This window comes from Allobosea sp. P4_E12, from assembly GCF_056401655.1.
In genome coordinates this window covers 57,256-113,080 of sequence record NZ_JBFUIY010000004.1, presented here as the reverse complement: position 1 = coordinate 113,080, position 55,825 = coordinate 57,256, and the positions used below count along the sequence as shown (strand labels likewise).

At 65.1% G+C, this 55,825-nt stretch carries 54 protein-coding genes (2 of these 54 running past the window's edge); 23 read left to right on the top strand and 31 right to left on the bottom strand.

The genetic code is table 11. The features are described 5' to 3' along the window. The 4 genes from recF to gyrB form a co-directional block, all read left to right on the top strand. Positions 1–288 carry the 3' portion of a DNA replication/repair protein RecF gene (gene recF, locus AC1DW9_RS06120; RefSeq protein WP_441504979.1) on the top strand. 837 nt of this gene lie to the left of the window's left edge, so only the last 288 of its 1,125 coding nucleotides appear in the window; its start codon lies off the left edge, out of view; its stop codon occupies positions 286–288. A gap of 98 nt (positions 289–386) precedes the next feature. Continuing rightward, positions 387–1,001 (top strand): LysE family translocator, encoded by a 615-nt coding sequence (locus tag AC1DW9_RS06115; RefSeq protein ID WP_441504978.1) that lies wholly within the window; start codon positions 387–389, stop codon positions 999–1,001. 77 nt (positions 1,002–1,078) lie between these two features. Continuing rightward, entirely contained in the window at positions 1,079–2,911 is a 1,833-nt protein-coding gene (recQ, locus tag AC1DW9_RS06110) for a DNA helicase RecQ (protein WP_441504977.1), read from the top strand. A gap of 144 nt (positions 2,912–3,055) precedes the next feature. Then, on the top strand, positions 3,056–5,476 hold the full coding sequence (gyrB, locus tag AC1DW9_RS06105) for a DNA topoisomerase (ATP-hydrolyzing) subunit B (RefSeq protein ID WP_476855054.1): 2,421 nt from the start codon (positions 3,056–3,058) through the stop codon (positions 5,474–5,476). A gap of 273 nt (positions 5,477–5,749) precedes the next feature. Here gyrB and AC1DW9_RS06100 read toward each other — a convergent pair whose 3' ends face one another. Further along, a complete protein-coding gene (locus AC1DW9_RS06100) occupies positions 5,750–6,031 on the bottom strand; it encodes a hypothetical protein (RefSeq protein ID WP_476775080.1) in 282 nt (93 codons plus the stop codon). A 193-nt stretch (positions 6,032–6,224) separates the two neighbouring features. After that, positions 6,225–6,812: a phosphatase PAP2 family protein gene (locus AC1DW9_RS06095; protein ID WP_441504974.1), complete on the bottom strand. Its 588-nt coding sequence runs from the start codon at positions 6,810–6,812 to the stop codon at positions 6,225–6,227. Positions 6,813–7,367: 555 nt separating this feature from the next. Between AC1DW9_RS06095 and AC1DW9_RS06090 the strand changes: the two genes are divergently transcribed. Then, entirely contained in the window at positions 7,368–8,369 is a 1,002-nt protein-coding gene (locus tag AC1DW9_RS06090) for a LacI family DNA-binding transcriptional regulator (protein WP_441504973.1), read from the top strand. Here the strand turns inward: AC1DW9_RS06090 and AC1DW9_RS06085 are convergent. From AC1DW9_RS06085 to AC1DW9_RS06050, 8 genes are all read right to left on the bottom strand, one after another. Next, positions 8,336–9,997 carry a metallophosphoesterase family protein gene (locus AC1DW9_RS06085; protein WP_441504972.1) on the bottom strand — a complete coding sequence of 554 codons (1,662 nt, stop codon included), beginning with the start codon at positions 9,995–9,997 and terminating at the stop codon, positions 8,336–8,338. The genes AC1DW9_RS06090 and AC1DW9_RS06085 overlap by 34 nt on opposite strands. Continuing rightward, the gene (locus AC1DW9_RS06080; protein WP_441504971.1) at positions 9,994–10,635 is read right to left on the bottom strand and encodes a dual specificity protein phosphatase family protein; all 642 of its coding nucleotides are present in this window, start codon (positions 10,633–10,635) and stop codon (positions 9,994–9,996) included. Before AC1DW9_RS06080 ends, AC1DW9_RS06085 begins: the two co-directional genes overlap by 4 nt. A 166-nt stretch (positions 10,636–10,801) precedes the next feature. Further along, positions 10,802–11,632, bottom strand: coding sequence for an inositol monophosphatase family protein (locus AC1DW9_RS06075; RefSeq protein WP_441504970.1), 831 nt, complete (start codon positions 11,630–11,632; stop codon positions 10,802–10,804). Positions 11,633–11,665: 33 nt separating this feature from the next. Continuing rightward, positions 11,666–12,781 (bottom strand): ABC transporter substrate-binding protein, encoded by a 1,116-nt coding sequence (locus AC1DW9_RS06070; protein WP_441504969.1) that lies wholly within the window; start codon positions 12,779–12,781, stop codon positions 11,666–11,668. A gap of 77 nt (positions 12,782–12,858) precedes the next feature. Further along, the gene (locus AC1DW9_RS06065; protein ID WP_476775079.1) at positions 12,859–13,968 is read right to left on the bottom strand and encodes an ABC transporter substrate-binding protein; all 1,110 of its coding nucleotides are present in this window, start codon (positions 13,966–13,968) and stop codon (positions 12,859–12,861) included. 32 nt (positions 13,969–14,000) lie between these two features. Beyond that, positions 14,001–15,134, bottom strand: coding sequence for an ABC transporter ATP-binding protein (locus AC1DW9_RS06060; protein WP_441504967.1), 1,134 nt, complete (start codon positions 15,132–15,134; stop codon positions 14,001–14,003). Next, positions 15,134–17,002 carry an ABC transporter permease gene (locus tag AC1DW9_RS06055; RefSeq protein WP_476855053.1) on the bottom strand — a complete coding sequence of 623 codons (1,869 nt, stop codon included), beginning with the start codon at positions 17,000–17,002 and terminating at the stop codon, positions 15,134–15,136. Before AC1DW9_RS06055 ends, AC1DW9_RS06060 begins: the two co-directional genes overlap by 1 nt. A gap of 455 nt (positions 17,003–17,457) precedes the next feature. After that, on the bottom strand, positions 17,458–18,348 hold the full coding sequence (locus tag AC1DW9_RS06050) for a LysR substrate-binding domain-containing protein (RefSeq protein WP_441504965.1): 891 nt from the start codon (positions 18,346–18,348) through the stop codon (positions 17,458–17,460). A gap of 113 nt (positions 18,349–18,461) precedes the next feature. On the opposite strand from AC1DW9_RS06050, the gene AC1DW9_RS06045 reads away from it, so the two are divergent. Continuing rightward, positions 18,462–19,163 carry an SDR family oxidoreductase gene (locus AC1DW9_RS06045; RefSeq protein ID WP_441490571.1) on the top strand — a complete coding sequence of 234 codons (702 nt, stop codon included), beginning with the start codon at positions 18,462–18,464 and terminating at the stop codon, positions 19,161–19,163. A gap of 204 nt (positions 19,164–19,367) precedes the next feature. Here the strand turns inward: AC1DW9_RS06045 and AC1DW9_RS06040 are convergent, their stop codons facing one another. The 5 genes from AC1DW9_RS06040 to AC1DW9_RS06020 form a co-directional block, all read right to left on the bottom strand. Further along, complete coding sequence (locus AC1DW9_RS06040; RefSeq protein ID WP_441504964.1) at positions 19,368–20,315, bottom strand: glutaminase; 948 nt, start codon at positions 20,313–20,315, stop codon at positions 19,368–19,370. 229 nt (positions 20,316–20,544) lie between these two features. Beyond that, positions 20,545–21,750 (bottom strand): diguanylate cyclase domain-containing protein, encoded by a 1,206-nt coding sequence (locus AC1DW9_RS06035; protein WP_476767515.1) that lies wholly within the window; start codon positions 21,748–21,750, stop codon positions 20,545–20,547. A 157-nt stretch (positions 21,751–21,907) separates the two neighbouring features. Next, on the bottom strand, positions 21,908–22,477 hold the full coding sequence (locus tag AC1DW9_RS06030) for an NADPH-dependent FMN reductase (protein ID WP_441504962.1): 570 nt from the start codon (positions 22,475–22,477) through the stop codon (positions 21,908–21,910). A gap of 150 nt (positions 22,478–22,627) precedes the next feature. Continuing rightward, positions 22,628–23,419 carry a class I SAM-dependent methyltransferase gene (locus AC1DW9_RS06025; RefSeq protein ID WP_476855052.1) on the bottom strand — a complete coding sequence of 264 codons (792 nt, stop codon included), beginning with the start codon at positions 23,417–23,419 and terminating at the stop codon, positions 22,628–22,630. Between the two features lie 122 nt (positions 23,420–23,541). After that, on the bottom strand, positions 23,542–24,306 hold the full coding sequence (locus AC1DW9_RS06020) for a Crp/Fnr family transcriptional regulator (RefSeq protein ID WP_476767517.1): 765 nt from the start codon (positions 24,304–24,306) through the stop codon (positions 23,542–23,544). Between the two features lie 248 nt (positions 24,307–24,554). On the opposite strand from AC1DW9_RS06020, the gene AC1DW9_RS06015 reads away from it, so the two are divergent. The 3 genes from AC1DW9_RS06015 (at position 24,555) to AC1DW9_RS06005 (ending at position 27,769) form a co-directional block, all read left to right on the top strand. After that, positions 24,555–26,330, top strand: a complete 1,776-nt coding sequence (locus AC1DW9_RS06015) for an ABC transporter ATP-binding protein/permease (protein ID WP_476767518.1) — start codon at positions 24,555–24,557, stop codon at positions 26,328–26,330. A 120-nt stretch (positions 26,331–26,450) separates the two neighbouring features. Next, positions 26,451–26,729 carry a hypothetical protein gene (locus AC1DW9_RS06010; RefSeq protein ID WP_441504958.1) on the top strand — a complete coding sequence of 93 codons (279 nt, stop codon included), beginning with the start codon at positions 26,451–26,453 and terminating at the stop codon, positions 26,727–26,729. A gap of 158 nt (positions 26,730–26,887) precedes the next feature. Continuing rightward, complete coding sequence (locus AC1DW9_RS06005) at positions 26,888–27,769, top strand: transglutaminase family protein (RefSeq protein ID WP_441504957.1); 882 nt, start codon at positions 26,888–26,890, stop codon at positions 27,767–27,769. A 6-nt stretch (positions 27,770–27,775) separates the two neighbouring features. On the opposite strand, the gene AC1DW9_RS06000 is transcribed toward AC1DW9_RS06005, so the two are convergent. The 3 genes from AC1DW9_RS06000 to AC1DW9_RS05990 are packed head-to-tail and all read right to left on the bottom strand — an operon-like array spanning position 27,776 to position 30,271. Further along, a complete protein-coding gene (locus AC1DW9_RS06000) occupies positions 27,776–29,422 on the bottom strand; it encodes a sensor histidine kinase (protein ID WP_476767519.1) in 1,647 nt (548 codons plus the stop codon). Further along, positions 29,422–29,982, bottom strand: coding sequence for a sigma-70 family RNA polymerase sigma factor (locus AC1DW9_RS05995; RefSeq protein ID WP_043234959.1), 561 nt, complete (start codon positions 29,980–29,982; stop codon positions 29,422–29,424). The genes AC1DW9_RS06000 and AC1DW9_RS05995 overlap by 1 nt, the downstream gene beginning before the upstream one ends. Continuing rightward, positions 29,969–30,271 carry a NepR family anti-sigma factor gene (locus tag AC1DW9_RS05990; protein ID WP_476775078.1) on the bottom strand — a complete coding sequence of 101 codons (303 nt, stop codon included), beginning with the start codon at positions 30,269–30,271 and terminating at the stop codon, positions 29,969–29,971. Before AC1DW9_RS05990 ends, AC1DW9_RS05995 begins: the two co-directional genes overlap by 14 nt. A 156-nt stretch (positions 30,272–30,427) precedes the next feature. Here AC1DW9_RS05990 and AC1DW9_RS05985 point away from each other — a divergent pair, with 156 nt between their 5' ends. Then, positions 30,428–31,219 (top strand): response regulator, encoded by a 792-nt coding sequence (locus AC1DW9_RS05985; protein WP_441490582.1) that lies wholly within the window; start codon positions 30,428–30,430, stop codon positions 31,217–31,219. A gap of 164 nt (positions 31,220–31,383) precedes the next feature. Here AC1DW9_RS05985 and AC1DW9_RS05980 read toward each other — a convergent pair whose 3' ends face one another. Beyond that, positions 31,384–31,554: a DUF1328 domain-containing protein gene (locus AC1DW9_RS05980; RefSeq protein WP_441504954.1), complete on the bottom strand. Its 171-nt coding sequence runs from the start codon at positions 31,552–31,554 to the stop codon at positions 31,384–31,386. Between the two features lie 167 nt (positions 31,555–31,721). On the opposite strand from AC1DW9_RS05980, the gene AC1DW9_RS05975 reads away from it, so the two are divergent. Both AC1DW9_RS05975 and AC1DW9_RS05970 read left to right on the top strand, forming a co-directional pair. Further along, entirely contained in the window at positions 31,722–31,874 is a 153-nt protein-coding gene (locus tag AC1DW9_RS05975; RefSeq protein ID WP_476767520.1) for a hypothetical protein, read from the top strand. Between the two features lie 298 nt (positions 31,875–32,172). Beyond that, on the top strand, positions 32,173–32,745 hold the full coding sequence (locus AC1DW9_RS05970) for an extensin-like domain-containing protein (protein WP_476767521.1): 573 nt from the start codon (positions 32,173–32,175) through the stop codon (positions 32,743–32,745). 16 nt (positions 32,746–32,761) lie between these two features. Here the strand turns inward: AC1DW9_RS05970 and AC1DW9_RS05965 are convergent, their stop codons facing one another. After that, a complete protein-coding gene (locus AC1DW9_RS05965) occupies positions 32,762–33,052 on the bottom strand; it encodes a hypothetical protein (protein ID WP_441504951.1) in 291 nt (96 codons plus the stop codon). An 84-nt stretch (positions 33,053–33,136) separates the two neighbouring features. Here AC1DW9_RS05965 and AC1DW9_RS05960 point away from each other — a divergent pair, with 84 nt between their 5' ends. Together AC1DW9_RS05960 and AC1DW9_RS05955 are read left to right on the top strand one after the other, a co-directional pair. After that, on the top strand, positions 33,137–33,655 hold the full coding sequence (locus AC1DW9_RS05960) for a DUF992 domain-containing protein (protein WP_441490585.1): 519 nt from the start codon (positions 33,137–33,139) through the stop codon (positions 33,653–33,655). 194 nt (positions 33,656–33,849) lie between these two features. Next, positions 33,850–34,209, top strand: a complete 360-nt coding sequence (locus AC1DW9_RS05955; protein ID WP_069878378.1) for a response regulator — start codon at positions 33,850–33,852, stop codon at positions 34,207–34,209. 58 nt (positions 34,210–34,267) lie between these two features. Here AC1DW9_RS05955 and AC1DW9_RS05950 read toward each other — a convergent pair whose 3' ends face one another. The 5 genes from AC1DW9_RS05950 to polA form a co-directional block, all read right to left on the bottom strand. Continuing rightward, complete coding sequence (locus tag AC1DW9_RS05950; RefSeq protein ID WP_476767524.1) at positions 34,268–35,638, bottom strand: sensor histidine kinase; 1,371 nt, start codon at positions 35,636–35,638, stop codon at positions 34,268–34,270. Positions 35,639–35,754: 116 nt separating this feature from the next. Next, positions 35,755–36,180, bottom strand: coding sequence for a hypothetical protein (locus AC1DW9_RS05945; RefSeq protein WP_441490588.1), 426 nt, complete (start codon positions 36,178–36,180; stop codon positions 35,755–35,757). 4 nt (positions 36,181–36,184) lie between these two features. Beyond that, positions 36,185–36,547, bottom strand: a complete 363-nt coding sequence (locus AC1DW9_RS05940) for a glycine zipper domain-containing protein (RefSeq protein WP_441490589.1) — start codon at positions 36,545–36,547, stop codon at positions 36,185–36,187. A gap of 114 nt (positions 36,548–36,661) precedes the next feature. Continuing rightward, positions 36,662–37,795 (bottom strand): AI-2E family transporter, encoded by a 1,134-nt coding sequence (locus AC1DW9_RS05935; RefSeq protein ID WP_476767526.1) that lies wholly within the window; start codon positions 37,793–37,795, stop codon positions 36,662–36,664. A gap of 86 nt (positions 37,796–37,881) precedes the next feature. After that, positions 37,882–40,923 (bottom strand): DNA polymerase I, encoded by a 3,042-nt coding sequence (gene polA / locus AC1DW9_RS05930; protein ID WP_476775076.1) that lies wholly within the window; start codon positions 40,921–40,923, stop codon positions 37,882–37,884. Positions 40,924–41,018: 95 nt separating this feature from the next. On the opposite strand from polA, the gene AC1DW9_RS05925 reads away from it, so the two are divergent. Further along, positions 41,019–41,684: a nitroreductase family protein gene (locus tag AC1DW9_RS05925; RefSeq protein WP_476767528.1), complete on the top strand. Its 666-nt coding sequence runs from the start codon at positions 41,019–41,021 to the stop codon at positions 41,682–41,684. Between the two features lie 136 nt (positions 41,685–41,820). Here the strand turns inward: AC1DW9_RS05925 and AC1DW9_RS05920 are convergent, their stop codons facing one another. The 5 genes from AC1DW9_RS05920 to AC1DW9_RS05900 form a co-directional block, all read right to left on the bottom strand. After that, positions 41,821–42,759: an aldo/keto reductase gene (locus AC1DW9_RS05920; protein ID WP_476767529.1), complete on the bottom strand. Its 939-nt coding sequence runs from the start codon at positions 42,757–42,759 to the stop codon at positions 41,821–41,823. Between the two features lie 173 nt (positions 42,760–42,932). Next, positions 42,933–44,756: a translational GTPase TypA gene (typA, locus tag AC1DW9_RS05915; protein ID WP_441490594.1), complete on the bottom strand. Its 1,824-nt coding sequence runs from the start codon at positions 44,754–44,756 to the stop codon at positions 42,933–42,935. A 170-nt stretch (positions 44,757–44,926) separates the two neighbouring features. Continuing rightward, a complete protein-coding gene (locus AC1DW9_RS05910; protein WP_441490595.1) occupies positions 44,927–45,589 on the bottom strand; it encodes an SdpI family protein in 663 nt (220 codons plus the stop codon). Next, positions 45,586–45,885 (bottom strand): autorepressor SdpR family transcription factor, encoded by a 300-nt coding sequence (locus AC1DW9_RS05905; protein ID WP_441490596.1) that lies wholly within the window; start codon positions 45,883–45,885, stop codon positions 45,586–45,588. The genes AC1DW9_RS05910 and AC1DW9_RS05905 overlap by 4 nt, the downstream gene beginning before the upstream one ends. Positions 45,886–45,975: 90 nt before the next feature. Continuing rightward, positions 45,976–47,280 (bottom strand): TAXI family TRAP transporter solute-binding subunit, encoded by a 1,305-nt coding sequence (locus tag AC1DW9_RS05900; RefSeq protein ID WP_476775075.1) that lies wholly within the window; start codon positions 47,278–47,280, stop codon positions 45,976–45,978. 151 nt (positions 47,281–47,431) lie between these two features. Here AC1DW9_RS05900 and AC1DW9_RS05895 point away from each other — a divergent pair, with 151 nt between their 5' ends. From AC1DW9_RS05895 to AC1DW9_RS05860, 8 genes are all read left to right on the top strand, one after another. Further along, positions 47,432–48,118, top strand: coding sequence for a phosphoribosylanthranilate isomerase (locus AC1DW9_RS05895; RefSeq protein ID WP_441490598.1), 687 nt, complete (start codon positions 47,432–47,434; stop codon positions 48,116–48,118). Then, positions 48,115–49,332, top strand: coding sequence for a tryptophan synthase subunit beta (gene trpB, locus AC1DW9_RS05890; protein WP_441490599.1), 1,218 nt, complete (start codon positions 48,115–48,117; stop codon positions 49,330–49,332). The genes AC1DW9_RS05895 and trpB overlap by 4 nt, the downstream gene beginning before the upstream one ends. A gap of 34 nt (positions 49,333–49,366) precedes the next feature. Then, positions 49,367–50,098, top strand: a complete 732-nt coding sequence (locus tag AC1DW9_RS05885; protein ID WP_476767532.1) for an SIMPL domain-containing protein — start codon at positions 49,367–49,369, stop codon at positions 50,096–50,098. Between the two features lie 40 nt (positions 50,099–50,138). Next, positions 50,139–50,984: a tryptophan synthase subunit alpha gene (gene trpA, locus AC1DW9_RS05880; protein ID WP_441490601.1), complete on the top strand. Its 846-nt coding sequence runs from the start codon at positions 50,139–50,141 to the stop codon at positions 50,982–50,984. A 37-nt stretch (positions 50,985–51,021) separates the two neighbouring features. Then, a complete protein-coding gene (gene accD / locus AC1DW9_RS05875) occupies positions 51,022–51,921 on the top strand; it encodes an acetyl-CoA carboxylase, carboxyltransferase subunit beta (protein ID WP_441490602.1) in 900 nt (299 codons plus the stop codon). Between the two features lie 34 nt (positions 51,922–51,955). Beyond that, positions 51,956–53,278 (top strand): bifunctional folylpolyglutamate synthase/dihydrofolate synthase, encoded by a 1,323-nt coding sequence (locus AC1DW9_RS05870; RefSeq protein WP_441490603.1) that lies wholly within the window; start codon positions 51,956–51,958, stop codon positions 53,276–53,278. Positions 53,279–53,303: 25 nt separating this feature from the next. Continuing rightward, positions 53,304–54,149 (top strand): aldo/keto reductase, encoded by an 846-nt coding sequence (locus AC1DW9_RS05865; protein ID WP_476767534.1) that lies wholly within the window; start codon positions 53,304–53,306, stop codon positions 54,147–54,149. 157 nt (positions 54,150–54,306) lie between these two features. After that, a complete protein-coding gene (locus AC1DW9_RS05860) occupies positions 54,307–54,972 on the top strand; it encodes a L,D-transpeptidase (protein ID WP_476767535.1) in 666 nt (221 codons plus the stop codon). A gap of 4 nt (positions 54,973–54,976) precedes the next feature. Here AC1DW9_RS05860 and AC1DW9_RS05855 read toward each other — a convergent pair whose 3' ends face one another. Then, a protein-coding gene (locus tag AC1DW9_RS05855; protein WP_476775074.1) for an aldose epimerase family protein crosses the window boundary here: on the bottom strand, positions 54,977–55,825 show its 3' portion. The gene runs 42 nt beyond the window's last position; only the last 849 of its 891 coding nucleotides appear in the window; its start codon lies beyond the right edge, outside the window; its stop codon occupies positions 54,977–54,979.

The following is a 55,825-nucleotide window of genomic DNA, read 5'->3' as shown; positions in this document are numbered from 1 at the left end:
ATCCCGGCCGAGCAGGGCTCGACCGGCGAGCAGAAGGCCCTGCTGATCGGGCTCGTGCTTGCGCATGCGAGGCTGGTCCGGAGCATGAGCGGGCTTCCGCCACTGGTCTTGCTCGACGAAGTCGCCGCCCATCTCGATCCGCGTCGGCGCGCGGCGCTCTACGCCGAACTCGGCGAGCTGGGCTCGCAGGTCTGGATGACGGGTGCCGATCCGGCGTTGTTCACCGATCTGCCGGCAGGGGCGCAGTGTTTCACCGTGACATCCGGGCAGGTCGAGGCCATCGGCTGACGTGCTTGAGCTGGGCTGATCGGTCAGATCACGCGTCGCAATGAGACGCCTCGGGTGCATTCTGCTAGGGTTGCCGCTGCTCTGAAGAGGCTGCTCCCATGGAACTTACAGGCCTTCTGGTATTTGCCGGCGTCTATTTTCTGGCGGTCGCTTCGCCTGGTCCTGCGGTCGCTGCCCTGGTTGCGCGCTCGCTCGGCACCGGCTTTCGCCGCTCGCTTCCCTTTGCGGCGGGAATCGTCGCAGGCGATCTGATCTGGTTCTCCTGCACGGCGCTTGGCCTTGCGGTGCTGATGCAGGGCTTCCATGGACTCTTCGTCGCGATCAAATATGTCGGCTGTGCCTATTTGCTCTATCTCGCCTGGAAACTCTGGACCGCCCCGGCCGAGGCGCCGCGTCAGCCGCCGAGTGCCCGCGGGGAGGGCTTGCGGCTGTTCTTCGGCGGCATCGCGCTGACGCTCGGCAATCCCAAGGTCATGGTGTTCTTCCTGTCGATCCTGCCTCTTGTCGTCGATCTCGGCCGGATGACGATGCTCGCCTTCGTCGAGGTTGCGTTGCTGCTGACCCTGATCATAGGCTCGACGATGCTCGCCTATGCCTATGCCGCGGATCGGGCTCGGCGGCTGGTGGCGAGCCCGACGGCGATGCGTCGGATCAATCGCCTGACTGGCGGCGTCATGGCCGGTGCGGCGGCTGCTATCGCCGCTAGGGGCTGAAAACCAGTTCCAGCGCCCCCAGGATGGTCGCGGCTTGGGGCTGGCCATTGCCGCCAGCCTCGGGCAAACCCTTCGGCATGCCGCAATCTCGCGAATCACAGGCGCGCGCGACGCTGAAATCCGTCTTCGGCTATGACGATTTCCGCCCGGGACAATGGGAGGTCATCGCGGCCGCGCTGGCGGGAAACGACGTCTTCGCGGTGATGCCGACCGGCTCCGGCAAGTCGATGTGCTATCAGCTGCCCGCACTGGTCACGGGCGGGCTGACGCTCGTGGTCTCGCCGCTGATTGCGCTGATGCGGGATCAGGTCGGGCAGTTGACGCGGGCCGGTGTCGCGGCGGCTTCGCTCAACTCGATGAACAGCGAGAGCGAGGCGGCGGACGCCTGGGCGAAGCTCAACGCCGGCGACCTGCGTCTGCTCTTCGTCTCGCCGGAGCGATTGGCGGGGGAGGGACTGGTCGCTCGGCTGCGCAGGCTCGGCGTTGCCCGGCTTGCCATCGACGAGGCGCATTGCGTCTCGCAATGGGGGCATGATTTCCGCCCGGAGTACCGCCTGCTTGCCAAGGTTCGCGAGGCGCTCGGCGGCGTCCCGGTCACGGCACTGACGGCCACTGCGGATCGGCAGACGCGCGATGACATCGCCCAGCAGCTGTTCCCGAAGCCGCCTGTCACCGTCATTCATTCCTTCGATCGGCCGAATCTGAAGCTCGCCTTCGCCCCGAAGGACCAGCCGCGGCGCCAGATCGCCGATTTCCTGAAGCGACATCGCGGCGGCAGCGGCATCGTCTATTGTTCGTCGCGAGGCCGGACCGAGCGCCTCGCCGAAGGCCTGCGCGAGCAGGGCTACAAGGCCTTTGCCTATCATGCCGGCATGGAGCAGCAGGAGCGCAACCGCAACCAGGACCTCTTCCTGCAGGAGGATGGTGTGGTGATCTGCGCCACCATCGCCTTCGGCATGGGCATCAACAAGCCCGATGTCCGCTTCGTCGTCCATGCCGACATGCCGGGCTCGATCGAGGGCTATTATCAGGAGATCGGCCGCGCCGGCCGCGACGGACTGCCGGCCGATACGCTCACCCTCTACGGCGTCGAGGACATGGCGCTGCGCCGCCGCCAGATCGACGAGAAAGCGATCGACGACGAGCGCCGGCGCATCGAGCATAGGCGTCTCAGCGCGATGACCGACCTGTGCGAGTCGGCGCTCTGCCGGCGCTCTTCCCTGCTTGCCTATTTCGGCGAGGAGACGCCGCCTTGCCGGCATCGGGAAGCACAATTCCGCTGCGATCTCTGTGCTGGAGAGGCGACGCTCCAGGATGCCACGCTGGATGCCCGAAAGCTGCTCTCGGCAGTGGCGCGCTCGGGACAGCGCTTTGGCGCCGGGCATCTCGCCGATATCCTGACCGGCACGATGAGCGAAGCGGTCCGCCGCCAGAACCATGACGGGCTGAAGACCTTCGGCGTCGGCAACGACAAGCCCAAGGCCGCCTGGGCAGCCCTGACCCGCAAGCTCTTCGCCGCCGGCGCGCTCGCGGAAGCCAGCACCGAACATGGCGGTTTCCGCCTGACGGAGAAGGGCGAAGACATCTTGTTCGGACGCGAGCCGATCGCGCTCAGGGCCGATGCCCTCCCCGTACGGCGCGGTCGCCCTGCCGAGCGTGGCGCGCGGGCCGATGGGCTCGATGAAGGCACCGCTGCCCTGTTCGAGCATTTGCGCCAGCTCCGGCTGACGATTGCCCGCGAGGAAGGCGTGGCGGCCTATATCATCTTCACCGACCGCACGCTGATTGCCATGGCGCGCGAGCGGCCGCTCGGGCTCGATCAGATGCGCGGGATCGAGGGCGTCGGCGAGCGCAAGCTCGCCCAGTATGGCGAGGTCTTCGCCGATGCGATCGCTGGCTTTCGGGGATAGCGGGGCAGTCTCGTCACGATGCGCCGGGGCTGCCCCTGCGCGCACGTACGCGTACGCGCGTGAAAAAGCCACCGTTCCCGCCTATATTCATGATACGAATCAAGACGATCGCGGGCATAGCCTCGCCCGCTGAAGGACCCCGACATGAGTGATGCTGCCCGCGACCTTGAAGACGCTGCCTATGGCGCSGAKTCCATCAAGGTYCTCAARGGCCTGGATGCGGTGCGCAAGCGCCCCGGCATGTAYATCGGCGACACCGATGACGGCTCKGGCCTGCACCACATGGTCTAYGAGGTGGTCGACAACGCCATCGACGAGGCGCTGGCAGGGCACGCCGATCTCGTCACTGTCACGCTGAACGCCGATGGCTCGGTCACGGTCACCGATAACGGGCGCGGCATCCCGACCGATATCCACAGCGAGGAGGGCATTTCCGCCGCCGAGGTCATCATGACCCAGCTCCATGCCGGCGGAAAGTTCGACCAGAATTCCTACAAGGTTTCGGGTGGCCTGCACGGCGTCGGTGTCTCCGTCGTCAACGCGCTCTCGGTCTCGCTCAAGCTGCGCATCTGGCGTGGCGGTAAAGAGCATTTCATGGAGTTCCATCATGGCGACGCCGTCGCGCCGCTCGCCATTGTCGGCCCGGCCGGCGACAAGCGCGGCACCGAAGTCACCTTCCTGCCCTCGACCCAGACCTTCACGATGGTCGAGTTCGACTACAAGACGCTCGAGCATCGCCTGCGCGAACTCGCCTTCCTGAATTCGGGCGTTCGCATCGTCCTCACCGACGCACGCCATGCCGAGGTCGTCCGGGAGGAGCTGAGATATGAGGGCGGCGTGGAGGCCTTCGTGCGCTATCTCGACCGCGCCAAGACCCCCGTCGTCGACAAGCCGGTGGTGCTCGGCGCCGAAAAGGATGGCATCACCGTCGATGTCGCCCTGTGGTGGAACGACAGCTACCACGAGAACGTGCTCTGCTTCACCAACAACATCCCGCAGCGGGATGGCGGCACGCATTTAGCCGGCTTTCGTGCTGCGCTGACTCGCCAGATCACCGGCTATGCCGAGACCTCCGGCATGATGAAGAAGGAAAAGGTCTCGCTCACCGGTGACGATTGCCGCGAAGGACTGACGGCCATCGTTTCGGTGAAGGTGCCGGACCCGAAATTCTCCTCGCAGACCAAGGACAAGCTGGTTTCCTCCGAGGTGCGTCCCGTCGTCGAGAACATCGTCAATCAGGCGCTTTCGACCTGGCTCGAGGAGCACCCGAATGAAGCCAAGACCATCGTCGGCAAGGTGGCGGAAGCTGCCGCGGCGCGCGAAGCGGCCCGCAAGGCACGCGATCTGACCCGGCGCAAGGGCGCGCTCGATATCGCCTCGCTGCCCGGCAAGCTCGCGGATTGCCAGGAGCGCGACCCCGCCAAATCAGAACTCTTCATCGTCGAGGGTGACTCGGCCGGTGGCTCCGCCAAGCAGGGCCGTGCCCGTGAATACCAGGCAGTGCTGCCGCTGCGCGGCAAGATCCTCAATGTCGAACGCGCGCGCGTCGACAAGATGCTCTCCTCCGAGCAGGTCGGTACGCTGATCATCGCGCTCGGAGCCGGCATCCGCGAGGAATTCAACATCGAGAAGCTGCGCTACCACAAGATCATCATCATGACCGACGCGGACGTGGACGGCGCCCATATCCGCACCCTGCTGCTGACCTTCTTCTTCCGGCAGATGCCGGAGGTGATCGAGCGCGGGCATCTCTTCATCGCCCAGCCGCCGCTCTACAAGGCGGCGCGCGGCAAGTCGCAGACCTATCTCAAGGATGAGCGCGCGCTTGAGGAATACCTCGTCGACTCGACCTTGGACGGTGCTGTTTTCCGGACAGGAGACGGCATCGAGCGCGCCGGTCCCGACCTGCGCAGTCTGATCGACGAGGCGCGCGGCGTACGCAACACGCTGTCGCAGCTTCATTCGCGTTATGACCGGCGCATCGTCGAGCAGATGGCGATCGCGGGCGCGCTACATCCGCTGACCAACGAGAGCGAGGCGCAGGCCAGCGAAGCCGCGGCCTATGTCGCGCGGCGGTTGGACGCGATCTCCGATGATCTCGAGCGCGGCTGGGAAGGCCGGGTGGAGGACGGCAGCTTCACCTTCTCGCGCCTCGTGCGCGGCGTGAAGCAGGTCGCGGTACTTGATGCCGGCCTGCTTGCGAGCGCCGAAGCGCGCAAGCTCGCTGCGGCAGCCGTCTCGCTGCAGGAAGCCTATGCCACGCCGGGCGTGCTCAGCCGCAAGGGCGATGATCACATCGTCAATGGCCCGAGCGATCTCTTCGACGCGGTCAGCGCCATCGGCAAGAAGGGCGTCTCGCTCCAGCGCTACAAAGGCCTCGGCGAAATGAACCCCGAGCAGCTCTGGGAGACGACACTCGATCGCGACGTGCGCTCGCTGCTCAGGGTCAAGAACGACCAGAATGACGAGGCTGACGATCTCTTCGTCAAGCTGATGGGCGACGTCGTCGAACCCCGTCGCGACTTCATCCAAAGCAACGCACTGAACGCGACCGTCGATACGTGACGGCGCGGCCCTGGCGGTCCGTGACCCGGACCGATCGTGCCGCCCTGCTCCACGGACGCCTCCCTCGAGTGGTGTGCCAACACCACCACTCAAGCACGCGGGTGCCGTCGGATGGGGGCGTCCTGGGATGCCCATCAGATCGGCTGATATCAAATCTGTGCGACAGCGAGGTTAGGGAAAGAAAACAGAGGCGTAGCGAGATGCGCGCGGACGGAATCGCGCTGCGGGCTCCCGCGGCTACGCGGGCAGTCGCTGAGGCCTGAGGCGAGGGCATCAGGGTTTCTTTTCGTTGGGTGCCTGCGTTGCCGCGGTGATTGCCGCGATCAATCGCTGGCGATTGTCGAGCACGAAGGCCGTGAAGGTGTCCTGACTGACGATCGACCTCAGCATGGTCGGCAACATGCCGTAGAGCTTGAGGGCGAAACCGGTCATTGCAGCGTCGTCGTTGATGAGACCGGAGGCCTTCTGCCCCACGAAGTCCGTGATGAGATGCTGGTTCTGGCTCACCAGCGCGACGATCTCCGCTTCGATTTTATCTTTCACGGCTTCGAGCATGAATCACCTCGGTCGGCACGATCGGGAAACCAAGAGTATCGGCCCGCAAACGGGAATGTGGCTCTCAGGCTCATGCTAGACGCTATCCCGATCAGGCGGGCGTGTCGCCGAAAGGAGGCAATTGGCTTCAGAGCGCGTCACCTGAACCGAGATGCCGACACGGTTTCCGATGATGTCCGCGGATGTTGCCCTTTCAGCGTCGACTGGTTCGCGTCAGGCGGGTCTGCAATCTGCGCTGCAGGCCCTCGACCGCTGCGATGATTGACCCACCGTGTCTCGCTGTCACCGCGAGCGAGATCAAGGCCGCTGGAATGGCCACGATAATCGCGCCGAAGAGGTCGGATGGGTAGTGGACGCCGACGTAGACGCGCGACCAGCCTACGAGCGCACCAATCGCGGCAGCAAGGCAGGCCACCCCATATTGCCGCACCAAGGCAAGCACAGCGACAGCCACCGCGAAGGCGAGGGCGTGATTGCTCGGGAAGGAGGCGCTGGAGCGGTGATCGACCAAGCTGTGCCCGAGGCTGACCATGAAAGGACGAGGCCGAAAGGCGATGAGCCCGATCACAAAACTCATGGTCATTGCGATGACCAGAGCGAGAGTGAGGGCAAAGGCGAGAAGGCGCCGCCTTCGAGAGCCGCGGATCCACAGGACGACGATGTAGCAGGGAATCAGGAGAATCACGAAGCGAGTGACCGCTATCGCGAAAAGAGCGACATAAGAGCTTGGGCTCGGCCCGGCATTGAGAGCAAGGAACAGTTCGGTATCGAGTGCGAGCATCGGCGAGAGAATCGGTCACGATCTTGGGGGACGGCTGTCGCACACGATGCGGTGGCGGGCGAATGAAATTTACCGGCCTTTCCTCGACCGTATGGAGGCCGTGCGCCTGCGGCTCCTTGGAGGGTGAGAGCCTGTCTCGGCCCGATTTTCATCGCAGCCTTCGTTCTCGACGCTTCCGGGATCGTCTTCGTCCTGATGCCGAGCCTGTTGCCGCTCTGCTGGAGATCGAGCCCGTCTCAGAGGGATGACACCGGTCGGGACCGCCGGCTTTCTGCTTTGCAACGGCGACATCAAGGCCTCCGCATCGATCGAAAGCATGGCGCGATGAGCGCGCGGCGAGCACGGCTGGACCGCTCGTAACGGATGTCCGATTCCGGGCCGTGACGCCTCGGCAAGTGGCGCTTGAAACGCGGAGATATTTAGCCGTCTGCACATGCTTGCGTTCAGCAGAAATTATTACGATCTAACAATAATTTCTGCTGGTAGAGACCTCGTTCGGTTCCATTTTTGGGAGCCCTGTGCAAATTTGCACAGGAGCGCGCCAAAGGGTTCCCTATGAACAAGCCGATTCGTCCGCCGATCAACGCCCAGCAAGTCGCCGATCGCGCCGGCGTGTCGCGTTCGGCGGTGTCGCGCACCTTCACCGAGGGCGCCAGCGTGTCGGAGTCTACGCGCGCCAAGGTGCTCCGGGCAGCCGCAGACCTCGGCTATCACGTCAACCATCTGGCTCGCGGCCTGACCAGCCAGCAATCCGGCATCGTCTGCCTTTTGATCGGCGAAATCGCCACGCCTTACCAGTCGGCCTTGCTCGATGTGGTGACGCGGCGGCTGCAAGCCATGGGCAAGGTCGTGATGGTCTTGAACACGGCGGGGCAGGCGGAAGCGACAGAGGCCGCGTTACGCCAGACGCTCAATTACCGCGCGGACGCCACCGTGGTCGTGTCGGGCAGTCCTTCATCCTCGCTCGTGGAGACCTGCGTCGCCAACGGCCAGCGCGTCATCCTGATCAATCGCGACGATCTGCTCGAAGGAACCCAGCAGATCCTCGTCGACAGTTCCGGCGCCGCTGCCGAGGCGCTGATGATGCTGCGGCGCGCTGGCTGCGAGCGCATCGCTGTCGTCAGTTCGACCGCCGGCACGCCCAGCATCGTGGCGCGCGAAGTCAGTCTTTCGGTTGCTGCCGCCAAGGCCGGGGTCGACGTGCAGCTGTGCCGTTTCGGCCCGACGGGTTACGCCACGGGCGCTGAGACGGCGCGTCAGCTTTTCGCCTCGGCGGCGCGGCCGGATGGCGTCTTCTGCGTCACCGACCTGCTGGCATTGGGCTTCATGGATGCGGCGCGGAAGGAATTTGGCCGGCGCGTCCCCGAGGATCTCTGTGTCATCGGCTTCGACGATATACCGCAGGCCGGCTGGGCTGCCTACGAGCTGACGACCTTCCGCCAGCCACTCGACAGCATGGCCGACCATATCGCAACAATCCTGGAGGGCGGCTGCCTGGTCGAAGGCCCCATCAACCTGCCGGCTCAGACGGTCTGGCGGCGCAGTGTCCGCCCCTGAGACGGCGTGACGACGAGCGCCTTGAGATCCAGCGCGACATCAAGGGTCGGCATGCGGTCGAGATAGCGCCCGAGCAGGCTGATGAAGGCGATGAGCCGCCCGGCCAGCCCCATGGCTTCGGCATGATGCAGTTCGTCGATCCAGCGGCGATAGACGGCAAGGCGCGCTTCAGGCACCAGATCGAGCGCGAGGTCTGCTGCCTTGCGCAAGCGGTACCAGTCCTCGGCGAGGGCGGTCAGGGCTATGTCACCCGTGCTGGCAGCCGGCGTTGCCTGTGGCCAGAGCAGTCTCTCCAGATCGGCGAAGCGGTGGGTGCGTGCGAACTCCGCCATATCGCGCGGCCATTCGCGTGCCATGTAACGGGCGCCGACGAGGGCGCACAGATGACGGTCGAGAAAGCCAAGATGGCCGCCGGCGCTGACAGCCTTCGGTGACGGATCGCCGGCGGCGCCCGCCTCGCGGCTATAGTCATCGAACGCGGCATCGTGACCGGGCACGTCGTCGAGACGGATGGTGCGTAACCGCACGTGGTCCGTGGTGACATCGAGCAGCTTCATCGCCGGAGCGAAGCCGACCGGCGATGGCACGGCGATGTTGAAGAAGCCCCCATATTCGTCCCGGAACACGGCGGTATCGTTCACGTGCAGATGGCCGGAGAGGTGAAGACGCACGCCGGTCTCGGTGAAGCACCGCGCCACCTCCATGGTCGGCGCGCGCCGGGCGAGGCCGGAACTTGGGAAAAGTGTGCACTCCAATGCCGAGGCGCCGGCGAGTGCGTCCAGCACCGGATAATGCGAGAATGCGACGAGAGCCTTGCCGCCGCGCCGCGCTCGCTCGGCGACGTCGCGCATCCAGGGGAGCAGATGCGGACGCGTGCGCAACACTGCAGACCACCCGCCATCCGAGGGATCGAGCATCTGCGCGGGATCATCGAGATCAGTTGCCCCGTCGCGCGGCGCGACGATGTTGGCGTCGATGGAGAGCAGCCACAACCCCGCAACGGGCTCGATCAGATATGATGCGTCGATCATATCAAAGCTCTTGGCTCCGTCAGGGCTGGCGGCACGGACCGTTCGCGAGCTCCAACGGGCATCGCTGCCAAACGGCGTTTCAAAATGCAGGTCGTCGGTGCGAGGTTGGAAGCCGAGATCGGCCATGAGCGTCAGCGCCTCGGGCGCGCCGAGCATGGCAGTCTCCGGCGACGAGATCGCGGCGCCACCCGGTGCGGCGTGGCTCCCGACGATGACCCGGCTGCCGTCGCGCCCGACGAACTCCTTGCGCTGCGGCCGGCCCTTCAGCGCCCAGAAATCGTGATTGCCGGGTGTCATGAATACGCGCAGGCCATGGCGACGCTCGTACTCGGCGATGAGCGCGACGGCGACTTCGATATTGTGCCGCTGACCATCGTCGGTGAGATCGCCGGGAACGATGACAAGCCTCGCGCCTTCCGCAACAGCGCAATCGAGCGCGGCGCGGAAGGCAGGAAGGCTCTCGTTGAATACGCGGGTGGACGCAGCTGTATCGGCCCAGCTGCGCACTGCGCCCGTAAGCCCCGCCCCCGCTGGTCGCCAGGCGACGTCATGCACATGCGGGTCGGCGATGACGGCGATGCGGTATGTTGGGTTCAATCAGCCAACTCCGGCAGAGGGCCATGCTCTTCCGGGTGCGCGGCGATGTCGTCCTCGATCATGCGCGCCCAGCGAGCAGTCCGCGCGGCGGCGGCGATCAGCATGGGCTTGGGCGTCTCATGCCACTCGTCGGGACGGAGTTCGCGCTTGCCGCGAACGTAATTGATGGCGTCCTCCAGGGTGGGAAACTCCGCTGGGAGACGCAGATGCAGAAAGAGCGCCACCAGGATGACGGAACGCGAGCGCCCGGCCCGGCAGCTGACCAGCACATTGCCGCGCTCGCGCACGGAATAGGATGGCTTCTCCGGCAGAATCTGGTCGAGTGCGCCCTTCAGCTGAAAATAGCCGGCCAGCATCATGGTTTGCGGGTTGCCCGGTCCGTCAACGATACCAAGCTTGTAGTAGCGGATCGGGGCATGCCCGAAATCGACGTCGTTCAGCGCGTCCGGCGCCGGCTCGGCCACGTAGTTGAAGTCGAGATTGACGGCGCAGTTGAGCACCGTGGTGATTCCGTGCCGCTTCAGCAGCGGGATATCGGATGCGCCTTCACGCCCGCCGACATAGAGATCGATGCCATAGCCGGGCAGGTTCTCGTAGACGCGCGAGATGTGCGGCCGGTCATAGCGGGGCGTGGGCATTTCAGGGGCAGCAACGTCTCTTGTCGGAGCCATAAGGGGTACTCGCCAATTCCGGATCGAATGAGTTTGCACAGCTGTTCATTATCGCTCGCTCGCAGCCGCTCGTGCAGATGCGATGACGCAGTCCACTCCTGCGGTGACCGCGCCGCCGCAACGGCACGGCCATCTAGGCGACGCGTCGCCTTCGCCCTTCGGAGATCTCGCGCGCGACGCGATCGAGCGTCGGATAATTCGCCCCTGCGCCTACAGCGACATAGCCCGGGTGGAGGAACGCCGGCGCGGTCGGCGCGACCTTGCCGAGGTCGTGCGGGGTGTAGCGGCCGCCCGCCTTCTCTAGGATCAGGATGGCGGCGGTGACGTCCCAGGCGTTGACGCCGAAACCGGCGGCGGCGTCGACCCAGCCGGCCGCGACATGGGCGATGCTGAGTGCGGCGCTACCCGGTCGTCGCAGGGTCGCGAAGGTGCGTGTCAGTTCGCCGAAACGGCCGAGCGCGACCGCTTCGCCGTCGTTGCGGAAGTCGCGCGGCACCGGATAGCCGGTGATCAGTACGGCGTTGGCCTCGTCGGGGGCGGCACGGCTGGCGAGCGGTTGCCCGTTGAGCCAGGCCCCGTTCCGATCGGCGAGGAACAGGTTGCCACCGATCGGATCGAGGATGGCCCCGGCGACGGTCTCGCCGTCGACCACCGCTGCCACCGACGTGCACCAGAACGCCATCCCGCTGGCGAAATTGGCCGTACCGTCGATCGGATCGACATACCAGTGCACCGCGCCGCTCCCGACCGAGCCGCCTTCCTCGCCGACAAAGGTCGAGTCGGGAACCTCCCGGAACACGAGATCGCGGATCACCGCCTCGGCGCGGCGGTCATGCTCGGTGACGGGGTCGTGCCGGTCGCGCTTGAAATCGACCACCATGCCGGCGCGAAACGCGGCCGTGAGCGGCTCCTGAACGGCGAGAACGGCTTTGCGGGCAATATCGGCGATCGTCGTATGCAGCATTGTCTGGACTTCCGGCTCAAGGGGCGCGGTGTGTTAGCGCTTGTAGTGGATCTGCCAAAAATCCTGCCAATCCTGCCGCTTGTCCCAGTCGTCGAGGCCTGTCTTGGCGTCGTAGGGAAACAGGCGGTCCAGCACGACGGCAACACCCGATGGCTCGTCCTTGGGGACCGGGATCGCCTTGCTGGTCGGCAGCTTGCCATCTTGCATCTGCGGCATCAGCCCCTCTTCCGTCAGAATGTAGCGGACGAAGAGTTTGGCGGCGTTTGGGCTTTTGGTGCCTTTGGCGATGAGCGCAAGCTTGGTGTAGCTCCAGCCGACCCAAGGCTGAAGCGTCTTGCAAAGGCCAAGCTTGTAGCCCTTGTCGGCGTTGTCGCGGAACTTGGCGGAGCTCAGCAGCCCCATGAACGGCGCCTTCTGCCCGGGCGCCCCGACTGCGTCGGAAATGCGGTCGTCATTCTCGGACACGAGCGGCGCATTCTTCGCCAAAGCCGCGAGCCATTCGGCGGCAGCGGTCTTTTGCTGCGGGACGAGCGGCTTGCCGTAGTGCGCCTTGTAGGCGGCAGCGAGCGCCTCGTTGCCGTGCTGGGCCAATTGGTTGAACCAGTCAGTATAGGTTCCCTTGGTCAGCGGATCGATGAAGGCGACGCGACCCTTCCATTCCGGCTCGGTCAGCTGCCAGACATTGGAGATCGGGCAGGTCGCGCCGTGGATTTCGGTGTTGTAGGCCCAGACATTGGCGTTGACGGAAATGGCGAGCGGGTCGCGATAGCCGGCCGGGATTTCGCCGGCGAGGTCGGCAGGCAGGTAGCTTTCCAGCACCTTGGCCGGCAGCATCTGGCCGATGACGGCCGGCGTGTCGGTCAACAGCGCCACGTCTCCCTTGACGTTGCGGCTCTGGCTCTCACGCAGCAGCATTTCGAGCTGGCTGTTGGCCGACACCTTCTGCCCCGTGGCACTGAGGCCGTACTTGGCCGAGAACGCCTTGGCCATGTCGACGATCTTGCCGGTGCTGTCGTAGATGGTGATCGGCGGCTCTTTCCTGGCCGCGGCGATCAGGCTGTTGAGGTCGAGCGGCTCGGCGGCGATGGTCGGAGTGGCGGCGGCTGCCAACGCGACGGCCAGCAGCGGTGCTCTCCAGTAGGCGCTCATGGTCGTTCCTCCCTTGTGCGGCTTGCGAGCTGTTGCACCCGCGCCGCTTGCTTGTTGGGTTCGCGTGCAGGGCGCCGTCAGCGCCTGAGGTTGACGCGCCACAGGTCCTGCCAATCCTGGCGGCGCTCCAGGTCGCTCACGGACGACGCCAGATCCCACGCCATCATCCGGTCGAGGGAACGGCCGATGCCCGAGGGCTCATCAGCGGGCAAGGCGATCTTGGGGTGCGTCGGCACCTTCCCGTCGACGAGTTGCGGCGCCAGTCCCGGTTCGGTCAGCAGGTAGTTGATGAACAGCTTCGCCGTGTTGGGGCTCTTCGTGCCGGCCGCAACGACAGCCATGCTGGGATAGAGCATGCCGGCGAAGGGTTGCATGTCGCGGCAGATCGTCAGGCTGAACTTCTTGTCGATATTGTCGCGGAACTTGGCGACCGGCACCATGCCAAAAAACGGCTGCTTTTGTCCGGGCGCGCCGACGGCGGCGGCGACAGCGGTCGAATCGGCGATGAGCGGCCCGTTGGCGGCCAGCGCCTTCACCCAGGCGGAGGTCGCCGAGCCCTGCCGCTTGTCGAACGGCTTGCCGAAATGCGTCGCATATGCGGCGGCCATCGCGGCGTCGTGGTGCGTCTCCAACTGGTTGAACCAGTCGGCATAGGCCGGCCTCTCCAGGGGGTCCATCAGGGTCACCAGACGCGACCATGCCGGTTCGGTCAGTTCCCAGACGTTCTTGACTGGGCAGGATTGCGATGCCGCGCCGTTATAGCTCCAGACATGCGGATCGGTGACGAAGACCAGCGGATCCCGCGCATTTTTCGGCAACAGGTTCGCCGCGTCGTCGGGCACGTAGGAGGTGACGACCTTCTTTGGCAGCAACTCGGCCGCGACCGACGCCGTGTCGGCCGCAAGCGAGATGGAGGCGAGCGCGGCACCGGCGCGATGCTCCCGAATGAGCAGTTCCACCTGGCCTGCCTCGCTGACCTTCTTGCCGGTGACTCCAAGCCCATAGATCTTGTTGAAGGCGTTGGCCGTATCGACGATCTTGCCGGTAACGGCGTAGACCGTCATCGGCGGCTCGGCCTTCGCACGCTCCGCGAGCAGCTTCAGATCCTCGGCCATGGCGGCCATTGCAGCGACCGACGCGGCGACCGCCAGGCCGGTGCGGAGTGCAGCCCTCGTCATGACAAGCATGGATCCCTCCCGTTTTCTGTCGTTGGGGGCGTTCATTGGACAGCTGTTTGCGCGAGGACGTCGTCGGCACGTTGGAGACGCTGGCCGTCGCGCGAAAACACATGCAGCGCTGCCGGTCGGACGTGGAACCAAATCGTGTCGCCGACCTTGTGGCGCGGCGCCTCGTTGGCGGTCGCGAATGTCTTCTTGCCGCCCGAAGTCAGCTCGACGATCCAACTGCCACCGGTCGGAAGGATGCCGGTCACGACCGCCTCGTCGGCGAAGTTGCCGAGAGGCACCGCGTCGGCCGAGTCGGCAATCTGAATGGTTTCGGGCCGGAGCCCGAGCGAGCCGATATCGGCATCGGGGCCCAGTCGGGCCGTGAGAAAGGTCACCGCGTGCCGCCCGACGACGTCGTGCGAGGCAGCGCCGATCTCGAAAATGTTGATCGGCGGGCTGCCGACGAACTCGGCAACGAAACGGTTGGCTGGCCGGTCATAGATGTCGTTCGGCGTCCCCATCTGTTGCAGCGAGCCCTCGTTCATCACCGCAATTGTGGTTGCGAGCGTCATCGCCTCCCATTGATCGTGCGTGACGAAGACGATGGTGGTGCCGAACTCAGCATGGATGCGCTTCAATTCGGCGCGCATTTCCAGCCTCAGTCGGGCGTCGAGATTCGACAGCGGCTCGTCGAGCAGCAATACGCCCGGATTGACCACAAGCATGCGGGCAAGCGCCACACGCTGCTGCTGGCCGCCGGAGAGCTGCGACGGATACCGTCCCCGGTATTTTTCGATGTCGAGCGCCTTCATGACGCGGGTGACGAGAGCCTCGCGTTCGGCCTTCGGCACCTTGCGCAGGCGCAGGCCAAAATCGGTATTGCGCTCGATGGTCAAGTGCGGCCAGAGCGCGTAGCTCTGGAATACGAGGCCGAGCTCGCGCTTTTCCGGCCCGACGAACAGGCCCTTGGAAATGCTGTCGACGACGCGCTCGCCGATGCGGATCTCGCCGCCGGAGAGGTTCTCCAACCCCGCGATCATCCGCAAGGTCGTCGTCTTGCCGCAGCCGGATGGGCCGAGCAGGCACATGAACTCGCCATTGGCGATCTCGAGATCGAGATTCGACACTGCGTTGGGCGAACCGGCGCCGTAGCTCTTATTGGCGTTTTCCAGGATGATCGCGGGCATCAGCTGCCTAGTCCTTCCGCCAGGTTCGTCTTGGTGAGCTTCTGCGCCGCCAGAGTGCCGAAATAGGCGATGGCCGCGATGATCAGGACGACCGCGTTGGCCGCCTGCGTGTAGTGATAATCGACGAGGCGCATCGAGAAGGTGGTCAGCACGTCGGTGCTTGGCACGGCGAGCATGACGAACAGGCTGAGCCCCTTGATGCCGGAGATGAAGGGCAGGAGGATGCCGGTCATCAGCGAACCCTTCTGGATCGGTACGACGACAAGGCGCATGCGCGCGAGCCAGCCTGCGCCGACGACCTGGGCCGCCTCCTCCGGATCTCTGCCGAGTTGCATCATGGCGGAGATGCCGGCGCGCGAGGCATAGGGCATCTGGTCGGCGATGAGTGCCAGGATCAGGATGAGCGAGGTGCCATAGAGCGCCGGAATCGGCCCGCGCGGCACCGCAAACAACGAGAGATAGGCGGCTGCGAAGGCGATGCCCGGCACGAGATAGGGCATGAACGTCACCTGGCGCAGGACGGCGGCGAGTGGCCGGACCGGCGTGCGCACCACGACATACCCGGTGATGATGCCGAGCAGGCCCGAGCAGGTCGAGGCCAGGCCGACGATCCATAATGTATTGAACGCCRCCTGCCACAGGTCCGGGCTGAGCAGGATGCCGGTGCGCATGGCGACCGTTGGCAGATTCCAGCCGATCCAATAGTCGAGGGTGAAGTTCGACCATGAAAAATCCGCCGGTACACGCATGACCGTCGACAGGAACAGGGTCAGCAGTGGCACGCCGACGCTGGCGGCGTAGACGCCCGCGGCGAAGCCGGTGGCCGGCCAGCGCCAGATGCCGAGCCGCGCCGGCCGGTTCATGGCGCCCTTGCCGCCGACTGTGACGAAGCGTTGCGCCTCGCGCACCAGATAGGCGTCGATCAGGATCGTGATGATGCCGATCAGCATGATGGCGCCGGCAATCACCCCGGCCACGCCGGTCTGGCGCGAACCGATCGAGCGGTACAGCGAGGTCGCGAGAACGTCGTACTTCACCGGCAGTCCGAGCACATAGGCGACGCCGAACTCGCCGAGGCACTTGGCGAAGATCAGCACCACCGCCGACATCAGCGCCGGGCGCATCAGGGGCAGGATGATCTTCAGCGCGATAGCTCCGCGTCCGGCACCGAGGACGCGAGCCGAATCCTCGAGCTGACTGTCGAAGCGGCGCAGCGCCGACCCGAAGAGGAGAATGACGAACGGCGTGTAGTGCAGCGCCAGGATGAGCGTGATCGGCACCTGGCCGTAGGCGAGCCAGTCCGGCGGGGTGAAGCCGAGGCTCTCCATCCAGCCGGCCTGGCCGCCGACCGTGCGGTTCTTGAACAGCGTCGTCCAGGCGAGCGCAAAGGTCCAGGCCGGCAGCATATAGGGCACGATGAGGGCCGTCGCGAACCACTGCCGCGCGAACATGTCCGTGCGGCAGATCAGCCAGGCGATGGCCGTGCCGACGACGACGGCGATACCAATGGCGCCGGCGGCCACCATCAAGGTGTTGCGCAGCGGTTGCCAGAACAGGTTCGCCGCCACCGGCGATGTGAAGGCGCGGGTGAGGTAATAGGTTGTGAGGCTGCCGACCTCCGCGGCGGTCCGGCGCTCGTCGCCGAACTGCACGGTCACCGCATCGCGCAGAATGGAGACCACCGGCACGACGATGAGATAGGCAAACAGAAGCGCGGCGAAGAGGCCGATGATGGTCGTCGGCTCGCGCAGCGCAACGCGGAGCCGGTAGCGCAGCCGACATGTCCAGGCCGGCGACGGGATAGCATTCGTCCGGGCCCCTTCCCGGCCACTCTCGCGGCGTGGCGCGACGGCATTACCGGTGGTCATCGAGGCGCCCTATTCCGCGCAAGGGCGGGCGCCCGCTGAAGCGGGACACGTCTTGGCCATCGTACCCTCCCTCTCCCCGCACAGCCTTGCAAAGAACGCTCTGCTGTGGGGCAGCTCTTATTTAGCTCTGATCGTGGGGCTGCACGCAGCTTGACCGGATCCGTTGCGTATCAAGCTCAACGCAAACGGCAGGCCTGTCAATCGCAATTTTGCACATGCGTGCAAGCGCGAACCTGGGCAGGTTGTGGTGAACCTCGACCGTGGTTTGCGACGCGATCCTCGCGTTTGAGCACGTTGGGCGGGCGCCGTTGGCCAAAGCCGCTACGGCCCGGCGGATGCGATCATCCGCCTCGGCGGAACCGTCATGGGAGCACTCTCATCATGGGAGCTCTTGGCGGTCCGACCTCCTCAACCGGGCGGGCCGGACGTCAGATCCAGGCAGCCCGGCGGGGCCGTCACTCCGCATCCAAGCCGGCGTCGCATTCGTCGATCAGCCAGGAGCGAAAGCTCGAGACCTCAGCACGCATTCGGGAGAGCCTCGGCGTGAGAAGATAGAAGGCCCGCTCCGACGCGACACGCAGGGCCGTGCCGAATGGTGCCGCCAGGCGTTGCCCGGCGAGATCCTCCGCAACGAGAGCAGATGGCGCAAGCGCCACGCCCTGGCCGTCAAGCGCGGCAGCAAGGGCCAGCGCGGTCTGGTTGAATCGGCGTCCGACCGTTGGTGGGGTCGATGCGTTCGCCAGTTCCAGCCAGAGCGGCCATGCGTCGTGGGCGTCGTGAAGGAGCGTCGCTCCTGCAAGGTCGTCCAGGCTCGAGAGTGTCTTGGCGATGGATGGGCTGCAGACTGGAAAGAGATCGTCCGCAAGCAGGCGCCGGGCATCGAGCGAGCGCTCGAAGGGCGGAGCTGACAGACGCACTGCGAGATCCGGCAGGCCATGTCCTCCGAGGCGTTCGGTCGATTCCGACGCCAGGACGCGCACCTCGACATCCGGCGCAATCACCGAGAATTTCCCGAGCCGCGGAATGAGCCATCTTGCCGCGAAGGAGGGAGTGACAGTGACCGTCACGCCGCGTCGTTCGCGTTCCTGCGTGGGTTCGATTGCGACCATGGCGCCCGCGATAAGTGCGAAGGCCCGTCTGATCTGCGGATGAAAGGCCCGCCCGGCCGCGGTGAGCGCGAGGCCGCGCGGCTCCCGCTCGAACAGGGCGACCCCGAGGCTGGCCTCCAGGGCGCGAACTTGTTGGGCGACAGCGCCATGCGTCACATTCAGCTCTTCCGCCGCAAGGCGAAGATTGAGATGGCGCGCGGCCGCATCGAATGCGCGCAAGGTCGCGAGAGGGGGCATTCGTGACATGATGAGGGTGTAGCAACGCTACAGGGACACCGCACGGAAAATCCATGGTTCGGGGCGTCCTCGTCGCCTACGACCAGCTGCAGCAGGCAACCAGAGGAAAGTCCATGACTCAGAAAGTCGCGATCATTACGGCCGGTGGCAGCGGGATGGGGGCTGCCGCCGCGCGCCGTCTCGCCAAGGACGGTTTCGCGGTTGCCATCCTGTCCTCATCCGGCAAGGGCGAAGCCCTGGCCCATGAGCTCGGCGGCATCGGAGTGACCGGTTCGAACCAGTCCAATGACGATATCAAGCGCCTCGTCGATGCGACCGTCTCCCGCTGGGGGCGCATCGACGTTCTCGTCAACAGTGCAGGCCATGGCCCGCGCGCGCCGATCCTGGAGATCCCGGACGAGGACTGGCATCGCGGCATGGAGGTCTATTTCTTGAGCGTCGTACGGCCGGCCCGGCTGGTGACGCCGGTCATGCAGGCTCAACGCTCGGGATCGATCATCAACATCTCGACGGCATGGGCCTTCGAGCCCGACGCTATGTTCCCGACATCGGCCGTGTTCAGGGCAGGGCTCGCCTCCTTCTCCAAGATCTTTGCCGACAAGTACGCAGCGGACAATATCCGCATCAACAACGTGCTCCCCGGCTGGATCGACAGCCTGCCGGCCACCGATGAGCGACGCCAGCGCGTGCCGCTGCAGCGCTATGGCAGGAGCGACGAAATCGCGGGCACGATCGCCTTCCTTGCCTCCGACGATGCCGGCTACATTACCGGACAGAATATTCGCGTCGACGGCGGCATCACGCGCGGGATCTGAGCAACAGCGCGCGCTGGGCTCTTGAACATTTGGGGGCTTGCGGAAAACGCTCGCGGCCCCCTCAGGCGCGCCCGGAAATGCCCTTTCCCCCCAGAAGGCTCCTTCCGACAGAGGGCTCTTGCCCGGTTGCCCTCGGGGGGAGTGGCTCCCGGGTCAGGGCGGAGGTGCAGGCCGGTGACGTGCTGTCTGGATGCTGCCGACCGCTCAGGGGTGGCCGCCTCCTGATGGGCTGAACACCGACCAGCCCGTCGCTTCGGCAATGCGCTCCAGCGCGAGGGTGCCGAGGCGGGAATTGCCGCATTCGTTCAGTCCGGGCGACCAGACGGCGATTGCGGCCTTGCCCGGCGCGATCGCCAGGATGCCGCCGCCGACCCCGGATTTTCCGGGCAGGCCGACGCGGAAGGCGAAGTCGCCGGAAGCATCGTAATGACCGCAGGTCAGCATCAGGGCATTGATGCGGCGGGCTCTTTGCGCCGAGATTACCCGCGCTCCGCCGGGCGAATGCAGGCCGCCGAGCATCAGGTAGCGCCCGGCCATGGCGAGCTGCCGGCAGCTCATGGCGATGGCGCATTGGTGGAAATAGACGCCAAGCGTCAGTGGCGCCGCATGCGTCAGATTGCCGAAGGCCTTCATGTAATTGGCCAGCGCAATGTTGCGGAAACCGGTCTCCTGTTCGGCGCGGGCCACGGTCTCGTCGATGACGATCGTCTCGTCCTCGGCGAGATAGCGGATGAAGCGCAGCAGTTCGCCGATCGCGATGCGCGGTTCATGTCCGGCGAGATTGACGTCGCTGACGACGAGTGCGCCGGCATTGATGAAGGGATTGCGCGGAATGCCCTGTTCGCGCTCGAGCTGGACGATCGAATTGAAGGGGGTTCCGGAAGGCTCGCGTCCGACGCGGCGCCAGAGCGTGTCGCCGACCTTGCCGAGCGCCTGGGTCAACGCGAAGACCTTGGAGACGCTCTGGATCGAGAAGGGCTCTTCGGCATCCCCGGCAGCATGCGTTGCGCCATCGGAGGTGACGATGCAGAGGCCGAACTGTCCGGGATCGACGTGGGCGAGCGGCGGAATATAGCTCGCGACCTCGCCCCGTTCGGGATGGGCGGCCATCTCCTCGGCCACCTCGTGGACGATTCGTCCGATATCTGCCACGGCCGCTCTCCGCTTTCCCGGACGGCAGGAAGCCCGAGGGCTGCAGGGGGGTCAAGATTGCGGCGCGCCAGACCGACCTTGCAAGGGGCCGTCGTTGCGGTGCTGCGGGCGACGATGCTTCGCTGCCGGATGACGCCGTGGGCGTGCGGCATTGCCTGGCCAGGATCGCTTTGGCGACATGCCGTGGGGGAGGAGCGCTGCGAGCTGCAGCAAGCCGCGAATCTTGGGCTCAGTGCAACTGGCGGGCCGAGCTGACCAGCAGCGGCGCGCCGGAGAAGGGCCGGTCGAGTTCGCTTTGCGACGCGATCATGCAGCGCGACTTGCCGCGCGACTTGGCCTGATAGAGTGCGCTGTCTGCCGCAGCGAGCAGGGTCATCATGTCCGTGCCGTGGTCCGGAGCAAGCGCAATCCCGACCGAGGCTCCCACGGTGACCTCGTGCTTGTTGTCGAGCTCGTAGGGCCGCGAAATCTCGCGGATCAGCCTTTCGCCGAAGCCGAGAAGTTGCGCGGCTTCGGTTTGCTCGGACAAGACGATGAACTCGTCTCCACCCATCCGGGCGGCGAGATCACCAGTGCGGATCATGCCACGCAACCGCTCGGCGACGAGCTGCAGCAGCCGGTCTCCGGCCATATGGCCATAGCTGTCGTTGACGGCCTTGAAGCCGTCGAGATCGAGATAGATCAGTGCGAGCCGCTTCTGTCCGGCATCGCGGGCGAAATGCGCGTCGAGTGCCTTCGTCAGGCCCGAGCGGTTCGAGAGCCCGGTCAACATGTCATGGCGCGCATGGAACTCGTTCTCGCGCTCGGCGCGCATCGTCGTGACCAGCATCTTGTTGAGCGTGCGGGTCGCCCGGCTCATGCTGAAAAGATAGAAGGGGATCTGCATGAAGACGATCAGCATGATCGGCTCGCCGAGGAAGGGCGCGGCAAAGCAGCAGGCCCCGAGCGTGAGGAAGATCATCACTCCGGCGAGTCGTGGCGCCCCGTAATTGCGAAAGCAGATGCCGCCGACCATTGCGGCGGCCGACAGGCAGGCGAGCGTGGCCACCACCCAATCGCCGCTGCTCAGGCTGATGAAGGTGCCGTAGCCGACACCGCCGGCCCAGGCGACGCCGAGCAGGATGTAGAGATCCGTCGGTGTTTCCTTGCCCTGCCTCGCCCGCTTCTGGGCGACGAGCAGCACGAAGAGCCGCGTCACGCAGCAGAGGACCTCGAAGGCGCACCAGAGCACGAATGGCAGCGTCGGAATCCGCATCGCGATCAGAAACGACACGGCGATGGTGTTGATCACGCCGCCGGCGAAGATCGGCAAGGTGCCATAGAGGCTCCCAATCAAGGCGACCCTGATGTCGGCGGGCACATCGGGGCCAGCATCGGTCAGCCAGCGCGTCAGGCGCCAGCGCGGCAAACTATAGCTTGATGCCTGGCCATTCATACGCGTGCTGCAACTCCCTGGCCGTGAGGTCCTGGAAGAGACCGGGTCGAGACCAGTGCTCTTGTTCGCGGCTCATAGGGCCGAGCTGTTACGATTCCGTGTGGAAGGCATAATGACTTGCGCACTTCCCTAGCGTCGGATCGTCACGCCGCCGCGACTACAGGCCCTTGCCGGAAAGTTTGAGCAGTCGGGCCACCTGGGCATCCAAGAAACCGCTGCTGCGCGCATCGGTGAGGTTGCCATCGGCATCAAACATCTTGTCGGCGAAACTGACGGCGACCATCTCGGGCACCATCAGCGCGCCGAAGCCGAGTTCGAGTGAGGTTCGCAACTGGGTCAGCCCGCGATAGGCGCCGAGCGAGCCGGTGGAAGCTCCGCCGAGCGCCACGACCTTGCCTGCAAGGCCGCTGGCGGGGGCGCCAGGCTTGGCTGTCGATGCCCAGTCGAGCGCGTTCTTCAAGGCCGGGGCGTAGCCGGCATTGTATTCGGGGCTCGCGATGTAGAGGCCGTCATGCGCGTCGATCAGCGCGCGCAGCTCATGGGCTGCCTGCGGCGCGTTTCCGAAGCCGGTGGCATCGACCAGGGGAAGCGGATAGTCGCCGAGCGAGATCTGCTTCACCTCTGCGTCGGCGGCACGCAGCCTCCTTGCCGCCAGCGTCGCGAGCTTGGTGTTGAGGGAGCCCTCGCGCCAGGAACCGGCGAAAACGAGAATTCTAGGTTCTGGCATGTGACGACCCCATGACCTGGCCGGAAAGCTCCGGCCTGTCCGCGATCAGGAAAGCCTGCACTCTTGCTGGCGGCCTGGAAACCCGGGCTGCGGTATCGACACTATGCGCGGGAGGGCGGGTGGGACCATCGCCCGGGAGCCGTCGCAGTCCTATGCCGCGMGACGATAGACCCAGACGCGGGCCGGCGGGATATTCCGCAAGACCCAGTCGGACACCATGGCCTTGAGGCCCGAACCCTTCCGCGGCACCGGCGAGATCACGGAGTAGGTGAACTGGATAAAGGGCGCATCCTGGATGAGCAGCGTGAAAGCGTCCTTGACGAGGGCCGTGCGCGTGGCCGGCGGGCGCGTGAATAGCGGCAGGCTGGAGACGACCGCTACGGCCTTCTCGCTCAGATGCCCGGCAAGCGTCGTCGATAGCGCATAGGCGTCGCCTTCCACCACGGTGGCGCGCGGAAAACGTTCGCGCAGCAGCTTGCAGAATTCGGGGCTGTACTCGACCAGGATCAGCCTGGACTCGTCGATGCCGCGTTCGATCAGCGCCTCTGTCACAGGGCCGGTTCCGGGGCCGATCTCGATCACCGGACCAGGTACGCTCGGATCGACGAAGGAGGCCATGCGGCGCGCCAGGAACGGGCTTGACGGGGTCACCGAACCCGTGCGCAGCGGGTCGTCGATCCAGGATTTCAGGAAGCGGGCATCGTCGCCGAACTTCGCCTTGGCCTCATTGACCCGGGTCTTCAGCTTCCCGGCCGTGTTGCGGACCTCGCCCTCGACCTTGTAACGCACGGCTGCGACCTTGAGCCTGGCCTCCGCCACGCTATCGGCCAACTCTGCGGCCGTGACGCGCATTTCACCCTCGATGCGAGCGGCAACGCTCGATTTGCCGAGCCGGCCGGCAAGCGCGCCGCGAGAATCCCGGGTGGTGGAAGGACGCGTCATGAAACCTCAGGCCTCGCCCCGTTAGCCGAAGCATCAGAACGAACAGATGCCGCTAGCGAGCAGAATTGACGTTAACCGTCAAGAAGTTCGGGTCAAGAGTGCGGCGTAGCGGTTGAGCTGTTTCAGATCAACGGTCTCGGATGGCGTTCGCGTTCGAAAAGCAGGGCCATGCGCGCGGTCAGCCGCGGGTTGAGCAAGGTGAGCCGTCCCCCGGCAAGCGAGAAGAGGCCGGCACGGCGCAGGCGCGACCAGGTTTTGCTGGTGTGGACAAGTGACAGGCCAAGCGCGTCTGCGAGGTGCTGTTGCGACAAGGGGAACTGGAAACTGTTGTCGCTGACGAGATCGAGCGCCTCGGCCCGGCGATAGAGCGAGATCATCAGTGCAGCAATGCGCTCGCCCGCATTGCGCTGGCCGACCGAGGTCAGATTCTCGTCGATCAGGCTCTCCTCGCGGGAGCCGAGCCACGCGATCTCGTATGACAGCGACGGCATGTGCACGAAGAGATCCCAGATCCGCTTGCGCGAAAAGGTGCAGAGCTCGACATCGGTCAGCGCTTCGATGCCATGTTGGGCCGCGCTCAGGAGTGACGCCTGCAGCCCGACCAGATCGCCCGGCAGCAGGAAGTTCAGAATCTGACGCCGGCCGTCGGGGAGCGATTTGTAGCGAAAGGCCCAGCCGGAGAATAACGTGAAGAGCTCGGCATCTTCCTGGCCGGGATGAATGACCTCCGATCCGGCCGGAACGGAACGATGATCGATCTTCATCCCCTGGATGAAGCGGACTTCCTCATCGCTCTTGTCCTTGAATGCCGCCTTCAGCCGCAAAGGGCAGGCCAGGCAAGGCACTCCGAGCCGGGCTATGCTGGCATGGTCGGGCATGGTCTTCATGACGCCATTATGCGCGGGGGAGCCGGCATAGCTCAATGGCGAATCGCATGCTGCGTGCGGTGCAACATATCCTTTGCAATTGGCGGAACTGGCAGAAGCGTTGCGGCGTTCTAGCGCCGTGGAGCGTGCCGATCTCCAGCCTCCGGTTTATGATTGCGACACCTCGCGATGATGCTCCGGTCAATGACATCTCGGGCGGGAGTTGCAAGGCCATGGCTGAGACACCGCAACCATCCAGGCGGTCGCGCATGCGGCAGTTTTTCCGCATCGCGCTGCGGTTCTGGAGCGGTGAGACCCGGTTGCGCGCCTGGGTCCTGACGATAGCGGTGCTGGTTTTCGTCGCTGCGCAGACGGCGAGCGCCGTCGGCATCAATAGCTGGAACCGGTACTTCTTCGATGCGCTTGAAAAGCGCGATACCGGCGCTGTCTGGTCGGTGATCGCCTGGCTGCCGGCGCTGGTCATCGCATTCAGCCTGTCGCTGTCTGCCCTCGTGATCAGCCGCATGCTGCTCCAGGCGCGATGGCGGGAGGACCTGACCATGCGTCTCGCCGGCTGGTGGATCGCTGATCAGCGCTATTATCGGCTCGGCTTCCTCACCAAGAGGCAGACGGCTCCCGAATACCGGATCGCAGATGACGTCCGGCTCGCGATCGAGCCGCTCGCCGAATTCGCGATCGGGTTGATCAGCGCGGCGGTGACGGCCGCGACCTTCGCCGCCATCCTCTGGCAGGTCGCAGGCTCAGCTCACTTCACGCTCGGTGGCGTGGCGGTCGTGATCCCGAGCTACATGGCGCTGGCCGCGATCGTCTATGCGGCGGTCGCGTCGCTCGCGGCCTATCTCACCGGACGACCGCTGGTCGCTCGCATTGCGGCCAAGAACGAGGCCGAGGCCCAGTTCCGGGCAGAAATGACGCGATTGCGCGAGAATGCCGAGAGCATTGCCCTGATCAAGGGCGATGCCGACGAGCGAGCATCGGTTGGCGAGAACTATGGCCGCGTCCTGGCCGCCTGGCTCCGCGTCATTCGCCAACAAGGCGTGATCGCATTGGTGCTCAACACCAATGGTGCCTTGTTTCCGATCGTGCCGCTGCTGCTGATCGCGCCGAAATATCTCTCGGGCGAGGTTACGCTCGGGGCCGTGATGCAGGTCGTCGCGGCGTTCAGCGCCGTTCAGGCCGCGCTGATCTGGTTCGTCGACAACTTCGTCAGGCTGGCCGAGTGGTTTGCCTCCGTCATTCGGGTCGACGAGCTTGTCGAAGAGCTGGAGGCGCTCGATGTCGGCACGATCATGGTCGGCGAGACCCAGATCTCGCTCGGCGAGAGTGATGACGGCGCGATTCATATCAAGGAGCTCTCGCTGGCGCACAGCAATGGGCGCATCGTCATCGCAGACGCGACGGTTATCATCGAACTCGGCGAGAAAGTTCTGATCGTTGGCGAGAGCGGCTCCGGCAAGAGCACGCTGATCCGGTCGCTGGCCGGCCTCTGGCCCTGGGGTTCAGGCTCGATCCAGGTGCCTCGCGGCAAGAGCATCGCCTTCGTGCCGCAGAAGCCCTACTTGCCCCTCGGCAATTTCAGGACAGTCCTGCTCTATCCCGATTCCGACATCCCCGTCAGCGACGAGACCATCATTGCCGCCCTTCGGCGCTGCGGCCTGGCCTACATGGCCAAGCGCCTGAACGAGGAGGATAATTGGGATCGCGTCCTGTCCGGCGGCGAGCGTCAGCGCGTCGCCTTCGTGCGCTTGCTGATCCAGAAGCCCGATATCATCATCATGGACGAGGCGACTTCGGCCCTCGATGAGGACAGCCAGAATTCGCTCCTTGGACTGTTCGAAGGCGAGCTCGCACACGCGACAGTCATCAGTGTCGGTCACCGCCCCGGCCTCGAGGATTTCCATGACCGCAAGATCACCCTGGAGAAGCGTCTCGCCGGCGCGCATTTGAGCTCGCGCCGGATCGGGAAGTCGCTCTGGCGGCTGTTTCGCAGCCGTCAGCCCGCCAACGAGGACGAGGAGGCCTGAACCGCCGCTCCCGGTTTCGTGATCGCTGCCACCCGCACAACGGGAACCGAACGGGCGGCGTCGCGTTCTCTTCGACGTAAACCGGTCAATGGTGACCGGTCGTGGCGTAGGGAGAGACAGATGTTGAATGACAGCCTTGCCCCCATCAAACGCGCCTTCGCCTTCTTTGGAATCATGGGCGCGGTGGTGGCCACGCTGACCTTCGGCTCGGCTCTCCAGAGCGCGACCGATCAAAGTTCGACCTCTGTCGCGGAGGCCAAGATTCGAAACAACGTCCCGACGGATAGCCAGCTGGCATCGGTGGATCCCGCCCAGAGGGTCGCCGATCGGACCAAGCGCGCCATCGCGAGCTCCCAGGAGGCTCGCGTGGCCGGGCCGATCGCCAGCGTTATTCGCTGAGCCGGAACCTACTGCGGGATAGCGCAATCAGGGGCGCTCGGTCGCGGTGCGACGGGAGCCCCGCGCGCTTGTCACGCGTGAAGCCGCCTTCGGGCGGCTTGTTTTGTCCGTGGCCGCGCTGACTGCCATGAGGCGCATCGCTTGGCCGGGAGGGTTCTGTGCAGCTGCGTATCCGTCACGCGACGACCTATCGCTACGCCCAGCCGGTCGGGTTCGGACCGCATCGCCTGATGCTGAGGCCGCGGGACAGTTTCGACCTGCGCGTCGTTGAAACCGCGCTCAGCATCACTCCGGCGGCGCAGTTGCGCTGGATGCATGATGCCTATGGCAATTCGGTTGCCATCGCGAGCTTCGAGGGGCAGGCCGACAGCCTCGACATCGTCAGCGAACTGGTGGTCGAGCGCTTCGGACCGGCCCTTCCGAGCCCGGTGCTCGCGTCGGACGCGGCCATGACGGGGGTTGTCTACACCCCCTCCGAACGCGCGGCGCTACAGCCCTATCTGGCTCTGGCGAGCGCCGATCCGGATGGCGCCCTCGACCAATGGCTTCTCGCCTTTCGCGCGCGGAGCGGCACCGGCACCGGGCACCTGTTGCGGGATCTCGCTCATGCCATCAATGACGCATTGAGCTACGCCATTCGCTATGACGAGGGCACACAACACCCGCTCGACACACTACAGCTGGGGAGCGGCTCCTGCCGTGACTATGCGTGGCTGTTTATCGAGCTGGCGCGCCGCCTGGGCTTCGCTGCCCGGTTCGTGACCGGTTATATTCACGAGCGTACCCTGGAAGGCGGCGGCCTCGTCTCACCGGCCGGCCTGACGCATGCCTGGGCCGACGTCTTCATCCCCTTCGACGGCTGGGTCGAGTTCGATCCGACCAATGATCTGGTGGCGGACCGCCAATTGCTGCGCATCGCCGTGGCCCGCGTTCCTGAGGACGCATCGCCGGTCTCCGGCAGCTATACCGGGCTCGCCGGAGCCTTCCTTGGCTTGAACGTTGGGGTCAGCATCGAGCCGGTCGAGACGGACGCCTGCTGAGCAGGCTCAGTCCCGATGCACGATGCGCCAGGAGCCCAGTGAGCGCCCGCCCGGCGCGGAGACCTCGGTCGCCGCGATCTGTGTCAGGAGACCGGCGAAGAGCTTGGGGGGCTCGGCATGGTCGATCTCGCGATCCGCCTTGATGCTGATCTCGATGGTCTCCTCATCGATATCGGTAGCGGTGACCGTCACGGTGAGGCCCGGTCCGTGCCGCAAGGCGCGCCCCACCACGTCGACGATCAGGAAGCCGAGCGGAATGATCCGGTCGACAGAAAGGGACGACATGGTCTCGATCTGGCTGATCAGGCCCTGGTCGCGGCGGCGGATGAGGTTCGAGATCATCGTCATGACGTCGTCGAGGAACAGGTCGACGCGGACAGGCTGCATTTCTCCATCGGCGAGCGTGAAGCGATAGGCTGCCGAGAGGACGTGGACGCGGCATTCGGCGTCGGCGAGCGCTAGCCTGGCTTCGCCGCGGGAATCGCGCTTGGTCAGCCCGATATAACTCTGGACGACCTGCAGGCTGTTCTTCACCCGGTGATGCAGCTCGCGCACCAGGAAGCGATTGTCGTCGAGGGCGTTCGAGAGCTTGCGCTGCCGCACCTCCTCCTCCTCGACCATCGCATTGAAGGCCTCCGCCACGCTCCGCATGTCGCTCGGCATATCCGCCGCAATCGGGGCCCGGGCACTCGAGAGTTTCGCACGTGTCCTGGCCGCCGTTTCGATGCCGCGCAGCCAGCGCACGCAATGCCGGTCGATTGCGCGCAGGTAGACGAAGCAGAGCAAGGCGAGGGTGAGGAGCGGGGTCAGCAGCAAAATGAGGAACTGCGTCTGGGCCGCACGTTCGGCTGCGTTGTCGAAACTCGCGATCACATAGAGGTCAGGCTCGGCAACCATGCGGGCGGCATAGGCGCGGTTGGGTCCGGCCCTGCTTGCCGCCTCCCAGCGGGCCTTGACCTCGGGCACCACTTCCTGCGCCGGCAGCCAGGACTCGTCGCCTTCATCGACTCCCCGGCTGGTGACGATTCCGCTGCCCCGATGGATCAGCGCGACCGCAAGGCTTTCATCGCTCTCGCCGAGGTCGAAGACCTTGTTGAGCAGGTCGGAGTCGGCGAGCAGCAGAGCTTCCTGCGCAGGCTGTTCGGGATCGTTACTATGAGCATAGACTGCGAGATAGCGCTGCCGATCGAGGATGAGATCGTCATAACGCACGGTCGCCAGTTCCGTGCCTGCCCAGATGCGGACCGGTGGTTTGGCGCTCAGTCGCTCTGCGGTCGCGGCAAGCTTGGCAGACGTGACATGCGGATCGAGCGAGACCGAGCAGATCTCGCCGTTGCGCATCTTGAGGTGAAGGGCGCTGTAGCCGGTTACCCGCTTCAGAATCTCTTGGGCGGCCGCATCGCAATCCCCGCTGCTCGACGTGCCGACGGCCGCGGCCGCCGTCAGCAACGAGCGCAAGGCGCCGCGATACCAGACGCGAGCGCGCACGGCATAGTCGTCCGCCGTGCGGATCTGGAAAGTCTGAATTGAGGCGATGACCGTTCGATAGGTCGTGATCGCGGCGATCGCCGACAGGCAGGCGATCGGCAACGCGATTGCGACCAGCAGAGCGAGAAGCCTGCCGCGGACGGTCTTGAACCGCGCCAGTCGCATCAGGGTCGGATGGGTTCGGAGCTGGTCCTGTGAACCGCTGCTGCGCTCTGACGATCGGGCCCGAGATCATCGAGACCTTTGATCGACAGCAGCTCCGCAAGCTTGGTGCGCGCCCTGTTGACGCGGCTCTTGATGGTGCCGATCGCGACGCCGCAGATCTCAGCAGCCTCCTCATAGGAAAGGCCCGTTGCGCCGACCATGATCAGCACTTCCCGCTGCTCCTCCGGCAGCTTGGCCAAAGCCTTGCGGAAATCGGCGAGATCGAGATGGCTCTCCTGGTTGCCGTGCACCGCCATGCGCTCGGCATAGGTGCCTTCACTGTCCTGCACCTCGCGGCCGCGCTTGCGGTAGAGCGAGTAGTAGGTGTTGCGCAGGATGGTAAAGAGCCAGGCGCGCAGGCTGGTGCCCGGTTCGAACTTGTCCGAGTTGCCCCAGGCCTTGAGCAGGGTGTCCTGCACCAGATCGTCCGCGAGCTGCATCGAACCCGAAAGCGACGCCGCAAAGGCGCGCAGGTTCGGGATTTCCTTGATCAGGCCGTCCTTGAACTCAGGGGCGCTCATCACTTGCTTCCTCAGCGGATGAACGGCTTTCCTTGGCTTCCAGCTGCGCCAGCAGAACCAGGAATTTGTCGGGGATGGGTGCGTTGATCAGATCGTCGTAATGCGCCTTGAGCGACCGGCCGATCGACTCCTGAACCCTGGGGTCCAGAATGGCTTCGAAATCCGTCTCTTCGCCCCCGTTCGGCTCTGGCATCTCGATCTTCATAGCACTCATCATACCCTCGCGCCGACGCCGCTCCGCTCTTGCTGCAGGGGCGGCCGGATTGCCCTGTTCAACCGTCTTCCACATCCCGGCCGATCATGATCCGCCGGGAGCATCATTGACACGTATGCTGCCAGATAACGGTCTAGTTTCAGAAAAGTTCCGGGCAAATCGTAAAATAAATTGCTTGTCAGAAACACGTTGCGGGTGCTCACTTTCGGCAGGTTGAAGAAGGACCAATCAATGTCGATTGCGAAGGAAATTGCCCCGCATCTGCCCTATCTGCGCCGCTTCGCGCGAGCTCTGAACGGCACGCAGGCGAGTGGCGATGCCTATGTCGTTGAAATGCTGGAAGCGCTCGTCGTCGATCCAAATTCCTTTCCGCGGGACGTCGATGCCCGCACCGGACTGTACAGGACTTTCCTGAAGCTCTGGTCGTCGGTCGGCATCAACAACCAGTCTTCGGGCGGTGTGGAGCGCTCGTCGGCCGAGCGCAATCTCAGTGCGCTGACGCCGCGTCCACGGCAGGCCTTCCTGCTGCGCACCGTCGAGGGCTTTTCGCTCGATGAGGTCGCGGTGATCATGGAGGTCTCGGCGGCGGAGGTGGCAAATCTCGTCCAGGTCGCGGGACAGGAAATCGCCGATCAGGTCGCCACCGACGTGCTGATCATCGAAGACGAGCCCATCATCGCGCTCGATATCGAAACGATGGTCGAAGAGCTGGGACATACGGTGACCGGTGTCGCCCGGACCCATCGCGAGGCGATTGCATCTGTCGCGAAAAAGCGGCCGGGCCTGGTGCTGGCCGACATCCAGCTTGCTGACGGCAGTTCCGGCCTCGAAGCCGTCAATGAGATCCTGAGCGCGATCGACGTCCCGGTGATCTTCATAACGGCCTATCCGGAACGCCTGCTGACCGGAGACCGGCCCGAGCCTGCCTTCCTGATCACCAAGCCATTCCAGCCGGAAGCGGTGAAGGCGGCGATCAGTCAGGCGCTGTTCTTTGACCGGCGCGCCGGTCGCAAGGCCGCCTGATACAGCTCAGTATGACAGCGGGGTCCGTGGCGTCATGGCGCAACGGACCCTTTTTCGTGCGTCTTACCAGCCCAGAAAACAGACGACCAGAAGTGCCGGAAACGGCAAGGCGACGATCATCGGCGCAATCCATTTCATGACATCTCTCCTGGCGCGTGGCCGCCTCACGACCGCCGCCCCTTGGTTATTGCAATCAGGCCGGTGATGGCCGCTCCGGCGAGCGCAGCGAAGAAAACGATCCTTGCGGCCATTGTCGCCAGCCCCGGCACACCGCCAAAAGCCAGCATCGCCGCAACAAGCGCTGCGATCAGGAATGTCACGGCCCACCCGGACATCGAGAAACCTCAGAATTCAACATGCATCGTTGAAGCAACGGTTCTGCCGCCGCAAAAGTTCCGCCTTGGTGGCCCGGGGCGGACGAGTGGTGAAGGGAACAAGTTTTACACACCCCGCGTTGCCTCAGGTGCGTTCCGAAATTTGAAGGAAGCCGAGAACGACAAGGATGATTCTGCTCGATATCTTTCCGGTTACGACGGACGCATCCATTTTATTTGGCAGTTACGTGGAAACCAGCGCGCTGATCACTCTGGCTGTCCTTCTCGTCGTTGCACCGCTTGCGCCTCTCCCTGCTGAAATCGTGACGGGGCCTGATTGAAGGAGGGAATGCTGCGATGACGTCCAGGGGCATGGGGCTGGTAGTGCGGGTGTGCTGCATTGGCGCGGTGGCCGCCATGTTGCCCCTTGGCACGCCTTCCAAGGCCGAGCCGGCCCCACGAACTCAGACGGAGCGCTCTGCGCCCATTGGCGTGCCGCCACCGCGCCCTCGGGATTTGGCTATACCTTCGCCTGCGCTGCCCTCCGTGTCGGCTCCCGCGGAACAGTCGCCCGCGAAGCCGGTCGAACCGCAGTCACCCGTCACCTCTACTCCTACTCCGCCCGGAGACGGCGCCTGCATGCGGGCATTGGCAGCCATCGCGGGCAATCGCATTCGTCAACCCGATGCGAAGCAGTACCGGGCAACGGACCCGGCCTGCCGGGTGCAGGAGCCGGTCGTCGTGGAGGCGCTTGCCTACCGTGCGAGCGACGGGCCGGGGACGGTTGTCTTCGCGCCGCCGGTCACGATCAGCTGTGCCATGGCGACGACGGTTTCGCAGTGGCTTGACGATACCGTCCAGCCCCTCGCCCGAGGGCATTTTGGGCGGGATCTCTCGCGTCTTCAGGTTGGAGGTGGCTATGAGTGCCGTCGGCGCAACCGCTCGACGGCCGGCCCGGTCAGTGAGCATGCGACGGGTCAGGCGCTCGATATCTTCGCTTTTGTCATGGGCGAGGAACGGTCGGGCGGTGTTCGTGTCATGGTCGAGAAGCCGGCAGGATTGGCTCAGGACCGTTTTTTGAAGTCGGTGAGGCAATCGGCGTGCGGGGCTTTCGCGACCAGCCTAGGCCCGGGCTCGGACGCCGCCCATGCCAATCATCTGCATGTCGATATTCAGCCGCGCCGCTCAGCCGCGGCGCGCTTCTGCCAATGACGGTGTGTGCCGTCGCTCAAGCGACGTTGTCGGAGATTTCGTCGAGTTCGACGCGGGTGAGCCGCCAGGGGTCGCTTGGGCGAAACAGGGCCACAGGAACCCGGCCGGTCTCGGCCTGCGCGCGGCGGATCGCGAGAATATCGAGCGCCGTGGTTTGGTCGAATCCCGACGCAATCAAATCCTCAAGTTCCCAAAAGGGAGGGAGCCGATCCGGCTCGCTGCCTGTCGGGATCAGCGTCGCTTGCAGAGGAGGGCTAATACGAGTGAACATCTCACGTTTCCGTCCAGGGGCGGAATTGGAACGCAACGCTCCTGCCTAGGTTCCAGACTGATTGGGAACTGTGGAGCTATTGCGGCATTTTTTGGTAACCATGTTGTCAGGAGATTCGTCATGATCCATCGGCCTGCCAAAATTGTCGCCGCAACCGCGTTCTGCGTTGCCGCTTTGAGCGCTCTTACAACCACGGCTGCGAACGCACAGAGCGGGGCCCCGGCAGGTCGGCTGAGTTGCCATGTCGGCGGCGCACTCAACCTTATCGTGACATCGCAGAAGCCCATGGAGTGCCGCTTTACGCCGCGCCGCGGGCCCGTGCAGCGCTATACCGGCGTTGTGCGCGGTTTCGGGCTCGATGTCGGCTCGTTCAAGCGCAGCAGCATGGGCTGGCGTGTCTTTGGTCCCTATGCGCGAGCCCCTCTGGGGGCGTTGGCGGGCACTTATGTTGGCGCAAGCGCCGGCGCTTCGGCGGGGACGGGAGGATCGGTGAACATGCTCATCGGCGGCGTCGAGAAGGATGTCACGCTGCAGCCTCTCTCACTGCAGACCCTGCGCGGCTTCAATGTCGCCGTCGGCGTTACCGGTCTCGAGCTTACGCTCGCGCCGTCGTCTTCTCCGTCGCGTGGGCGCCGCTGATGTCTCGCAACTTGCTCAAGACGGAGAGGCTTCTGCAAAGGGTTACGCTTCGATAACCTTCTTGCCGCATGTTTAGCTCAATTTGGAGCTTTCCGTCGCGGTGCGTCCCGCGTGCCGGAACAACGCCATGCTTCGCCGCGTTCTTCACCCAGAGGCGAAAGTTCCATGGCAGGTCGAGAAAGGACGCGGGATTGATGAGCCAGATCCGCATCCTGATCGTCGAGGACGACCCGTTCATCGCGATGGATATCGAGTATGCCGTGATGGACAAGCTCGGCGAGGATGCCGAGCTCATCATTGTCGGTTCCGTCGAGGAGGCTCGGCGCGCCATCGGCTCGCCGGTTTCCTGCGCATTGCTGGACATCGACGTTGTCGGCGGCAAGACGTTCGACGTTGCCAAGAGCCTGCTCAGCAAGGGGACGCCGATCGCGTTCGTGTCCGGTGCGACACCGGGCGATGTGCCGGACGCGTTGCGCCAGGTGCGTTTTCTGCGCAAGCCATTCTCGACGCGCGAGATTGCAAGCTTCGTATCTCGGGCGTTGAAGGCGAACTGACGGCACCCGGCGGCTCCGTTCCGGGCAGCTCCCGCGGTCGGTTCAGCTCACGTTGCGCTCAGTCTCTCTTAGGGAATATCAACGTGACCCGGGTTCCAGGGCGCTCTGTGCCCGGGGTGCGGGCGGCGACATCCATGGTTGCCCGCATGCTGCGTAGCAGGCTCGCAATGACCGTCTGACCCAGCCCCTTGGCCTCGGCCTGGGGCGGCATTCCAACGCCGTCATCTTCGATCGTCAGGACGAGTGTCGGGGCTTCGGTGCCGTCACCTCTGCCGAAGCGAATGACGACCCGCCCGGTCATGTTCCCGGGAAAGGCATGTTTGATCGCGTTGGTGACGAGCTCGTTGACGATCACCACGAAGGAGACCGCGTCGCGCCCGGGCAGCCGGATCGAATCCATATCGAGATCTATCGAGATGGGGCGGCCCTCCGCCGCCTTGCCGATCTCGTCCAGCAGGTCCTCCATATAGGGCCGGGCGTCGATCTCGTCGGTCTCGATGTCGAGACGCAGCCGGCGCTGTCCGGCGGCGATCGCCTGGATGCGCGATTGCGCCTGGGCGAGGGCCGCCTTCACCGCTGGCTCGCGCGTCTGCCGGCTCTGAACATTGAGCAGCGCGGAAACCATGGCGAGGTTGTTGCCAACGCGGTGGTTGACGTCACGCAGAAGCGCCTCGATGCGCAATCGCTCCGCTTCGAGCTGCTGCGTGCGCTCACTGACGATCTGTTCGAGTTCCGCATTGGTCATCGCGAGCGCTGCAGAGCGGCGCTGGCGCGTACGGACCTGCAGCCATGCCGCGAATGCGAGCCCTGCCAGCGCCACCACGATTCCGATGCTTGCCCAGAGCCGGCGGCGCTCCTCACGGCTGCTTAAGGCGACCAGCTTGATATTCTCGGCGAGCTGGATCTGCTGGATTGTCCCGCGGAGTTCGTCCATCGCCGCAATGCCGTGCCCGTCGCGGATTTGCGCCAGCGCCTCAGCCTGCCGGCCTTCGCGAGCAAGCGCTATCGCTGCCTCGAGTTCCTCGAATTTGCGGGCCATCTGGGCGCGCACCAAGGCCACCCGCTCGCTCTGCTGCTTGTCGTCGGAGACGAGGCGCTCAAGCGCTTCGAGGTCGGACGGAGCGGCCGCGCGGCCAGAGGTATAGGGGGCAAGGTAAGGTGTCGTACCAGTCAGCATATAGCCGCGCTGCCCGGTTTCAGCATCCCGCATGTGCCCGAGCAGGCGTTCGGCCTGTTCGCGAATCTCGACCGAATGAGCCACCTCGCGCGATGTTTCGATCGCTTGCGAATTGATCCAGGCCGCCAGGATGATCGCAACCCCGACGACGGTGATAGCAGCAATGGTCGTGGTCGCGGAGCGCAGCCGCCGGGCCAGCGTCGGCAATGGCGATAGAAAGATCGGGCCTTGCGGCCTTGCTTGGGCGGACATGGGCACCGTGATAGCCGACCGAAGTCACAATCCCTATGTAAAAAGACAGGATCGTCCATCCTCAGGGCCGCGCTACGCCTATGAGGACGCCGCGACGGGGCTCCGAAGCGAGGTTCTCAGCTCTCTCCCTCGGCGCCATCGTCCCCCTTGAAAAGCTGACGTCCGAGGATCGCGCCCAGGATCACCACGCCGCCGACGAGAACGGTGCTCCACTTCTTGCGGGAGCTCAGCAGCGAGGCCGCGACCGGAGCGGCGGCCAGGGCGGTTGCAGCGAAGGGCGGGGGCGGCCGGCGACGGCTGTTGATGAAAGCCGCGATCGCGAAGACCAGCAGACCGGCAATAACCAGCCCGCCGGCGATGATCAGGCTCGCCTGGACCTTGCCATAATGCAGCTCCAGCACCGCATGCAGGGCGCCGAGCGCGAAGCCGACGGCGCAGATCATCAGCAGGACCGCCAACCCGTACAGGCCGTAGACGACGATATTGCGCTTCACCCTGCCGCGGATTTCCGACGCCAGCAGTGCTCCCAGCCCCCCGATCATGATCTCAGCGTGCCGAAAGGAAGCCGACGAACAGACCGACCGCTGCGGCCACGCCAAGCGCGCGCAACGGGCGTTCCTGAATTTCCGCGACGATCAGGCGCTGCAATTCGGTCGCCTGCTCCTTGGCGACGTCGACCATCTTGTCGGTATCGACCCCGACGGCCCTGAGCTTTTCGCTCACCGTCGCCGCGAGGTCTTCGGCGCTGCGAGACAGGCTCTCCTCGACATTCTCGGCTTCGCCGCGAACGCGGCGCCCGGCTGTAGTCGCGCGCTTGGCGATGTCGTCGGCGCCGGCTGCGATCTCATCCCCGGCGCTCTTGACGGAGGTCTCCGCCTGACGCTTCGCGGAAGTGGCGGTCTTGGCCATGTCTGTCGTTCCCTATGTCTGGAAAACCGGTTCCGTCGAGAAATCGACGCGTCATGGTGGCAACGCGCCATCCTCGCTCCGGTTCCGCGAACTGCTCGGTGATCAGCCCGGCCGTTAAGCCGGTTTGGTCTCCTCGCCAGCGTCGTCAAGCTGCGTCTTGCGATACCGCGCGAACGCCTCTTGCGCCACCATGGCAACGAGGAGGATCGGAGTCGAGAGCACTGCGCCTGCCGGCCCCCAGAGCCAGAGCCAGAAGATGAAGCCGATGAAGACCAGGAAGGGCGACACCGTCAGCGTGCGGCCAACGAAGACGGGGGTGATCGCGTTCCCCTCGAGAAGGTGGAGTATGAAATAGGTGGCCGCCGGCCAGGCCGCGCTGAGGAGCGAAGGCGCATCGAGCAGGGCGCCGGCAAACAGCATCACTGTGACGATGATCGGGCCAATGAAGGCGAGATAGTTGAGGAGGAAGGCGAGCGCACCCCAGAATACCGGAAAGGGGAGTCCAGCGAGCCAGGCGATCGCCATCGAGGCCAGGCCCATGCCGAGATTGATCAGCGTGACGAGGCCGAAATAGCGGGCGACCCGCACTTCGATCTCCTCGAAGAAGGATCCGGCGGACCGGCGTGCGCCATGGCCGAGGCAGAGCCTGAGGACGCGCGCCTTGAAAATCCGGCGGGTCGCCAGCCAGAAATACACTGTCGCCACGAAGATCAGCAGCCCGCCGGCGGCAGTGGAGGAGCCGAGCGCGATATCGAAAAGCGGATTGCCTTGCGAGACGTTCAGTTCCACGCCGCTCTTGCCAGAGAGGCTGGCTGCCATCTTCTTGAATTCGTCCATGAAGATAAGGACGCCGGCCAGTTTCGAGCGCAGCGCGGCCAGCATGGCCGGGAACTGATCGCTCCAGGTCGCGATCGGCACTGCCAGCACCGTCAGGGAACCGATCAGGAGCAACACGCCGACAAGGACCACGATAAAGGCAGCCAGGAGCTGCGGCACGCCATGGCGCACCAGCCAGTCGACGACCGGGCCGAGCACGAGGCCGAAGATCACCCCCGCGGTGACAGGCAGGGCAATGACCTTGGTGACGGAGAGTGCCGCAGTGGCCAGGATCACGAAAATGCCGACGATGGCATAACGCAGGATCAGGTCATGCTCGTAAGGCGTGACGGTGCTGCCGCTCTCCTCCTCAACGACCTCAGGCTCCACCATATAGCGCGGAAAAGGCCTCCAGGCCGACGTGTTGAGCATGATGCGTTACCCCCGCGCGCGCCGAGGCACGACGGAACGATAACGTCAGTGCGGCCGCTCTGGTTCCCGCCCGGTCTGGCTCGCGGTCAGTGCGCCTCGTCCCAATTGCCGGCCGCGCGCGCATCGACCTGGAGCGGCACTCGCAGCTGTACCGCCGGGTGCGGCGCCTCAACCATCACCTTGGTGATCACCGGCAAGGTTGCCTCGACCTGCGCGTCTGGCACTTCGAAAACGAGTTCGTCATGCACCTGCAGCAGCATGCGGGCATCGAGCCTGGCCTCAGTCAGGGCTCCTTCCATCCGGATCATGGCACGGCGGATGATGTCGGCCGCCGAGCCCTGGATCGGTGCGTTGATCGCCTGACGCTCGACAAAGGCGCGCTCGGACGGGTTCTTCGAGGCGACGGCCGGGAAATGGCAGACGCGGCCGAAGATCGTGGTGACATGACCGTTCGCCCTGACCGCCGTCTTGGTCTGATCCATATAGTCGCGGATGCCGGGGAAGCGCTCGAAATACTTGCGGATATAGGCGCCCGCTTCCTCGCGCCCGATGCCGAGCTGATTGGCGAGGCCGAAGGCCGAGATGCCATAGATGATGCCGAAATTGATCGCCTTGGCGCGCCTGCGCACCTCGCTCGGCATGCCCGCGACCGGCACGCCAAACATTTCCGACGCAGTCATGGCGTGGATGTCGATGCCGTCGGCAAAGGCCTGCCGGAGCTGCGGTATGTCCGCGATATGGGCGAGAAGGCGCAGCTCGATCTGGCTGTAGTCGGCCGAGATCAGTTTGTGACCCTTCTCCGGAATGAAGGCCGTGCGGATCTTGCGACCTGCTTCGGTGCGGATCGGGATGTTCTGGAGATTGGGCTCAGAGGAGGAGAGCCGCCCCGTCGTCGTCGCGGCCAGGGCATAGGACGTGTGCACCCGGTTGGTCGCCGGGTTCACGTAGGCCGGCAGTGAATCGGTATAGGTCGACTTCAGCTTGGCGAGCTGGCGCCATTCCAGGATCTTCGACGGCAGCGGGTGGCCCTGCTCTGCGAGATCTTCGAGCACGCCGGCGCCGGTCGCCCATTGTCCGGTCGCGGTCTTCTTGGCGCCAGCGAGCCCCATCTTGCCGAACAGGATGTCACCGAGCTGCTTGGGACTGCCGATCGTGAACTTCTCGCCGGCGATCTCGTAGATCTCATCCTCGAGCCGCGCGAGCCCCTGCGCGAAGTCGCCCGAGAGCCGCGACAGGATCTGCCGGTCGATGGCGATGCCGCGGCTTTCCATGCGCGCGAGAACGGCGACCAGGGGCCGTTCGAGCGTCTCATAGACGGTGGTCTTGCTTTCGGCTGTCAGGCGGGGCCGGAGCGCGCGCCAGAGCCGCAAGGTGACGTCGGCATCCTCTGTCGCATAGGCGGTCGCCTTTTCCAGATCGATCTTGTCGAAGGTCACCTGTGCCTTGCCGGTGCCCGCGACCTGCGAATAGGGGATGGTCTCGTGGCCAAGATGCAGCTCCGAGAGCTTGTCCATGCCGTGGCTGTTATTGCCGGCATCGAGCGCATAGGAGATCAGCATCGTGTCCTCGATCGGGGACACGGCGAGTCCGTGACGCTGCAGGACGAGCAGGTCGTATTTCAGGTTCTGGCCGATCTTCAGCACGCCGCTATCGGCAAGCAGCGGTTTCAGCGCCGCGACTGCGTCGGCGACGGGAATCTGGCCCTCCAGCATACCACCGCCGAACAGGTCGGTGCCGCCACGATGCTGCAACGGGATATAGCAGGCGCGGCCTGGCGCGACGGCGAGCGAGATGCCGATGAGATCGGCCTGCATCGCATCAAGCGAGTTCGTCTCGGTGTCGAGCGCGACCTGGCCGGCCTCATAGGACCACGCGATCCAGCGCTGGAGATCGGCGAGCGTGCGCACGCATTCATAGGTCGAGCGGTCGATCGGCAGCTTCGCGACCTCGTCGCGCCGCTGTGCCACGAGATCGGCCGGCTTCATCCAGCCATCTGTCGCGGAGGCTGCCGCGATGGGCGCTTGCGCCGAGCCTGGAGCCGCGACCGTTCCGTTGGTCGTGGCGGCGATCGCGTCACCGGCCGGTCCGTCCGTGCCGGCATAGAGCGCCTTGAGCTCGGCTGCACGCGATCCGCCGGGTGCGAGCGCCGGGTCGGGGTCGACTGCCGCGACATCGACCTCGTAGGCCTCGGCAACGCGCTTGGTGATGGTGGTGAACTCCATCGCCTTGAGGAAGGCGACCAGCCTGGCCGGATCGGGCTGGTTCAGTGTCAGGTCGGCAAGCGGTGTCTCGACCGCGACATCGTCGACCAGGGTGACGAGCTTGTGCGAGATCCGGACCTTCTCGACCACCTCGGGATTGGTCAGCGTCTCCCGGCGCTTCGGCTGCTTGATCTCGCCGGCGCGCGCCAGCAACGTCTCCAGATCGCCGAACTCGCCGATGAGCTGGGCAGCGGTCTTGATGCCGATCCCGGGCGCGCCCGGCACATTGTCGGTGGCATCGCCGGCAAGCGCCTGCACGTCGACGACCTTGTCGGGCGTCACGCCAAAATACTCGACCACCTCGGGCTCGCCGATCTTGCGCTCGGCACGAAAGCCCTTGCCCTTCGATGCGTCGCCGGAGGCAGGGTCGTACATGGCGACGCCCGGCCGCACGAGTTGCATCAGGTCCTTGTCGGCCGAGACGATCAGCACGTCGGCCCCAGCCTCGCGCGCCTGCCTGGCATAGGTCGCGATCAGGTCGTCGGCCTCGTAGACATCCTGCTCGACCGGGATCAGGCCGAAGGCACGGACCGCCTCTCGCATCAGCGGGAACTGCGGAATCAGGTCGGCCGGGGGCTCGGAGCGATTGCCCTTATAGGCCGGGTAGAGAGCCTTGCGGAACGAGTTCTCCGTCTTGTCGAAGACGATGGCGAGGTGGGTCGGCTTCACGCCGAGCACGCCCTCGCGCACGAACTGGAAGAGCTTGGTCGCAAACAGCCTCACTGCGCCGGAGGGCAGTCCATCCGAGCGCGAAAGATACTTCCGGTCCTGATTGATCGACTGGAAATAGGCGCGGAAGATGAAGTTCGAGCCGTCGACGAGAAAGAGATGGTCGCCGGGCTTGAGGTCTGGTGCGGTCGTGCTCATGGCGCGGACCTTATGCGGGCGGCGCGGCCGGGTCCATTGCATCCGGGGCGCGATTCGCAGCAAGCTGCGCCAAAACACGTCAGGAGCGAAACGTCATGAGTCCCTACGTCACCATGCCTCTGGTTTTCGAGGGGGTTCCCGAGGATCAGATGCAGGGGCGCGCCGAGGCCTTCCTTGCCCGCATGCGCAAGCGCCGCACGGTGCGCGACTATTCGCAGCGGCCGGTTCCGCGCGAACTGATCGAGACGGCGGTTCGGGCCGCCGGAACCGCTCCGTCCGGTGCGAACCAGCAGCCCTGGACCTTCGTCTGCATCTCCGATCCGGAGCGCAAGAAGCTGATCCGAGAGGGGGCGGAAGAGGAGGAGCGTGCCTTCTATGCCGGTCGGGCCGGCGAGGAATGGCTCGGTGCGCTTGCCCATCTCGGCACCGACGACAGCAAGCCCTTCCTCGAAGAGGCACCCTGGCTGATCGCAATCTTTGCGCAACGCTGGGGTTATGATGCGCAGGGCCGCAAGGTGAAGCACTATTACGTACCGGAATCGGTCGGCATCGCGACCGGCTTCCTGATTGCGGCGCTGCACGATGCCGGGCTCGCGACCCTGACCCATACGCCGGCGCCGATGAATTTCCTGAACGAGATCTGCGGGCGGCCGGACAATGAGAAGGCGTTGATCCTGCTCGTCGTCGGCTATCCCGCCGATGACTGCCTCGTTCCGGCGATCGGCAAGAAGCCGCTGGAGGAGATCGCGAGTTTCCTTTGACTGGGTCGGAGCCTGATGCTCGCCGCTGCGGCGAGCATCAGGCTCCTGAACACGAGCCTCGATTGGCGAGGGGCGCGCATGGTCGGAGCGGACTTGGCCATGACGGACCCTATCTGGGCTCAGGGGCCCCGCCGGCTTACGCGGTGATCGCGTCGATCTCAGCCAGTTCATCGGCATTGAGCGTCCAGCTCGCGGCCTTCACATTGGCTTCGATCTGCTCGGGCCTGGTGGCGCCCGCGATGACGCTGGAAACGACGGGCTGAGCCGCCAGCCAGGAGAAGGCCAACTCGACCATCGTCTTGCCGTGCTTCTCGCAGAAGGCGGAGAGCTTCTCGGTCTTCTGCCAGTTCGCCTCGGTCAGGACCTCGTTGGCGCGCTGGGCCTCACGCGTCATGCGCGCGCCGTCCGGCATCGGCTGATTGCGCTTGTATTTGCCGGTGAGCATGCCGTTCGCGAGCGGGAAATACGGCAGGAGCCCCATGCCAAAATGGCGGGCAGCCGGAATCAGCTCCTTTTCCGCGCCGCGCACCAACAGGCTGTACTCGTCCTGGCAGGAGGCAAAGCCCTCGATGCCATGGTTGCGCGCCGTCCAGTAGGCATCGGCGACCTGCCAGCTCGGCAGGTTCGAGCAGCCGATATAGCGCACCTTGCCCTGGCGGATCAGGTCCTCGAGCGTGCGCAGCGTTTCCTCGATGGGGGTCAGCGGGTCCGGCCGGTGGATCTGGTAGAGGTCGATCCAGTCCGTCTTCAGCCGCTTCAGCGAAGCCTCTACGGCCTCCACGATATAGCGCCGCGAGCCGCCCTTCTTGATGCCCTCGGCATCCATGTCCATGCCGAACTTGGTCGCCAGCACGATGTCCTTGCGGCGTGCGCCCAGGAGTTCGCCGAGAGCCGTCTCCGAGCCGCCGCGCGCGCCATAGATGTCGGCGGTGTCGAACAGGGTGATGCCGCACTCGATCGCCTTGTCGACGACCTTGCGGGCCGCCTCGAGATCGATCCGGCCGCCGAAATTGTTGCAGCCGAGGCCGACGAGCGAAACGCGCAGGCCGGTACGGCCGAGATTGCGGGTAAGCATGATGTGATCCTCCCAGAGTGTGCGGCAGAGGATCAGAGCCAAGGCGACGTGGCAATCGCCGCTATCGTCATTCGCGGGCTGCGCGAGGCGCAGGTTCGCAGAAGCCCGCAGATGCCAGGTCGTTCACAACGAAAAATGGCCGGGCGAGGGGCCCGGCCATCCTGCAGTAGCCGTTACGCCACCGCTTCCTTCTGCTTCTGCGAGCGCTTGCGCTCGTTGGGGTCGAGCACGCCCTTGCGCAGGCGGATCGACTTCGGCGTCACTTCGACCAGCTCGTCGTCGTCGATCCAGGCGAGCGAACGCTCCAGCGTCATCCGGATCGGCGGCGTCAGGCGCACGGCCTCGTCCTTCGAGGTGGTGCGGATGTTGGTGAGCTTCTTGCCCTTGAGCACGTTCACCTCGAGATCGTTCTCGCGGGTGTGCTCGCCGACGATCATGCCCTGATAGACCTTCCAGCCGGGCTCGATCATCATCGGGCCGCGATCCTCGAGGTTCCACAGTGCATAGGCCACGGCCTCGCCGGTTTCCATCGCGATCAGCACGCCGTTGCGGCGCCCGCCGATCTCGCCCTTGTAGGGCAGGTAGGCATGAAACAGCCGGTTCATGATGGCGGTGCCGCGCGTGTCGGTGAGCAGCTCGCCCTGGTAGCCGATCAGGCCGCGGGTCGGAGCGTGGAAGACCAGACGCAGGCGATTGCCGCCCGAAGGCCGCATCTCAAGCATATCGGCCTTGCGCTCCGACATCTTCTGCACGACGACGCCGGAATGCTCCTCGTCGACGTCGATCACGACCTCTTCGATCGGCTCGAGCAGCTGGCCGTCCTCGCCGCGCTTCAGCACGACGCGGGGGCGCGAGACGCCGAGCTCGAAGCCCTCGCGCCGCATCTGCTCGATCAGGATGGCAAGCTGCAATTCGCCGCGGCCGGAGACGATGTAGCTGTCCTTGTCGGCCGCTTCCTCGACCTTGAGCGCGACATTGCCCTCGGCCTCCTTCAGGAGCCGGTCGCGGATGACGCGGGTGGTGACCTTGTCGCCCTCGGTGCCGGCCAGCGGGGAATCGTTGACCATGAAGGTCATCGACACGGTCGGCGGATCGATCGGCTGCGCCTTGATCGCGGTCTCGACCGACGGGTCGCAGAAGGTGTCGGCGACCGAACCCTTCACCAGGCCGGCGATCGAGACGATGTCGCCGGGAATGGCTTCTTCGATTGGTGTGCGCTCGAGCCCGCGGAAGGCCAGGATCTTGCTGATACGGCCGGTCTCGACGACGGTACCGTCGCCCGACAGCACCTTGATGGTCTGGTTCGGCTTGGCCGTGCCGGAGACGACGCGGCCGGTGATGATGCGGCCGAGATAGGGGTTGGCCTCGAGCAGCGTGCCGAGCATCCGGAACGGGCCTTCCTCGATGCGCGGCTCGGGCACATGGCTGAGGATCAGGTCGTACATCGGGGCAAGGCCCTGGTCCTGCGGACCGGCCGGATCATGCGCCATCCAGCCCTGCTTGCCCGAACCGTAGAGGATCGGGAAATCGAGCTGCTCGTCATTGGCGTCGAGCGCGGCGAAGAGATCGAAGACCTCGTTGATGACTTCCTGGACGCGAGCGTCGGGCTTGTCGACCTTGTTGATCGCCACGATCGGGCGCAAGCCGAGCTTCAGTGCCTTGGAGACGACGAACTTGGTCTGGGGCATCGGGCCTTCGGCCGCGTCGACCAGCACGATGGCGGAGTCGACCATGTTCAGGATGCGCTCGACCTCGCCGCCGAAATCGGCGTGGCCCGGAGTGTCGACGATGTTGATGCGCGTATCCTTCCAGACCACGGAAGTGGCCTTGGCCAGGATGGTGATGCCGCGCTCTTTCTCGAGCTCGTTGGAATCCATCACGCGCTCGATCACGCGCTGGTTTTCGCGATAGGTACCCGACTGCTGGAGCAGCTTGTCGACCAGAGTCGTCTTGCCATGATCGACGTGGGCGATGATGGCGATATTTCGCATGGACATGCGTGGGGTACCTTTTCAGGACCGCGAGCCGGCGCGGAAAGCCCGGCCGGCGCAGTTCACTTTCGTATGGGATTCTGGAATTCGTTGCGCTGCACATAAACGCTAGAGGGCGTTTGGGCAACCTTGATCGACAGCTGCCCGGCAACAGGGGCAGCGCTGGCGCATGAAACTCAGCGGGCGGTGGTCTGCAATTGCCGCCAGACCCAATAGGAATAGCTGAAGGTTGCGGCCATCAGGGCGGCCAGCCCGAGCAGCGTGGCCGTGGCCAGGACGAGGGGTGCCGCGGCGCCCAGCGCGAGGCCGAAGAGGGCAAGGCCGAGGCAGACGGAGCCCCAGCCATAGAGCCTGTGGGTCCTCTGCCAGACCCGCTCGTCCGAAAGCGTCCATGGCGTCCTGACGCCAAATAGCTGCATCGAGCGCGTCTTGGCTGCGACATTGCCGGTGACGACCAGGAAGAGGCCGAGCATCGCGGTCACCAGGCGTGGAACATCGGCCGCATACCCAAGTGCGTGCGCAATCAGAAGCGCGTGGCACGCCGCGATCATGAGCATAACGGCGCTCCATGTTGCGGTGTAGGCCTTGCCGGAGCGGGCAAGATTGTCGGCGCGGGGCTCCATGCGCGGCAGCAGCGCGAACAGTGCCGTGACGAACCCCGCGATGACGGGCAGGCTGAGGAACGCCACCCAGGGCCCGGCGAAGCCGTCTGGCTGGCCGTCGATCCCGAAATGAATGGCGATCCGGGCATCGGGCGACACATGCATCAACGCATAGGTCGAAGCGACGAGCATGCTGCCGAGGACGGCAAGGCTCAGGGTCATGGTGGAGCGGATCATGATTGAGCGTCCTTTGGTTTGGCCGCGCGAGGCCTCGGTTCGAGAGCGAGCCCGAAATGGTCGAGGAACAGACACATTGCCTCTTCGAGCACGGACAGGTTCAGGCGGTAGGTGATGGTGGTGCCGAGCTTGTCGCTCTGGATCAGGTCCGCCTCGCGCAAGACGGCGAAATGGCCGGACAAGGTGGGTTTGGCGAGGTTGAAACGGGCCGCGATCTCTCCGGCCGTCATGTCCCGTTCGCGCAGCAGCCGCAGGATTTCACGGCGTGTCGGGTCGGAGAGCGCTTTGAAGACCATGTTCATCTTCGTTATTTAGGAAATTACCGAAATAAAAGCAAACTGCCATGCTCATGCATGCCCCAAGTGGCGGGGCTGGAAGCTGCCGGATCACGCGGCCGGCGTGCCCTCGGCGTCGAGAAGGGTCTGCCTGCGCTCGGCTACGGCGCGCCCGACCTGATCCATGGCGAGCCGGTATGCGGCGAGGCCGCTGGCGTCGACATCGCCGCTCGAAAAATTCGAGAGCACCTCGGCCAGGATCGCATCGGCCGTGCGTTCGAAATTCTGGAGGGCGGTCTCGTCCTGTTCGGAGCGGATGGCGGAGAGCATCGCGACAAGCCGGTCTAGCCCCGCCATGGCTTTGCGTCGGCGGAGCGTGCTGTCATGGCTGAGCAGGCCGGCGAAACCGGTGCCTAGCAGCGAAAGCGCCATCACGCCCAGATAGAACCAGTCGCCATAGCGCTCGAAGAAGGTTTCCTGCTCGCCGTCGATGAAGGCTGCCGCGCCGGGATGAACCGGCAGCGGTGTGTCCTTGTCGGTCGAGGGTGTCTCCAGTCCCTGGATCGACGGGAGCTCGGCCGCCAGCGTCAGCCTGAGGGCCAGCAGGTCCTTGACGAGATCCCCGACGACGGCGTCGTCGAGGCTTTGGGCCGCAACCAGCCGTGAGGTCACGGAGATCGTCGTCAGGCTCTCGGAGGGGCGCGGCGGGTCTCCGCCGAGCGCGCCGCGCACGATCTCTCCGGTTTCGATCGATCTGTGCCGCGCGGTGATCGCATCCGCCGCGCTGATCGGAATGAGGACCGGGTCGTCGCCCCAGGCCAATTTGAGCTTGCTCAGGCCGTCATTGTTAATGCGCGAACCGACGGCGTTGATCGAAAAGAACGCATCGATCCTGCGTTCGCGCGCGGCGGGTACGATCTCTTCGGAGTTCAGCCCGACGATCTCGACCTCCTCCGGCTTGACCTCGTATTGCGCCAGCACGCGCTTGAGCAGCGCGATATTGCCTGCCGGATTACGCACCACGCCGATCCTGCGCCCGCGCAGATCGGCGATACGCCCGATTGCGGTTTCCTTGTTGGTGATCAGGAAGGGGAAGGTGCGGCGGGTGATCAGGGCGGTGTCGGCATTCTCCGGCAGCGCGATATCGGGACGGATGATGGCGAGATCGGCCTGGCCGCTGTCGACGCGCTTGGCGCTCTCCTCGGAGCCCTCCGTGAGGATCAGGCGAAGCCGGATCGAGGATTTTTCGCGGCTGAGCCCCTGTACGAAGCCTGCGGCCATGCGCGCATCCTCCGATCCGAGCGGGCCGACGGCGAGTCTGAGCGTCCGGGGTTGGTTCAGGACGTAGAAGACCGACGCGGCGATACCGAAGATCGCCAGCAGGCCCGCCAGAGCCATGAAACCGCGCCGCCCCATGCCGGACCAATCCTGACCGCTTTGCCGTCGCCCCCGCGACGCGCTTGGCTTCGCTCGTGATCATGTCGCAAGTGGGGCGCGCCGCAAGAGGGCATGGCGCACGGGGACATGGAGGTTGCCGGGCCCGCGGCAGATGTCCTATTGCCGGGGAATGTCGCAAAGCTCCGATGCCTTCACCGTCAAGATTTGCGGTCTCTCCACGCGTGAGACGATGGCGGCGGCGCTCGCCGCCGGTGCCGACATGGTCGGGCTGGTCTTCCACCCGAAGAGTCCGCGCTTCATCGATATGGCTCGCGCGATGGCGCTCGCCGAGATGGCGCGCGGCCGCGCCGAGATCGTGGCCCTGATCGTGGATTTCGATGTGGCGCGGGCAAGGGAACTCGTGGACGCGCTCAGGCCGGACTGGCTTCAGCTGCATGGCCGCGAGACGCCGGAGCAGGCGCTGGCGCTCAAGGCCGCGACCGGTCTTCGCGTGATGAAGGCGCTGGGTGTCGCTGCTCCGTCCGATCTTGCCGCCATGTCCTCTTATGTCGCGGTGACGGACCGCATCCTGCTCGATGCCAAGCCGCCGAAGGATGCGGCCTATCCCGGTGGCCACGGCCGGCCCTTCGACTGGACGATCCTCTCCGGCCTCGACCCGGCTTTGCGCTTCATGCTATCGGGCGGCCTCGATCCGGCGAATGTTGCCGATGCCATCCGCATTGCCCGGCCTGCCGGGGTAGATGTGTCGTCCGGCGTCGAAAGCGCGCCCGGCGTCAAGGATATCCGCCGGATCAGGGATTTCATCGCCGCCGCACGTCAGGCGGCGCAGGATTTGAAGAAGGCAGGCCCGACATGAACGCGCCCCGCAATCCGAATACTTATCGTTCCGGGCCCGACGAGAACGGCCGGTTCGGCATGTTCGGTGGTCGTTTCGTTGCCGAAACGTTGATGCCCCTGATCCTGGAACTGGAACAGGCCTATGATGCCGCCAAGGCCGATCCGGCCTATCACGCCGAGATGGCTGGTGGCCTCAAGCACTATGTCGGCCGGCCGTCGCCGCTCTATCTGGCCGAGCGCCTGACGGATCATTTCGGGGGCGCAAAGATCTATCTCAAGCGTGAAGAGCTGAATCACACCGGCTCGCATAAGGTCAATAATGTGCTCGGCCAGATCCTGCTGGCGCGGCGCATGGGCAAGAAGCGCATCATCGCCGAGACCGGCGCCGGTCAGCACGGCGTCGCCACCGCAACGCTTTGCGCGCGCTACGGCCTCGAATGCATCGTCTATATGGGCGCGGTCGACGTCGCCCGTCAGGCGCCGAACGTCTTTCGCATGCAGATGCTGGGCGCCACCGTGGTGCCGGTCGAATCCGGAACCAAGACGCTCAAGGACGCGATGAACGAGGCCCTGCGCGACTGGGTGACCAATGTCGCGACGACCTTCTACTGCATCGGCACGGTGGCCGGCCCGCATCCCTATCCCGCCATGGTCCGCGACTTCCAGTCGATCATCGGCAGGGAAACGCGCGAGCAGATGCAGGAGCTCGAGGGGCGCCTGCCGGATTCGCTGATCGCCTGCATCGGCGGCGGCTCGAACGCCATGGGGCTGTTCCACCCCTTCCTCGACGATCCCACGGTCGAAATCTATGGCGTCGAGGCGGCCGGGCACGGCATCCCGAGCGGCCTGCATGCCGCCTCGCTGACGGGCGGGCGTCCCGGCGTGCTGCATGGCAACCGCACCTATCTGCTGATGGATGATGACGGGCAGATCAAGGATGCGCACTCGATCTCGGCCGGTCTCGACTATCCCGGCATCGGCCCTGAGCATTCCTGGCTCAACGATGTCGGCCGGGTCAAATATCTGTCCGCCACTGACGAGGAGGCGCTGGAGGCCTTCCAGCTCATCTCCAAGCTCGAAGGCATCATTCCTGCCTTGGAATCGGCACATGCGCTTGCTCGTGTAGCCGAGCTTGCGCCGCAAAAGCCGAAGGACCACCTGATGGTGGTCAATCTTTCCGGTCGTGGCGACAAGGATATTCCGCAAGTGGCGGAGATTCTGGCGGGACGGTGATGCCGGCCCCGTCCGATAGTCTGAGGATAAAACGATGAAGAAGACGATTCTGCTCGCCGCCATGCTGGTTCTGTCTGGCCCCGTCATGGCCCAGACCGCGAACACGGTGGCTCCCGCCGAGGGAATCGTCATCCGGACCGAGGGCGAGGTCAGGGTCAGGCCCGATATCGCGATCCTGCAGGCCGGCATTGTCAGCGAGGGCAAGACGGCCGCCGAGGCTCTCGCCCAGAACACGCCGGCGCTGGCCAGGCTGGTCGAAGCCGTCAAGGCGGCGGGCATCGCCCCAGCCGATCTGATGACCTCGCAGGTCTCGCTGATGCCGCGCATGACGCAGCCTTCCATGTCTCCCGGTCCGAAGCCGCCGCGCGCCGCCACGATCGACGGCTACGAGGCCCGCACCGGCTTGACCGTCACCGTGCGCGATCTCGCCAAGGCCGGTCCGCTGATCGACGCGCTGGCAAAGGCCGGCGTGAACGAGATGTCCGGCATAAGCTTCGGGCTGGCGGACGAGAGCAGGGCCAAGGATGCCGCGCGCCTGAAGGCGGCGGAGGCGGCGCGTGCGCGGGCCGAACTCCATGCCACGGCACTCGGCGTCAAGGTCGGCGAGCTGGTCTCGATCGTCGAGGCTGAAGCCGAAGTCCCAGGCCGCGCCGCGGGCGATGTTCGTGCCTTCCGCATGGCGGCTGGTGCTGCACCGATTTCGGTCGAACCCGGCGAGATCACGGTGACGAGTTCGCTGCGTACGGTTTGGCGCATCGCGCCCTGAGCCCTCGCCAGCCCGCCCCCTTCATGCTAACCGCACGCTCATGACAGAGACCGGCCAGACCCGCATCCAGTCCCGCTTCGCCGCTTGCGCTGCCCAAGGTCGGGCAGCGCTGGTGACCTTCGTCACCGCTGGCGACCCGGATTTCGAGACCGCAAGCGCGATCCTCAATGCCCTGCCTGAGGCAGGCGCGGATGTGATCGAGCTCGGCGTGCCCTTCACCGATCCGATGGCCGACGGCGTCCCGATCCAGCTCGCGGGCCAGCGGGCCTTGAAGGCGGGGCAGACGCTGAAGAAGACGCTGGCCATGGTCGAGTCCTTCCGCAAGGCCGGCCATGACACGCCGATCGTGCTGATGGGATACTACAATCCGATCTGGGCCTATGGCGTCGAGCGCTTCCTGCAGGATGCGCGTCGGATCGGCGTCGACGGGCTCATCGTTGTCGACCTGCCGCCGGAAGAGGATGTGGAGCTCTGCCTGCCGGCTCTTGAGGCCGGTATCAGCTTCATCCGTCTGGCCACGCCGACGACCGACGACAAGCGCCTGCCGAAGGTGCTCAGCAACACCTCTGGCTTCGTCTATTATGTCTCGATGACGGGCGTAACCGGTGGCGCGATCGTGAGCTACGACGCGGTCGGCGATGCGGTGGCCCGGATCAAGCGCCACACCGATCTGCCGGTCGCTGTCGGCTTTGGCGTGAAAACGGCGGCCGATGCCGCAGCCATCGCGAAGGGCGCCGACGGGGTCGTCGTCGGCTCCGCGCTCGTCGAGCGGGTTCGCCTCTCGCTGGATGCGGACGGCAAGGCCACGGACAAGACGGTTTCGGCGGTCACCTCGCTGGTTGCGGAACTGGCTGCCGGCATCCGCACGGTCTCCAAGGCGGCCTGACCCGGCCGCTCCAGTCACACGTTTCAAGGATGATCCGATGAACTGGATTTCCGAAGTCGTTCGCCCGCGCATCAAGACCCTGTTCAAGCGCGAGAGCCCCGAGAACCTCTGGATCAAGTGCCCTGATTCCGGGCAGATGGTCTTCCACAAGGACGTAGAGGCCAATGGCTTCGTCATTCCGGGCTCCGACCATCATATGCGCGTCACCGCGCAGGATCGGCTGCGCCTGACTTTCGACGAGGGCAAATGGGTCGATGTCCCGCTGCCGGAGGTCGCGGTCGATCCGCTGAAGTTCCGTGACGAGAAGCGCTATGTCGACCGCCTCAAGGACGCGCGCGCCAAGACCGGCGCGGCCGATGCGTTCAAGGTCGGCTTCGGCCGCGTCCAGGGCCTGCCCCTGACGATTGCCGTGCAGGACTTCCACTTCATGGGCGGCTCGCTCGGCATGGCGGCGGGCGAAGCCTTCATCAAGGGCGCCGAGACTGCGCTCGAGAAGAAGACACCCTATGTCGTGTTCGCCGCCTCCGGCGGTGCGCGCATGCAGGAGGGCATCCTCTCGCTGATGCAGCTTCCGCGGACGACGGTCGCGATCAGGCGTCTGCGCGCGGCTGGGCTGCCCTATTTCGTGGTTCTGACCAACCCGACCACCGGCGGCGTCACGGCTTCCTACGCGATGCTGGGTGACGTCCACATCGCCGAGCCGGGCGCCCTGATCGGTTTCGCGGGCCCGCGCGTCATCGAGCAGACCATCCGCGAGAAGCTGCCCGAGGGCTTCCAGCGCGCCGAATATCTCAAGGATCACGGCATGGTGGACATGGTTGTCCATCGCCATGAGATTCCGGCGACGCTGGCGCGGCTGGGCCGCCTGCTGACCAAGCAGTCCGAGCCGGCAGCTGATGCCAAGCAACCGGTCGGGCCGGTCCCCGAAGCGGCCTGACACGGATAACGGACGGCCGGAGGCCGAGCGCATCATGGGGTCTTCCGACACGCTGCTGGCGCGCTTCCTGGCGCTGCATCCCAAGCTGATCGATCTCTCGCTCGGCCGCATCCTGACCTTGCTGGAGCGGCTCGGCGACCCGCACAAGCGCCTGCCGCCGGTGATCCATGTCGCCGGCACCAATGGCAAGGGTTCGACCATCGCCTTCATGCGGGCGATTCTCGAGGCGGCGGGTCTCAGCGTCCATGTCTACACTTCGCCGCATCTGGTGCGCTTTCATGAGCGCATCCGGCTCGGTCAGCCGGGCGGCGGTCGTTTCGTCGACGAGGCCGTGCTGGTCGAGGCACTGGAGCGCTGCGAACGGGCCAATGCCGGCGACCAGATCACCTTCTTCGAGATCACCACTTCGGCCGCCATGCTTCTCTTCTCCGAGCACAAGGCCGACGTTCTGCTGCTCGAGGTCGGTCTCGGCGGTCGCTTCGACACCACGAATGTCGTCGCCCATCCCGCCTGCACGGTGGTGACGCCGGTCTCGATGGACCATGCCGAGTATCTCGGCGATACCGTCACCAAGATCGCGGGCGAGAAGGCCGGCATCTTCAAGCGCGGCGCCCCGGCCGTGATTGCGCCACAGGAACCGGAGCCGACGGCCGTGCTCGAAGCCGCGGCCGAACGCGTGGGCGCCTCGAAAATTCTGATCGGCGCGCAGGACTTCAACATTCACGAGGCGGGTGGACGGCTGGTCTACGAGGATGGCGACGGCCTGCTCGATCTGCCGTTGCCGCGCCTCACCGGGCGTCATCAGCACGTCAATGCCGGTACGGCCATAGCGGCCTTGCGCGCAGCCGGATATGGCGGCCTGCCGGCCCGCGCCTTCGAGCAGGGCATGCTCAATGCCGAATGGCCGGCACGGCTGCAAAGGCTGGCGCGCGGCCAACTCGCCGAACTCGTGCCTGCTGGCGCCGAGCTATGGCTCGATGGCGGCCACAATCCCGATGGCGGCCGCGTTCTTGCGCAGGCGATGGCCGACCTGGAGGAGAAGAACCCGGCTCCGCTCGTCATGATCGCGGGATTGCTCTCGACCAAGGACGCAACGGCGACGCTCGGGCATTTCAAGGGGCTCGCGCATGCGCTCTTTGCCGTGCCGATCCACAACCAGCTTGCTGCTCGCCCGGCCGAGGAGGTTGCGGCTCTCGCGCGGGTCGCCGGGTTGAATGCCGAGGTCGCGGGCTCGGTCGAGCAGGCGTTGCGCGAGATTGCAGTGCGGACCTGGCGGGGGCCGCCGCGCATCCTGATCTGCGGCTCGCTCTATCTGGCCGGCGAAGTGCTTTCGGCCAACGGTACGCCACCGGTGTAGTACCGGCACGGATGGGGAGAGTGCGATGCAGGCCCGGCAATTCGGAGCAAATGGCCCGTCGCTCCCCGTCATCGGCCAGGGCACCTGGAACATCGAACTCGCCGATCAGGCCGGCGCGGTGGCGGCATTGCGTCGCGGGCTCGACCTTGGCCTGCGCCATCTCGACACGGCAGAGATGTATGGCTCTGGCCGCTCGGAGGAGATTGTCGGAGAAGCCATCGCCGGGCGACGAGACGAGGTCTTCCTCGTTTCCAAGGTGCTGCCGTACAACGCCTCTCGTGCGGGGACGCGCAGGGCCTGCGAGGAATCGCTGAGGCGGCTGCGCACCGACAGGCTCGACTGCTTCCTGCTGCATTGGCGCGGCTCATACGCGCTGGAGGAGACTTTCGCAGCCTTCGAGGACCTGAAGCGCCAGGGCAAGCTTCTGTCCTGGGGCGTCAGCAATTTCGACGTCGATGATCTCGACGAGGCGCTGGCGATTGCCGGCGAGGGCATCATCGCCTGCAACCAGGTCCTTTATCATCTCGGCGAACGTGCCATCGAGCATATGGTCATCCCGTGGTGCGAGCGTCACGGCGTTGCGGTGACCGCCTACAGCCCATTTGGTCAGGATGATTTTCCCTTAGCCGCAAGTGCCGGCGGCCGCGTGCTCACCGATGTTGCGATCACGCATGGAGCAACACCGCGTCAGGTCGCGCTTGCCTTCCTGACCCGCCAATCCCCGGTCTTCGCGATCCCGAAGGCCGCCAGGGCCCAACATGTCGAGGACAATGCCGGTGCGCTGAGGCTGCACCTGAGCGACAGCGAGATCGCGCGGATCGACGCTGCTTTTCCACGTGGACCCAAGCCCCGTTCCCTGCCGATGTTGTAGGGGACGCCTGCAGGTCAAGCCGGCCGCGCGGAAACCAAGTTGCGGCTTTCTGCTTTACAACTGGGGGCTGAAGGGCGTTTCCTAGAGTAAAGGCGGCGGAGCATCGCATCCGACAACGCCGAATTCTTGCAACGGTTGCGTCTTCAGGAGTGGTGTGATGCGTCGCGTCCTCGGCGTCCTCGCCGTATTGTTTCTTTCGCTTGCCGGCTTGGCTTCGGCCCAGGCCGGCGTTCAGGTCCGGGTCGACCTGGCTGCCCAGCGCATGCAGGTGACGACCACTGACGGAGAGATCTACAATTGGGCGATCTCATCAGGCCGCAAGGGATTCCGCTCGCCCAACGGCGTCTATAGCCCGACGCGGCTGGAGCGGAGCTGGTACTCGCGCAAATATGGCGGGGCGATGCCCTATTCCGTGTTCTTCCGTGGTGGCTATGCCATCCACGGCACGACAGCGGTAGGTGCACTCGGCCGGCCGGCATCGCATGGCTGCATCCGGCTGCATCCTGCCCATGCCGCCAAGCTGTTTGCGCTGGTCAAGAAGCACGGTGCCGGCCAGACGCGTATTGCGCTGAATGGTGCCAGTTCGGACGGGCTGTCGCAATTTGCCAGGGCAGGCGGTGCCAAGAGCAAGCTCGCGAAGGCGCCTCAAAAGAGCAAGGTCGCCATTGCGCAGTCGAAGTCCAAGCAGCGTGCGGCCGCGATCGCGCATCAGCGTGGCGTGCCGAACTGGGATGCGGCGCGTGATCAGCTCTTCATGCGGCCGACCCTGCCGCCCAACGCCTATGGCTACCAGCCCTACCGGGCCGGGCCGACCTGGAGATAAGGGCTCAGATCGCCTCCACGGCGATCCGCATCCAGCCGCTGAGCGTCTCGCCCGGCTGAAGCCGGGTGAGCGGAGAGGTCGCGCGCGCTGCAGCCTCGCTCGGCGAACCGATGGCGTGGCTTTGCGGCTCGACGCAGAGGAAGTCGGCACCAGGAGGCGCCCATACGACCGGGCAGCGCAGCGTTTCGCTTGCCGTGACGGTGATGGCGACGCCGCGCGACGGTGTTTCCATGCGCGCAGCGCCATCCCAACCGAGGAAACTCCAGGCCGTTTCTGCCCGAGTTGCGAAGAGCGGGCTGGCGGCATAGGGGCCGCCATCTGCGAGCGGTTGCGAGCCGGTCGCGCGGAAGCCGTTGCCGAGGATCAATGCGCCGTCGGAGCGCATTCTGAGGCGCGTATCCGCAGCCGCGGGAAACCAGGGATGGAGCCCGAAACCAAAGGGTAGGGCCACATCCGCCTCGTTTATGATCGCAAGGGTGATGGTCATACCGGAATCTTCGAGGCTGATCTCCTGCCGCGCGCGGTAGCGGTAGGGATCTTCACCGGCGCTGCGCCGATGTTCCAGGACGGTATGGCCGTGGTCATACCGCAGGACCTCCCAGTCCGACTGCCAGCCGAAACCATGAATGCTGCCTGTTCCCGCAGGATCGTTGGCCGGCACCCGAAAGCGCTGCTCGCCATCGTCGATGACGCAATCGAAGGCGCGATTGGCAAAGGGCAGCATGGCCCAGCTGCCGAAGCGATTGGGGGCCGCGATCGAGGGAACCGCCCCCGCCGGCGCCCGCAGAAGCGAACGCAACTGCCCGTCAGGCGCGCGCCATTCGAGCGCGGTCACCATCGCACCGACCTCGGG

Excerpts from the sequence above, each read along its gene's own strand:
- AC1DW9_RS06115 (WP_441504978.1), top strand. The coding sequence starts at position 387 with ATGGAACTTACAGGCCTTCTGGTATTTGCCGGCGTCTATTTTCTGGCG.
- recQ (WP_441504977.1), top strand. The coding sequence starts at position 1,079 with ATGCCGCAATCTCGCGAATCACAGGCGCGCGCGACGCTGAAATCCGTC.
- AC1DW9_RS06100 (WP_476775080.1), bottom strand. The coding sequence starts at position 6,031 with ATGCTCGAAGCCGTGAAAGATAAAATCGAAGCGGAGATCGTCGCGCTG.
- AC1DW9_RS06095 (WP_441504974.1), bottom strand. The coding sequence starts at position 6,812 with ATGCTCGCACTCGATACCGAACTGTTCCTTGCTCTCAATGCCGGGCCG.
- AC1DW9_RS06090 (WP_441504973.1), top strand. The coding sequence starts at position 7,368 with ATGAACAAGCCGATTCGTCCGCCGATCAACGCCCAGCAAGTCGCCGAT.
- AC1DW9_RS06080 (WP_441504971.1), bottom strand. The coding sequence starts at position 10,635 with ATGCCCACGCCCCGCTATGACCGGCCGCACATCTCGCGCGTCTACGAG.
- AC1DW9_RS06075 (WP_441504970.1), bottom strand. The coding sequence starts at position 11,632 with ATGCTGCATACGACGATCGCCGATATTGCCCGCAAAGCCGTTCTCGCC.
- AC1DW9_RS06070 (WP_441504969.1), bottom strand. The coding sequence starts at position 12,781 with ATGAGCGCCTACTGGAGAGCACCGCTGCTGGCCGTCGCGTTGGCAGCC.
- AC1DW9_RS06065 (WP_476775079.1), bottom strand. The coding sequence starts at position 13,968 with ATGCTTGTCATGACGAGGGCTGCACTCCGCACCGGCCTGGCGGTCGCC.
- AC1DW9_RS06060 (WP_441504967.1), bottom strand. The coding sequence starts at position 15,134 with ATGCCCGCGATCATCCTGGAAAACGCCAATAAGAGCTACGGCGCCGGT.
- AC1DW9_RS06050 (WP_441504965.1), bottom strand. The coding sequence starts at position 18,348 with ATGCCCCCTCTCGCGACCTTGCGCGCATTCGATGCGGCCGCGCGCCAT.
- AC1DW9_RS06045 (WP_441490571.1), top strand. The coding sequence starts at position 18,462 with ATGACTCAGAAAGTCGCGATCATTACGGCCGGTGGCAGCGGGATGGGG.
- AC1DW9_RS06035 (WP_476767515.1), bottom strand. The coding sequence starts at position 21,750 with ATGAATGGCCAGGCATCAAGCTATAGTTTGCCGCGCTGGCGCCTGACG.
- AC1DW9_RS06030 (WP_441504962.1), bottom strand. The coding sequence starts at position 22,477 with ATGCCAGAACCTAGAATTCTCGTTTTCGCCGGTTCCTGGCGCGAGGGC.
- AC1DW9_RS06020 (WP_476767517.1), bottom strand. The coding sequence starts at position 24,306 with ATGAAGACCATGCCCGACCATGCCAGCATAGCCCGGCTCGGAGTGCCT.
- AC1DW9_RS06015 (WP_476767518.1), top strand. The coding sequence starts at position 24,555 with ATGCGGCAGTTTTTCCGCATCGCGCTGCGGTTCTGGAGCGGTGAGACC.
- AC1DW9_RS06010 (WP_441504958.1), top strand. The coding sequence starts at position 26,451 with ATGTTGAATGACAGCCTTGCCCCCATCAAACGCGCCTTCGCCTTCTTT.
- AC1DW9_RS06000 (WP_476767519.1), bottom strand. The coding sequence starts at position 29,422 with ATGCGACTGGCGCGGTTCAAGACCGTCCGCGGCAGGCTTCTCGCTCTG.
- AC1DW9_RS05995 (WP_043234959.1), bottom strand. The coding sequence starts at position 29,982 with ATGAGCGCCCCTGAGTTCAAGGACGGCCTGATCAAGGAAATCCCGAAC.
- AC1DW9_RS05990 (WP_476775078.1), bottom strand. The coding sequence starts at position 30,271 with ATGTGGAAGACGGTTGAACAGGGCAATCCGGCCGCCCCTGCAGCAAGA.
- AC1DW9_RS05985 (WP_441490582.1), top strand. The coding sequence starts at position 30,428 with ATGTCGATTGCGAAGGAAATTGCCCCGCATCTGCCCTATCTGCGCCGC.
- AC1DW9_RS05980 (WP_441504954.1), bottom strand. The coding sequence starts at position 31,554 with ATGTCCGGGTGGGCCGTGACATTCCTGATCGCAGCGCTTGTTGCGGCG.
- AC1DW9_RS05975 (WP_476767520.1), top strand. The coding sequence starts at position 31,722 with ATGATTCTGCTCGATATCTTTCCGGTTACGACGGACGCATCCATTTTA.
- AC1DW9_RS05970 (WP_476767521.1), top strand. The coding sequence starts at position 32,173 with ATGCGGGCATTGGCAGCCATCGCGGGCAATCGCATTCGTCAACCCGAT.
- AC1DW9_RS05960 (WP_441490585.1), top strand. The coding sequence starts at position 33,137 with ATGATCCATCGGCCTGCCAAAATTGTCGCCGCAACCGCGTTCTGCGTT.
- AC1DW9_RS05955 (WP_069878378.1), top strand. The coding sequence starts at position 33,850 with ATGAGCCAGATCCGCATCCTGATCGTCGAGGACGACCCGTTCATCGCG.
- AC1DW9_RS05950 (WP_476767524.1), bottom strand. The coding sequence starts at position 35,638 with ATGTCCGCCCAAGCAAGGCCGCAAGGCCCGATCTTTCTATCGCCATTG.
- AC1DW9_RS05945 (WP_441490588.1), bottom strand. The coding sequence starts at position 36,180 with ATGATCGGGGGGCTGGGAGCACTGCTGGCGTCGGAAATCCGCGGCAGG.
- AC1DW9_RS05940 (WP_441490589.1), bottom strand. The coding sequence starts at position 36,547 with ATGGCCAAGACCGCCACTTCCGCGAAGCGTCAGGCGGAGACCTCCGTC.
- AC1DW9_RS05935 (WP_476767526.1), bottom strand. The coding sequence starts at position 37,795 with ATGCTCAACACGTCGGCCTGGAGGCCTTTTCCGCGCTATATGGTGGAG.
- polA (WP_476775076.1), bottom strand. The coding sequence starts at position 40,923 with ATGAGCACGACCGCACCAGACCTCAAGCCCGGCGACCATCTCTTTCTC.
- AC1DW9_RS05925 (WP_476767528.1), top strand. The coding sequence starts at position 41,019 with ATGAGTCCCTACGTCACCATGCCTCTGGTTTTCGAGGGGGTTCCCGAG.
- AC1DW9_RS05920 (WP_476767529.1), bottom strand. The coding sequence starts at position 42,759 with ATGCTTACCCGCAATCTCGGCCGTACCGGCCTGCGCGTTTCGCTCGTC.
- typA (WP_441490594.1), bottom strand. The coding sequence starts at position 44,756 with ATGTCCATGCGAAATATCGCCATCATCGCCCACGTCGATCATGGCAAG.
- AC1DW9_RS05910 (WP_441490595.1), bottom strand. The coding sequence starts at position 45,589 with ATGATCCGCTCCACCATGACCCTGAGCCTTGCCGTCCTCGGCAGCATG.
- AC1DW9_RS05905 (WP_441490596.1), bottom strand. The coding sequence starts at position 45,885 with ATGGTCTTCAAAGCGCTCTCCGACCCGACACGCCGTGAAATCCTGCGG.
- AC1DW9_RS05900 (WP_476775075.1), bottom strand. The coding sequence starts at position 47,280 with ATGGGGCGGCGCGGTTTCATGGCTCTGGCGGGCCTGCTGGCGATCTTC.
- AC1DW9_RS05895 (WP_441490598.1), top strand. The coding sequence starts at position 47,432 with ATGTCGCAAAGCTCCGATGCCTTCACCGTCAAGATTTGCGGTCTCTCC.
- trpB (WP_441490599.1), top strand. The coding sequence starts at position 48,115 with ATGAACGCGCCCCGCAATCCGAATACTTATCGTTCCGGGCCCGACGAG.
- AC1DW9_RS05885 (WP_476767532.1), top strand. The coding sequence starts at position 49,367 with ATGAAGAAGACGATTCTGCTCGCCGCCATGCTGGTTCTGTCTGGCCCC.
- trpA (WP_441490601.1), top strand. The coding sequence starts at position 50,139 with ATGACAGAGACCGGCCAGACCCGCATCCAGTCCCGCTTCGCCGCTTGC.
- accD (WP_441490602.1), top strand. The coding sequence starts at position 51,022 with ATGAACTGGATTTCCGAAGTCGTTCGCCCGCGCATCAAGACCCTGTTC.
- AC1DW9_RS05870 (WP_441490603.1), top strand. The coding sequence starts at position 51,956 with ATGGGGTCTTCCGACACGCTGCTGGCGCGCTTCCTGGCGCTGCATCCC.
- AC1DW9_RS05865 (WP_476767534.1), top strand. The coding sequence starts at position 53,304 with ATGCAGGCCCGGCAATTCGGAGCAAATGGCCCGTCGCTCCCCGTCATC.
- AC1DW9_RS05860 (WP_476767535.1), top strand. The coding sequence starts at position 54,307 with ATGCGTCGCGTCCTCGGCGTCCTCGCCGTATTGTTTCTTTCGCTTGCC.